The sequence below is a fragment of the Dyadobacter psychrophilus genome, from assembly GCF_900167945.1.
Taxonomy (GTDB): domain Bacteria; phylum Bacteroidota; class Bacteroidia; order Cytophagales; family Spirosomataceae; genus Dyadobacter; species Dyadobacter psychrophilus.
The window spans coordinates 57,672-115,342 of the sequence record NZ_FUZA01000004.1 but is presented as its reverse complement, the minus strand read 5'-3'; the positions used below and the strand labels follow the sequence as shown (position 1 = coordinate 115,342).

General features: G+C 45.0%; 46 protein-coding genes (2 of these 46 cut by a window edge). 16 read left to right on the top strand and 30 right to left on the bottom strand.

Translation table 11 applies throughout. The features are described from left to right. The 20 genes from B5X68_RS16455 to B5X68_RS16360 form a co-directional block, all read right to left on the bottom strand. On the bottom strand, window positions 1-790 hold the 5' portion of the coding sequence (locus B5X68_RS16455; RefSeq protein ID WP_082215857.1) for a sugar ABC transporter substrate-binding protein. The gene continues 146 nt to the left of window position 1, outside the view; 790 of the gene's 936 nt are visible here — the first part of the coding sequence; the start codon lies at window positions 788-790; its stop codon lies beyond the left edge, outside the window. A gap of 48 nt (window positions 791-838) precedes the next feature. Further along, window positions 839-1,783, bottom strand: coding sequence for an ABC transporter permease (locus B5X68_RS16450; protein WP_082215856.1), 945 nt, complete (start codon window positions 1,781-1,783; stop codon window positions 839-841). An 11-nt stretch (window positions 1,784-1,794) separates the two neighbouring features. Next, window positions 1,795-3,297, bottom strand: coding sequence for a sugar ABC transporter ATP-binding protein (locus tag B5X68_RS16445; RefSeq protein ID WP_082215855.1), 1,503 nt, complete (start codon window positions 3,295-3,297; stop codon window positions 1,795-1,797). Between the two features lie 190 nt (window positions 3,298-3,487). Next, the gene (locus B5X68_RS16440) at window positions 3,488-4,648 is read right to left on the bottom strand and encodes a Gfo/Idh/MocA family protein (protein ID WP_082215854.1); all 1,161 of its coding nucleotides are present in this window, start codon (window positions 4,646-4,648) and stop codon (window positions 3,488-3,490) included. Between the two features lie 20 nt (window positions 4,649-4,668). Continuing rightward, the gene (locus B5X68_RS16435; protein WP_082215853.1) at window positions 4,669-5,730 is read right to left on the bottom strand and encodes a sugar phosphate isomerase/epimerase family protein; all 1,062 of its coding nucleotides are present in this window, start codon (window positions 5,728-5,730) and stop codon (window positions 4,669-4,671) included. 18 nt (window positions 5,731-5,748) lie between these two features. Then, on the bottom strand, window positions 5,749-6,963 hold the full coding sequence (locus B5X68_RS16430; protein WP_082215852.1) for a class I mannose-6-phosphate isomerase: 1,215 nt from the start codon (window positions 6,961-6,963) through the stop codon (window positions 5,749-5,751). A gap of 144 nt (window positions 6,964-7,107) precedes the next feature. After that, window positions 7,108-8,190, bottom strand: coding sequence for an aldose 1-epimerase family protein (locus tag B5X68_RS16425; protein WP_082215851.1), 1,083 nt, complete (start codon window positions 8,188-8,190; stop codon window positions 7,108-7,110). Window positions 8,191-8,235: 45 nt separating this feature from the next. Further along, the gene (locus tag B5X68_RS16420) at window positions 8,236-9,042 is read right to left on the bottom strand and encodes an alpha/beta fold hydrolase (protein WP_082215850.1); all 807 of its coding nucleotides are present in this window, start codon (window positions 9,040-9,042) and stop codon (window positions 8,236-8,238) included. A 7-nt stretch (window positions 9,043-9,049) separates the two neighbouring features. Next, entirely contained in the window at window positions 9,050-9,877 is an 828-nt protein-coding gene (locus tag B5X68_RS16415) for a sugar phosphate isomerase/epimerase family protein (RefSeq protein WP_082215849.1), read from the bottom strand. A gap of 37 nt (window positions 9,878-9,914) precedes the next feature. Continuing rightward, window positions 9,915-10,982: a ThuA domain-containing protein gene (locus B5X68_RS16410; protein ID WP_082215848.1), complete on the bottom strand. Its 1,068-nt coding sequence runs from the start codon at window positions 10,980-10,982 to the stop codon at window positions 9,915-9,917. A 25-nt stretch (window positions 10,983-11,007) separates the two neighbouring features. Then, window positions 11,008-11,859, bottom strand: coding sequence for a sugar phosphate isomerase/epimerase family protein (locus B5X68_RS16405; protein WP_082215847.1), 852 nt, complete (start codon window positions 11,857-11,859; stop codon window positions 11,008-11,010). 36 nt (window positions 11,860-11,895) lie between these two features. Next, a complete protein-coding gene (locus tag B5X68_RS16400; RefSeq protein WP_082215846.1) occupies window positions 11,896-12,660 on the bottom strand; it encodes a 3-keto-disaccharide hydrolase in 765 nt (254 codons plus the stop codon). A gap of 234 nt (window positions 12,661-12,894) precedes the next feature. Beyond that, the gene (locus B5X68_RS16395) at window positions 12,895-13,449 is read right to left on the bottom strand and encodes a fasciclin domain-containing protein (RefSeq protein WP_212568012.1); all 555 of its coding nucleotides are present in this window, start codon (window positions 13,447-13,449) and stop codon (window positions 12,895-12,897) included. Window positions 13,450-13,577: 128 nt separating this feature from the next. Continuing rightward, window positions 13,578-14,723 (bottom strand): beta-1,2-mannosidase, encoded by a 1,146-nt coding sequence (locus tag B5X68_RS16390; RefSeq protein WP_082215845.1) that lies wholly within the window; start codon window positions 14,721-14,723, stop codon window positions 13,578-13,580. A 79-nt stretch (window positions 14,724-14,802) separates the two neighbouring features. Continuing rightward, a complete protein-coding gene (locus B5X68_RS16385) occupies window positions 14,803-15,411 on the bottom strand; it encodes a YceI family protein (RefSeq protein WP_229208452.1) in 609 nt (202 codons plus the stop codon). Between the two features lie 59 nt (window positions 15,412-15,470). After that, a complete protein-coding gene (locus tag B5X68_RS16380) occupies window positions 15,471-16,016 on the bottom strand; it encodes an RBBP9/YdeN family alpha/beta hydrolase (protein ID WP_082215844.1) in 546 nt (181 codons plus the stop codon). A gap of 30 nt (window positions 16,017-16,046) precedes the next feature. Further along, complete coding sequence (locus tag B5X68_RS16375) at window positions 16,047-17,132, bottom strand: formylglycine-generating enzyme family protein (RefSeq protein ID WP_141110320.1); 1,086 nt, start codon at window positions 17,130-17,132, stop codon at window positions 16,047-16,049. A gap of 7 nt (window positions 17,133-17,139) precedes the next feature. After that, window positions 17,140-18,594: a phytoene desaturase family protein gene (locus B5X68_RS16370; RefSeq protein ID WP_082215843.1), complete on the bottom strand. Its 1,455-nt coding sequence runs from the start codon at window positions 18,592-18,594 to the stop codon at window positions 17,140-17,142. Between the two features lie 10 nt (window positions 18,595-18,604). Continuing rightward, window positions 18,605-20,164 (bottom strand): sulfatase family protein, encoded by a 1,560-nt coding sequence (locus tag B5X68_RS16365; protein WP_082215842.1) that lies wholly within the window; start codon window positions 20,162-20,164, stop codon window positions 18,605-18,607. A 209-nt stretch (window positions 20,165-20,373) separates the two neighbouring features. After that, complete coding sequence (locus B5X68_RS16360) at window positions 20,374-20,937, bottom strand: DUF4142 domain-containing protein (protein ID WP_082216142.1); 564 nt, start codon at window positions 20,935-20,937, stop codon at window positions 20,374-20,376. A 185-nt stretch (window positions 20,938-21,122) separates the two neighbouring features. Between B5X68_RS16360 and B5X68_RS16355 the strand changes: the two genes are divergently transcribed. The 6 genes from B5X68_RS16355 (at window position 21,123) to B5X68_RS16330 (ending at window position 27,326) form a co-directional block, all read left to right on the top strand. Next, window positions 21,123-21,566, top strand: a complete 444-nt coding sequence (locus B5X68_RS16355) for a response regulator (protein ID WP_082215841.1) — start codon at window positions 21,123-21,125, stop codon at window positions 21,564-21,566. Window positions 21,567-21,592: 26 nt separating this feature from the next. Further along, window positions 21,593-22,210 (top strand): biliverdin-producing heme oxygenase, encoded by a 618-nt coding sequence (locus B5X68_RS16350; protein ID WP_082215840.1) that lies wholly within the window; start codon window positions 21,593-21,595, stop codon window positions 22,208-22,210. A gap of 2 nt (window positions 22,211-22,212) precedes the next feature. Beyond that, a complete protein-coding gene (locus B5X68_RS16345; protein WP_082215839.1) occupies window positions 22,213-24,501 on the top strand; it encodes an ATP-binding protein in 2,289 nt (762 codons plus the stop codon). Between the two features lie 120 nt (window positions 24,502-24,621). Next, window positions 24,622-25,722 (top strand): DNA topoisomerase IB, encoded by a 1,101-nt coding sequence (locus B5X68_RS16340; RefSeq protein WP_082215838.1) that lies wholly within the window; start codon window positions 24,622-24,624, stop codon window positions 25,720-25,722. 26 nt (window positions 25,723-25,748) lie between these two features. Continuing rightward, window positions 25,749-26,717 (top strand): lipid A deacylase LpxR family protein, encoded by a 969-nt coding sequence (locus B5X68_RS16335; protein WP_082215837.1) that lies wholly within the window; start codon window positions 25,749-25,751, stop codon window positions 26,715-26,717. A gap of 141 nt (window positions 26,718-26,858) precedes the next feature. After that, entirely contained in the window at window positions 26,859-27,326 is a 468-nt protein-coding gene (locus B5X68_RS16330) for a ferritin-like domain-containing protein (protein WP_082215836.1), read from the top strand. 82 nt (window positions 27,327-27,408) lie between these two features. On the opposite strand, the gene lolA1 is transcribed toward B5X68_RS16330, so the two are convergent. The 5 genes from lolA1 to B5X68_RS16305 all read right to left on the bottom strand — a co-directional run bounded on the left by lolA1 (window position 27,409) and on the right by B5X68_RS16305 (window position 32,502). Then, window positions 27,409-28,059 (bottom strand): outer membrane lipoprotein periplasmic chaperone LolA1, encoded by a 651-nt coding sequence (lolA1, locus tag B5X68_RS16325; protein ID WP_170916665.1) that lies wholly within the window; start codon window positions 28,057-28,059, stop codon window positions 27,409-27,411. A 93-nt stretch (window positions 28,060-28,152) separates the two neighbouring features. Then, window positions 28,153-30,684: an FtsK/SpoIIIE family DNA translocase gene (locus B5X68_RS16320; protein WP_082215835.1), complete on the bottom strand. Its 2,532-nt coding sequence runs from the start codon at window positions 30,682-30,684 to the stop codon at window positions 28,153-28,155. A 39-nt stretch (window positions 30,685-30,723) separates the two neighbouring features. Further along, window positions 30,724-31,755, bottom strand: coding sequence for a quinone-dependent dihydroorotate dehydrogenase (locus B5X68_RS16315; protein ID WP_082215834.1), 1,032 nt, complete (start codon window positions 31,753-31,755; stop codon window positions 30,724-30,726). Between the two features lie 64 nt (window positions 31,756-31,819). Further along, on the bottom strand, window positions 31,820-32,308 hold the full coding sequence (locus tag B5X68_RS16310) for a DUF6036 family nucleotidyltransferase (RefSeq protein ID WP_082215833.1): 489 nt from the start codon (window positions 32,306-32,308) through the stop codon (window positions 31,820-31,822). After that, window positions 32,299-32,502 (bottom strand): hypothetical protein, encoded by a 204-nt coding sequence (locus B5X68_RS16305; RefSeq protein ID WP_082215832.1) that lies wholly within the window; start codon window positions 32,500-32,502, stop codon window positions 32,299-32,301. Before B5X68_RS16305 ends, B5X68_RS16310 begins: the two co-directional genes overlap by 10 nt. 296 nt (window positions 32,503-32,798) lie before the next feature. On the opposite strand from B5X68_RS16305, the gene B5X68_RS16300 reads away from it, so the two are divergent. The 4 genes from B5X68_RS16300 (at window position 32,799) to tamL (ending at window position 43,667) form a co-directional block, all read left to right on the top strand. After that, a complete protein-coding gene (locus B5X68_RS16300; RefSeq protein WP_229208451.1) occupies window positions 32,799-35,228 on the top strand; it encodes a TonB-dependent receptor in 2,430 nt (809 codons plus the stop codon). A gap of 283 nt (window positions 35,229-35,511) precedes the next feature. Then, window positions 35,512-36,225: a hypothetical protein gene (locus tag B5X68_RS16295; protein WP_082215831.1), complete on the top strand. Its 714-nt coding sequence runs from the start codon at window positions 35,512-35,514 to the stop codon at window positions 36,223-36,225. Window positions 36,226-36,307: 82 nt separating this feature from the next. After that, window positions 36,308-41,236 carry a translocation/assembly module TamB domain-containing protein gene (locus tag B5X68_RS16290; protein WP_082215830.1) on the top strand — a complete coding sequence of 1,643 codons (4,929 nt, stop codon included), beginning with the start codon at window positions 36,308-36,310 and terminating at the stop codon, window positions 41,234-41,236. Next, window positions 41,226-43,667, top strand: coding sequence for a translocation and assembly module lipoprotein TamL (tamL, locus tag B5X68_RS16285; protein WP_082216139.1), 2,442 nt, complete (start codon window positions 41,226-41,228; stop codon window positions 43,665-43,667). Before B5X68_RS16290 ends, tamL begins: the two co-directional genes overlap by 11 nt. Before the next feature lie 9 nt (window positions 43,668-43,676). Here the strand turns inward: tamL and mce are convergent, their stop codons facing one another. After that, window positions 43,677-44,081 (bottom strand): methylmalonyl-CoA epimerase, encoded by a 405-nt coding sequence (gene mce / locus B5X68_RS16280; protein ID WP_082215829.1) that lies wholly within the window; start codon window positions 44,079-44,081, stop codon window positions 43,677-43,679. A 6-nt stretch (window positions 44,082-44,087) separates the two neighbouring features. Beyond that, entirely contained in the window at window positions 44,088-45,023 is a 936-nt protein-coding gene (gene rsgA, locus B5X68_RS16275) for a ribosome small subunit-dependent GTPase A (RefSeq protein WP_082216138.1), read from the bottom strand. Between the two features lie 248 nt (window positions 45,024-45,271). Between rsgA and B5X68_RS16270 the strand changes: the two genes are divergently transcribed. Beyond that, on the top strand, window positions 45,272-46,495 hold the full coding sequence (locus B5X68_RS16270; RefSeq protein ID WP_082215828.1) for an ROK family transcriptional regulator: 1,224 nt from the start codon (window positions 45,272-45,274) through the stop codon (window positions 46,493-46,495). A 45-nt stretch (window positions 46,496-46,540) separates the two neighbouring features. On the opposite strand, the gene B5X68_RS16265 is transcribed toward B5X68_RS16270, so the two are convergent. Continuing rightward, a complete protein-coding gene (locus tag B5X68_RS16265; protein ID WP_082215827.1) occupies window positions 46,541-47,797 on the bottom strand; it encodes a 3-deoxy-D-manno-octulosonic acid transferase in 1,257 nt (418 codons plus the stop codon). Window positions 47,798-48,018: 221 nt separating this feature from the next. Between B5X68_RS16265 and B5X68_RS16260 the strand changes: the two genes are divergently transcribed. The 4 genes from B5X68_RS16260 (at window position 48,019) to B5X68_RS16245 (ending at window position 52,516) form a co-directional block, all read left to right on the top strand. Continuing rightward, window positions 48,019-48,789 carry a hypothetical protein gene (locus tag B5X68_RS16260; RefSeq protein ID WP_082215826.1) on the top strand — a complete coding sequence of 257 codons (771 nt, stop codon included), beginning with the start codon at window positions 48,019-48,021 and terminating at the stop codon, window positions 48,787-48,789. Between the two features lie 61 nt (window positions 48,790-48,850). Then, the gene (lipA, locus tag B5X68_RS16255) at window positions 48,851-49,729 is read left to right on the top strand and encodes a lipoyl synthase (RefSeq protein WP_082215825.1); all 879 of its coding nucleotides are present in this window, start codon (window positions 48,851-48,853) and stop codon (window positions 49,727-49,729) included. 205 nt (window positions 49,730-49,934) lie between these two features. Beyond that, on the top strand, window positions 49,935-51,215 hold the full coding sequence (gene metK / locus B5X68_RS16250; protein WP_082215824.1) for a methionine adenosyltransferase: 1,281 nt from the start codon (window positions 49,935-49,937) through the stop codon (window positions 51,213-51,215). A gap of 218 nt (window positions 51,216-51,433) precedes the next feature. Next, complete coding sequence (locus B5X68_RS16245) at window positions 51,434-52,516, top strand: fatty acid desaturase family protein (protein WP_082215823.1); 1,083 nt, start codon at window positions 51,434-51,436, stop codon at window positions 52,514-52,516. 1 nt (window position 52,517) lies between these two features. Here the strand turns inward: B5X68_RS16245 and B5X68_RS16240 are convergent, their stop codons facing one another. Then, window positions 52,518-55,625: an efflux RND transporter permease subunit gene (locus B5X68_RS16240; protein ID WP_082215822.1), complete on the bottom strand. Its 3,108-nt coding sequence runs from the start codon at window positions 55,623-55,625 to the stop codon at window positions 52,518-52,520. Window positions 55,626-55,679: 54 nt separating this feature from the next. After that, the gene (locus B5X68_RS16235) at window positions 55,680-56,747 is read right to left on the bottom strand and encodes an efflux RND transporter periplasmic adaptor subunit (RefSeq protein WP_082215821.1); all 1,068 of its coding nucleotides are present in this window, start codon (window positions 56,745-56,747) and stop codon (window positions 55,680-55,682) included. 271 nt (window positions 56,748-57,018) lie between these two features. On the opposite strand from B5X68_RS16235, the gene B5X68_RS16230 reads away from it, so the two are divergent. After that, window positions 57,019-57,671, top strand: the beginning of a protein-coding gene (locus tag B5X68_RS16230; RefSeq protein WP_082216137.1) for an alpha-2-macroglobulin family protein. The gene runs 5,446 nt beyond the window's last position; 653 of the gene's 6,099 nt are visible here — the first part of the coding sequence; its start codon is at window positions 57,019-57,021; the stop codon falls past the right edge of the window.

Genomic DNA, 57,671 nt, shown 5'->3' with positions numbered 1-57,671 from the left:
CGTTTAGGGCGCCTTTTTTAACAGATTGCAATGCGTCCGGAATTGCGTCGACACTTACTACGATCACTTTGTCTTTCAAACCTGCGGCTTCGAGTGCCTTAACGGCCCCCATGCCCATTTCGTCATTATGTGCAAAAACAGCATTGATTTTTGAACCGTAGGATTGGATCCAGTTTTCCATTAATGACATGGCTTTTGCGCGATCCCATTCACCGGTTTGCTCGGCGAGGAGCTTCATTCCCGGATTCGCTTTAAGGATTTCCTTTGCACCATTATCCCTTTTAATCTGCGCAGCCTGACCCATGAATCCGTGCATAATGAGCACATTTCCTTTGCCGTTGAGCTTTTCGGCAAGATATTTCATAGCAATGCGGGCAGATTCTGTGTCATCGGAACCGACGAATGCTGTTGGCTTGGCAGAGGTTTCTGAATTGACATTAATGATTGGGATGTTGGCATCCATCGCAAGTTTCACAGCTGGTGAACTAGCTTCTACTTCGCAAGGGTTCATAATGATCGCGTCCACGCCCTGTGCGATAAAGCTTTCAACCTGTTCCACTTGCTTCAAAGCCGAGCGTTCCGCATCAACCGTTATCAATTCCACTCCCAGCTCTTTGGCTTTGGCTTCCATTTCGTCGCTGACGTTAACGATGAACTCGTTTTGCATGCTCAGCATTGTCGCGCCTACAACCAGTTTTTTACCAGAACCATTTTCGCCGCCTTCACTTTTTTGGGACTGATTGCAACTCGCGATTGCGATAGATAATGCTGCTATTAGGATGTATTTCATTGAATTTTTAGTCATATTTTAAACTAAATGCTAAGCCGACAATTTTAGCTAGCGATCTTTTTTACCCATACTATCCAACACCACTGCGCCGATAATTATGATTCCCATTACAACTTGCTGATAGTATGAAGTTACATTCAATAAATCCAGACTATTGCTGATCACACCAATCAGCAAAGCACCGATCAGCGTTCCGGTCATAGTGCCTGTCCCCCCGGACGTGCTCGTTCCTCCAATGATAGCGGCCGCAATAGCGTCCAGCTCGAAGCCTGCGCCTGCGTTAGGTTGGCCGGTTGTAATTCTGGATGTTAGTAAAATCCCTCCCACAGCAGAAAGCAGTCCGCAAAGCGTATATACCCACATTTTCACATTGGTTACATTGATTCCGGATGCTCGCGCGGCTGGCTCGTTTCCGCCTACCGCATACATATAGCGGCCGAGGACGGTTTTGTTTAAAATGACTGAGCAAACCATGAATGCAATGATGAGGATAATAATAGGGAAAGGAATGCCGAAGACATTTCCGCCTCCTATGAAATTAAATGAGTCTGATAGATTGGAAATAGGCCTGCCCTTGCTGAGAATTAATGCAAGCCCCCGGCCAATAGTCATGGTGCCAAGGGTTACGATAAATGGCGGCACTTTACTTTTTGTAATAACAAAACCATTGAATGCGCCGAAAAATACACCCGCTGCCAACCCAGCGAACAGCGGCACTAGCAAAGGATAGGTGTCCGGATGGGCGAACATGGCTGCGGTAACCCCGGCTACGGCGACCATTGATCCCAGCGAAAGATCAATCCCGCCGGTAATGATGACAAAGGTGACACCAAATGCGAGTAATGCATTGATGGAAACCTGCGTGCCGATGATCATTAAATTGGGAATGGTAAAAAACCGGGGTGTGCTCAATGCTAATGCAATGCATATCAATGCAAAAGCGAGGAAAATGCCATATTGGGTAAAACGCTGTAAGCGGAAAGATTTATCCATAATTCTATTGATCACGCCACCGCGTATTTCATTATTAATTCCTGCGTCGCTTCTTCGCTCGTGAGGATCGCCGTTTGTTTTCCCTTTGATAAAACCAAAATCCTGTCGCTCATACCCAGAATTTCAGGAAGTTCTGAGGAAATCATAATGATGGCAATGCCTTTGTCCGCGAGGCTTCTGATAAGTTTATATATTTCAAATTTGGCCCCGACATCCACGCCGCGCGTCGGTTCATCCAATATAATGATCTCGGGAGAAGCTAGTAAAACCTTTCCTATAACCACTTTTTGCTGATTTCCGCCGCTCAGATAAGTCACTTTTTGATCCATACCGGCAGTTTTAATGCGCAGATCAGCAATCATTTTCGTAGTGGATGCTTCTTCACCCGATTTATTAATAAAAATCCCTTTCCGATGATGGCTCATGCTGGCTAATGTGGTGTTGTCTTTCACCGACATGCCGGGAATGAAACCCAAGCCCTTTCGATCTTCACTGACATAACCAATGCCGTTTTCAATGGCCTGACGTGGGGTTTTGTTAATGACCGATTTATTTTTAATCCTGATTTCGCCGCTATCCTGCTTGTCAAGACCGAAAATCACCCGTGCAATTTCGGTTCTTCCAGCACCCATAAGGCCAGCAAAACCAAGAATTTCACCGGCATGCACTTCGAAATTGATATCTGAGAATTGTCCTTTTTTACTCAAAGCTCTCACTGAAAGCGCTAACTCTCCTTTCTCACTATTTGACTCGGGAAACATATGGTCAATTTCACGTCCAACCATCATGGATATCAATGACTGCTTGTCTAATTCGGAGGCGCTTTGGGTGGCAATGTATTTGCCGTCGCGCAGGACGGTTATGGTGTCCGAAATCTCGAAAATTTCGTCCATTTTGTGGGAGATGTAAATTACGCTTACTCCCTTCGTTTTTAAGTCTTTGATGATTTTGAAAAGTGTCTCAACCTCCTTATCGGAAATGGCCGAAGTGGGTTCGTCCATAATGATCACTTTTGCCTCATTTGAAATCGCTTTTGCAATCTCTACCATTTGCATTTGAGCAACACTCAAATACTTCATTTTGGCCTTGGGATCAATGTTGACGCCCATTTCTTGCAGCAGGTTCGCCGCCTTTTTATCACTGGAAATGTCATTCAGCCAGCCGGAAGCCCAGCGTTTTCTTCCCGAAATTTCCTTTTCTCTTCCTAAAAAAATATTTTGCGCAACAGTCAACTCCGGAATGATCAGAATTTCCTGATGGATCATTGAAATTCCCCTCCTTAATGTGTCGCCGACGTTGCTGTTTCTTAACTCTTGGCCTTCAAATATAATCTCTCCCGAATCCGGCGCGAGCAGGCCGATCAGAATCTTCATAAATGTCGATTTCCCAGCCCCGTTTTCGCCCATTAAAGCATGCACTTCTCCCCTTTTCAGCTCAAAATGAATATTATCCAATGCTTTCACACCGGAGAAAGATTTTGAGAGATTTGAGACTTTGAGGATTGTTCCCATCATTCTTTTTTAATCCCCCGGTTGAAACCGGGGGCAATTTTTTTGTTTTGGATTGTCTGTAGATAATATAGATGTCAAGAACACATACTGGATGCAGGACCCTCAAAAACAAAACATTGCCCGGGGTTTCAACCCCGGGCTTTATGATAATGGAAAATAAACTGGAATAGGACAGAATAAAATTTGATTTAAATTAGCCTTCCCAGACAACATTAGTGTCCTTCCAGCTCTTCGAGGCTGCCGAATCCAGCACTGCTTCGCAAACTTTCTGAGTTTCGTAGGCATCTTTGAATGTTGGACGGCATGGTTCGTCGGTTTGCAGACTTTCAAAAAAGTCGGCGGCCTGGTGGATGAATGAATGTTCGTATCCAATGCTTGTGCCGGGAATCCACCAGCGCTTCATGTAAGGCTGGTCGCTATCTGTCACCAAAATGGATCTCCAACCGCGGACAATGGATTCGTCACTGTGATCAAAGAATTCGAGGCGGTTCAGATCGTGCAGGTCCCAACGAATGGATGCATGCTCACCATTGATTTCAAATGTATAAAGTGCTTTGTGGCCACGTGCGTAACGCGTTGATTCAAAAAGACCTAATGAACCATTATCAAAATGGCAGTGGAAAATACAGGCGTCATCTATGCCTACTTTTTTCACTTCGCCGCTGGCCGAATGCACGCGTTCTTTGATAAATGTCTCAGTAACAGCCGAAACGTCTTTAATGCCACCATTGATCCACATCGCTGTGTCGATGCAATGTGCCAGCAGGTCGCCGGTTACGCCGGAGCCGGCTGCATCCACATCCAGGCGCCAGGTTGCAGCGCCGCCTTGGGGAACGTCGGGATTGATGGTCCAGTCTTGCAGGAAATTGGCACGATAATGGAAAATGCGACCCAATTTGCCTGAATCGACGATTTGCTTGGCTAATGTTACCGCAGGAACCCGGCGGTAATTATACCAAACCGTGTTTTTTACACCCGCCTTTTCAATGGCATCCACCATGGTTTTGGCTTCTTCCAATGTTCTTGCCAATGGTTTTTCGCAAAGGATCATTTTGCCCGCCGCAGCAGCCGCAATCGCGATTTCGGCATGCGTGTCATTGGGTGTGCAAATGTCGATTGCATCAATGTCATCGCGCTCGATGATTTTTCTCCAATCTGTTTCGATAGATTCGTAACCCCACTGTTCTGCAAATGCACGCACTTTTTCTTCATTACGCGAGCAAACTGCCTTCAAAACAGGGCGATATTCCAGCTCCGGGAAGAAGTCGCCGATTCTTTTATAGCCGTTGGAATGCGTGCGGCCCATTAATCCGGTTCCGATCAACGCGATCCTGATTTCTTTTTTATTTGACATATTCCTGAATTCAAATCGGGTTAAACGATGGGAGAAACAACTTTATCTTCCTGATACCAGCCATGCGCCTGACGCACTTTCACGAGCGCAGCAAGAATGTCATTCCAGGTTTGCTGGTTGGTCATCACCTCGTTCGGGAACATGCAGCCATCCCAGCAAATGTGACGGAATGCCTTGGTAATGTTGCCATTTTCATCGCGAAGCCAATAACCAGCGTCTTTCGTAATGTCCAGTTTTCCGTTTGGATCCGTTGCCAGACAGTGACGGCCCGTTTTATCGTGCGAACCTGTTCCGTGAACCGTTCCGTCGTTTTGTGCAACGTGGAAATCGAATGTATAAGGACGCAATTCAGCAGTCATTTTTTTCAAACCTTCTTCCAAAGCAAAGCGGTCGCCCCACTGGAAATCCACGGGCAAAATGCGGTGTTCAGGTGCATTATAACCCAACAAATAAAGGAATGTATGGGACATATCAGCCTGGAAACCCATATTAGGACGATCCACAGCATGCAATGTGTCAAGCATGGCACGCCAGCTGTGCATCCCACCCCAGCAGATTTCACCTTCGGCAGCAATCTTTTCACCAAAGTCAGCAGCAACATCACAAGCACGACGGAATGTTTCAGCGATTTGCTTTGTGTTCGCAGCAGGATCAACCGCCCAAACTTCCGGCGAAGCGGCCGAGTCGACGCGGATTACACCGCCTTCACGAAGGCCAAGATCACGTAGTTTTTTACCAAAAATACAAGCCTGGCGCACCTGCTCCACGAATGTGTCTTTCGCCTCCTTAGTCCCCATCGCAGAACCAGCCCAGACATTCGCGACAAGACTTCCTACTTCGAGGTTAAGGCCGCTCAGCTTTTCAGCCAGACGTTCCGCGCCGCCGTCCTGGTTCATATAAATACCAACATGCGGGTCGAAAAGACCCAGATCAACGCCGTCAAAACGAACGCCATCCACTTCCGCGGAGGCCGTTTTTTCAAGCATTGTATCAAAAGAAATAATCGGCTCTTCATCAGAACCTTTACCCACAATCCCAGGCCATGTGGCATTGTGAAGCTTAGGATAATTATTTTCTGGCATGGTTTAAGAATTTATTGGTTAAAGAACTAAGTCAGGATTTCCCGGACCGAAGTGTTTCAGAATTACAATTGGATCTGTTTTGGAAGGATTGCTGATCACAACGCCTTCTGTTGCAGCCTTTTCAGTTACAAAAAACTCATCATTTGTCAATTGCCCGTAGCGGATCAATGCGGGTGTTTCAATGTCCCATTCACCAAACTTACCGTGGCCCTGCATCACGATCATCCCGTATGCGCCACCGTCTTTAATTGTTACGGTTTGCCCCGGGAAAACGGTCAATTCTTTGGCACTGTAAGCTTCGTTCTTGTAGCAAATCCAGTTTTCGCTATATCCTTCCGCTTCCATTTCGGCAACATCTTTTACCGGTTTCGGACGCATGAAATGTTTCTCCATCAAATTAGGATTCACATTCAAATCCCAGTCGATTACTTCCATCAACAAGTCGTAATCGCCAATTCTGTCTTGCGGGGTGCCTTTCCAAAGCAATTCCTCCGGGATAACGGCCTCGTTCACAAGCGATTGATACATTGCGAAAATATCCGATGCTTTCTGTGGCTCATATGTGCATAAGCTGCCCGGCGCGTGCAACATGCCAGGAGGCACATCCCAGCCCGTACCCGGTTCCAGACGAAATGCCTGAGAGTAGTTCGTGATTTTATTGTCACCCTTGGTGAAGTTCATCAGACACTCTTTGATCTGCTCTTTGGAAGTTCCGGGAGCAATACCAATGAATGTATAAGGAAAATCGCCCCCGTGGTTGTTGAGTTGCGGCGGGAAATAGTAGGCTTCCGGCTTTCCATTCTGGCCCACCATTGCGGCGTGCTCGTCTCTGTGGTGGATATGGTGCGGAAGCGGCCCCATATTGTCAAAAAACTTGGAATACATCGGCCAGCTTTTGTATTGATCCCAAAGTCTGTCACCAATAATTTCACCTTTCAGCTCTTCCACCGCATCCCGCAAGGTGACTTTTTGAACGCCTGACTCATCTTCCAAAACAATTTGGCTCAAACCTTCATTTTCGCCTGTAAGCGGACCGTTCTCCGCGGGAGTAGTAGAAGATAACCAGCGCTCATCGATACCGCCACGCTCTCCACCCAGTACATAATAATCGTCCGGATGTAATTTGATCCTGCGGCCGGGAACGCAAAATGAACGCGGCACCCAGGTCGGCGCCAAACGCAAAATCCCTTTTCCCTGCTCTAATGCCTTCTCAGCTATACTCGAAAGTCCCATTGTGGTTAATAAATTGGTTTAGTAATTAATAATAATATCAATCGTTGTCAGCCCGTGACTCGCCTCTGTCAGCCTGAGCGGAGTCGAAGGCGCGCTACTCCTTGGTGACGTGCCTTCGACTCCGCTCAGGCTGACAGAGCCTCGCTAGGCAACATTCACATTTAAGACAAACTCATCAATTGCCTCTTTGTCTGTCACCACATTCAATTCCAGATCATAAACCTTCGTCTCCTCCGGCTGTATGAAAATCAGCGTTTTATCCTCTCTCGCCTTCGCCTGACCTGACAATGGATGCGTGCTCGGTTCCAGCCCGGTTACGTATTCGCCTTTGCCCCAATGTTGCCAGTTGGCCATCCACGGCAATTGTTCCTTTTTGAATTTCAATCCAACAGCCAGACCGATCTTCTCATTATAAAGTCCGCAAACGCTGTCGCCGAAAATATCTGCTTCAATGTCAACCAAAGCCACTTCTTCGCCGCTTCCGAGGTGATCGTCGAGGGGTGCGGGGCACTTTTTGAAATCTTTTCCTTCTTTAAAAATTCTGGCATTTTCTTCGCCATGCCTTGGATGCCATTTGCCTCTCCAAAGAATATCAGTTCCTTCATCGGCCAGCGGCCAGCCGAAATTGAAATGATACAAAAGCATGTGTGGCGACGGCGTGTTGCCTTTATTAATAACCTCATCGTGAATGCGGATTCCGGGTTGGCCTAATGTTGCTGATATGGTTCTTCTCAGTTCCAGACTTGGCCCAAATGGTTTTGTTTCCCTGATAATGCCGGTAATGCTCATTTCCAGCTTTCCCGCTCTCACATCCGGCTGAATGATGGAAACAATTTCTGCCGGCGTATTACTGATCAAACCGTGCAAGCCTCTGTCTCCAAAACTATCGGATTCAGGCCCGCCAACGTGTGTAAGGCCGCAAGTTGTAAGCAAACCGCCTCCAAATGTTCTCAACCAATCAATTCCTTTATCAGCAAATGGCTGCGGATAAGTGATGCCGCCGTGGCTCAGCCAAGCCAGACTGTGCTGATTGTAAAATGCATCTGCAATATCCATCGCCCTGTCAATCAACACTTTGAAACGTAATCCGGCTCCTGTGTTAATCCATGCGATCCGCGTGCCTCTTCCAGCCCCATTATCTAGCACAGATGTTTCTATCCCGCCTATCTGCGCGTGATTGGATACTTTGTCCTTCCAATCTTGATTTATATGCTCGGCACTTTCCATTTATAATGTCAATTCAGAAATAAAAAAGGCTTTAAAGACCTTGTTTTAATGTGTTTTTGAAAGAAAATCCCTCACTCTCAGGTTAAAATCGTCCGTATTTTCAAAATGAAATGCGTGTCCGAGCTTCTCATATAAAAATAGTTCTGCGTCCGGAATTCCATTTGCAACTTCTTCTGCCATCCAAACCGGTGTGAAAATGTCTTCCTTTCCTCCGATCACCAATGTTGGCTTTTCTATTCTGCCCAAGTCAGCAAGCGCATTGTGATTGATACAAGCTGCTGCCTGGCCTTCAAGTCCGTGCAATGGCTGCGGAAAAGGATTTACAGCATCCTGTTTTCTGCCCAATTCAAGCTCTTCATGTTTTTTGGGATCATCCCAGGATGCTTTTGAAAAGATCAATAACTGCATGTATAAGCTGAATTCCTCCGGCCTGAACCTGGCCTTGCTGTTCATGATATGCCGGAACAATCCTTTCGCATAAGCATCGCAGCGCGCCCAGGGACACATTAGCACCAAAGACTTTACTTTTTTTGGATGCCTGATTGCGAGTTGCTGCGCAATCGTGCTCCCCATCGAACAGCCTACAACATGCACATTTTCCAATTCCAGCGAGTCCAGCAACCCGGCATAATCGTCGGCCATCTGCTCACTTGTATATGCACCTGTGGGTTTATCCGTTTGTCCAACACCTCTGTTATCACCTATAATGCAACGAAAATGATGTTTCCAATCGGCCACATGTACATTCCAGACTGCCCCAGGCGCGGTAATGCCCATGATCAGCAGAAGCGGCTCTCCCGAGCCTCTTTCTTCATAATACATGTTTATTCCGTTGGTTTTTATCGTTGGCATGGCTGGATTATTTTAATGCTGGGATCAAATCATTCTGGATCCAGTTACCATCGTGCGTCGTGACAAAATCCGGATCTTCCAGTGCTTCTTTTCCTTCATCTTCACAAATAATCCAACCGCTGTAATTAATATCTTTTAGCCATTGCGTTACACCCAGAAGGTCCACTTTGCCTTTACCCATTAATGTGAATTCAGGATTTCCGTCCCAATCTTTAAAATGAACGTGGTTAATGAGCGATTGATATTCTTTCATTTTGGCCAACGGATCCATATCACCATTGATAATGTGGCCTACATCCGGCGTCCAGCCAGTTACCGAGGAATCGAGTGATTCCAGCACGATCTTATAGTCTTCGGCGGTGCGGATAATGGATGTGTGTGGTGAATTTGGGTGATAACTGCAAGGAACGCCTTTTTCAGCGGCACGTCTCGAAACCGTGTTCACAATGTTGACAAGGCGTTTTTGGCGTTCAGCTAAATCGTGACGACCTGTTGGAATCTGGACTGTGTTCAGCACGGCTCCTGGAAACCGTTGCAAGACTCTAATAGCATGATCCGCCACTTCGCGCTCACGTTCGGTCTCTTCTGCCTCATTCCAATCCAATGCTAATGCCAATGCAGCGAGCTCAATGCCTTGTTCGTCCAACTTGGCTTCCAGCTTATCCGGATCAATTAAATCACCCATCCAGGTAAAAATGGGCTGAATCCCGGTGAATCCGGCCTTTGCAATGACTTCAATCATGTGGCCCAACCGACCTTGATGTGTTTGTCCGCTGTTGCTCATAAACCAGGTGTAAACCTCTGATCCGAAGCGAACTGGAAGTGTCTGAGACATTTAAATGCTTTTTATTGATACTATAGTTTTACCAAAACTATTTCTGCTTCTTTTTGACGATCTCTCCCGGCATAATGAACGAGTCCCAACCGGCCAGATCAGAAGGCTTTACATTCGCTTTGTATCCGCTGAAATTGAATGTTGTAGGTTTATATGGACCGACAAATGCAATGTCATTATCAGCCTTAATATCCTTTTCCATGCCCAAAGCCCAGAAAGTTGCATTCAACACCATTCTCCGGAAGCCGTCATTTAACAGATCTTCGGAAGCGCCGTGCGTGGTTGCAAAAGCTCTGCCTTTCTTGCCCGAGTCAATTTGATAATCCCGTATCCAGGCAACCGGAAGCAGTTCTTTGGTTTTATCCGGCTCGGAAGTGGCGGTCATGCCGTTAAGCACCTGGCCCCTTGCGAGCACCGTTCCTTTTGGCTCGGCCGTGTATCCGCCTGACTGCACCCACATATCTTTCACGCCTCGCATGATCGGGTGCGATTCCTGTGATTTTTCAATAATGATTTTGGAGGATTGCTTGTGGTTGGTCCCGTAATGTGACACCCAGGTTTCGCCCAGCACATATTCTCCGAAACCATCTTTCCAGTTTGTCTTTTCCCCTTTATAATCCCAGCCGTAATGCGCCCATTTGGGATTATTTTTAATTTCAAAAGCGTGGGTGGATGTGCGGAACCCTACTACCGGACCACCGCGTCTGATGTAATTATCGATATGCTGCATTTCCGCGTCCGGAAAGTTGGCGAAGCGCATGAACATCACGAGCAGATCAGCTTTGTCCAGGACATCGAGGCCTTTAATGTTGGAGCCACCCGGGAAAATGTTGCCGGCTGAGTCCAGTGCATACACGACGGTGCAATTGAAACCGTAACGTTTGGCCAGGATTCTCGCCAGTGCAGGCAGTGATTCTTCGCCTCTGTATTCGTGGTCAGTGGCGATGAAAACGATGTTTTTGCCAACGCCCGGCCCTTTATCGCCTTTGTAAACAACACGGTATTTGCTGGCGTCATCGCCCTGCGCATAACCAGTTACCGATTTAAAAATGAATATTAATGTAACAATGCCGATCAACAGCAATGGTTTCAAGGTTTTTTGCATGGTTCGGGAATAATGTTGGGAGTGATCAAAGGCCGTGTTTGAGGCTCATTTCTCGGATAAACTTGTAGCCGTTTTCAGCAATGTCCCACGGATCTGAAAACTCCCGCCAAACCCCGATTGCATTGGCGAAATCCGGGTCGTTCCTTGAAAACGCTTCTATGGTAAGCCAACCCTGATATTTGATCGCAGCCAAAGATGAAAAAGCATCGTCCCAAAGCACTTGTCCGTCGCCGGGTGTCCCGCGGTCGTTTTCGCTGATATGCACGTGGGCGAGCACAGGAGCAATGGTTTGAAGCGCAGTTGCGTACTTTTTCTCTTCGATATTGGAATGATGCGTGTCAAACATGGCGCGCACATTGGGATGATCTGCCGCTTTCACGAGTTTGAGCAATTGCTCCATGGTGTTGCACAAATAACATTCAAAACGGTTCAGGGCTTCCAATGCAAATGTTATGTTGGCTTGCGCTGCATATTCAGCAGCGGCATTCAAAACCTCACCGGCCAATGCATATTCCTGATCCAGCGCGGGGCGATTTACAAATACCGTATGTGCGGAGTGAAATGGCCCGCAGATCACTTTGGCATTCAGATCGTGCGCCCTGTCCACAGCCCATTTTATTTTATCCAAAGCCCTTTGCCTGATTTCCACCGACTCACTTACAGGGTTTTCATCCGCGCCGAGCGTCATTACAGCTGTCGTTTCCAGCCCGATATCTTTGGTGTAATTGCCTACACGCTGATACGCAGCTGATTCCTGAGGGCCCAGGTAAAACTCCGCCCCGTCATAACCGATCCTTTTTAACCGGTCCAGAATGGGAAAAAGATCATCAGAAACCGCCGCCGTCCAGGCAAGCACATTGAATCCTATTTTATTCATTTTACTATAATTCGTGCCAAATTATTGGCATTCATGCTATTGTTTGATTCTCAAATTTTTATACTCAACCTTCATCGGAGGCCCAACGTGAACCTGCACGCCAAGTAACCCGCTTTTTTTGCCATTGACCGTATCATTATCCGTCACGTCGCTCATCAAAACACCATTTATGTAATGTTGCAGACGGTTTCCTTTGGCGATAATGTGAAATTCGTTCCAGTCTTCGCTTTTGATCAGCGTTTTCAGTGAATCTGAGCTTCCCAGTGAACCAGTCACTTCCAAACCTGTCCACGCATTACCTTTAACTCCTGAACGAACAGCTTCCGGTGTATTTTCTCCTGTGTAAGGCTTAATTGTTGTTTTCTGGCCACGATATGCGAGGGTTGTTCTTTTGCGCTCCTCGTAATTCTGACCAGTATAATTGTTTTTTCCATCAATATCGGCCTGGTAACCTTTCAATGCAAAAGGAACGTCCGTTAATTGCTCGCTTCTGTAATTAATTCCTGAATTCCCGGCTGTTGCAATTTTTACCGAACCTTTCAATTCAAAATCTGCTGGCTCGCCGCCTTTCCATATGATGAAAGAATTTGTTTTTAAAAGGGTTTCAGGTGTGATTTCTCCTACCAGGTTCCCATTCTCCACTCTCCAGTATTTAGGATCACCGTCCCATCCTTTTAATGATTTGCCATCAAAAATGGATACGTAGCCTTTCTCTTTCTTCTGGGCCACGCATGAAATCTGGCTTCCGATGGTCAATAAAACAGCCAGCATAAGTCCGGCGCTGATAAATCTGGAATTCATTTGGAATGTATTTATAGGTTTAGTGACTTCTGAAACAATTGCTTCCCTTACAACAACGGCAATTTTTAGATAACTACTCTTAAAAAAGCAGAAAATAATATCCAAAAATTCCTAAAATTATCCGTGGGACTATCCTGTACTAACCTGCATTGCACACAAAAAAGGCGGGAAAGCCTAAGCTCTCCCGCCACATCACAACCACTCTACACAACCAAACTCACAAAACTCAATTCATTAAGGCATTAAAACTTTGTCAACTACATGAATTACACCATTGGATTGATAAACATCCGCAATGGTTACTTTTCCTTTGTTGCCTTTTGCGTCCGTAACGATCAGGTCCTTTCCGTCCATGGAGAAAGTCAGCTCAGCTCCCTGCGCTGTTTTTGCCATTGCTTTTCCGTTGCCGTCCTTAATCATTTTTGCAACTGATTTAGAATCAACTTTTCCAGGGATAACATGGTAAGTCAAAACCGAAGTCAATGTTGCCTTGTTTTCCGGTTTCAATAAATTGTCCACTGTTCCTGCTGGCAATGCATCAAACGCTGCATTAACAGGTGCAAAAACCGTGAAAGGACCTGTTCCTGACAATGTTTCTACCAAACCGGCCGCTTTTACTGCTGCAACCAGCGTTGTATGATCTTTGGAATTGACTGCGTTTTCAATGATGTTTTTGTTTGGATACATTTCTGCTCCACCCACCATTTTAGTTTTTTCCTGCGCAAATGCACTAAAAGCAGTCATTAAAGCCACTGCAAAAAAGCTTGTAAATTTCATCGACGTTTTCATAGGTAATAAGTTTGTTTATTTATTACTCATATACGCCCTTGAAATTCCAATCGATCGAACAGCAAAAATTAAACATTACAAAGGCTGTTCTTTTGCTACCAAGATTACGTCGCGCTGCGACTTGTCGTTTATGGCAATGGATCGCCGGGAGTTTTTGTTTTGGGATCGTAAACTGCTACACCTACTCGGGAATCGGCGCAGCCGTAATATAGGAGCCATTTATTTTTGAAATACACCATTCCTTCAATAAAGACCGTCCCGGCAACATACTGACCGCTTTTTTCAAACGATTCCATAGGCCGGAAGAATGGCACATCCAGCCTGGCCAGCACTTTGGAGGGGTCATTTTTATCGAACAAAACCTGACCGGCGCAGTAACTGTTGGGTGTGAAACGCTTGTCGCCATCCTCGCCCTTGTCGTTTTTACCATTATACAAAAGCACAATTCCCTTTTCGGTAACAATGGCCGGCGGGCCGCATTCGGTTAAGTTACTATCAAAAAAGCCCTTTCTGGGAGAAATCAGGTTAACGAGATTTTCGTTTTTATCTACAAGCGGCGTCCAGTTAATAAGATCCGTTGAGGAGGCCAGATTGACATTTGCCTCGCCAAAATAAAGCCAGTATTTGCCATTTATTTTGGCGATCACCTGCTTATCGCCTACCAGCTTGGTTACAATGGAACCGGATTTTGACCATATTTCATTGAATTTGCCGTTAAACGCTTTTGTAAATGCCGGGCCGTGTTTTTCCCATTTTAGTAAATCCCGTGAAGTAGCAATGCCCAACCGTGCTTTGTCCTGGTTCCATTGCGTGTAAATGATGACATATAACCCCTCCTCAGTGACTGCAACGCGCGGATCTTCGCAGCCACCCGGCCATTCGTTCTTTTTCTGATTGTCTTCTGCGGGATATAAAACGGGCTCTTTGCGTCTTTTGAATGTAATTCCGTCTTCGCTTTCAGCATAACCCAGGCGGGAAGTGCGTTTTCCGATTGCGCGACCTGCCTTGTCTTCTGCGCGATATAACACCACGATTTTTCCATCCTTCATCGTTGCAGCAGGGTTGAATGTGTCGTTGGATTCCCAATCGACTTGCCTTTTATTCATCGGGCAAAAGAATGTGGACGTCGAATCCGGGGAGATGACAGGGTTAACGTTAGCTGGACGTTGGAACCCGCCAAATGTCCAGTCGGGAAGCTTGTTCTCTTTTTGTGCAAAAACACTTCCTGTAAATAATATCAGGCTCAGGGTCAAGCCGGTAAATATTTTTTTCATGGATAAAAATGGGTTAAAAAAAATCCGACTCGATCGAATCGAGCCGGATTATACAAACTTTTCTTAAAATTACCTTATCTTATTTGTTAGCAACCAGATTCACATCCAAAGTGAAATCGTTATCTATCGCCTTGTCTCCCAGGTTTTCGAAGAAATTCGCCGAACGGAATTTAATGTCATACTTGGTGCGGTCCACAGTCACCTTTGCAACAGCTGTTACTTTTTTAGCATCAGACTTCACAGTTGCAGGAAATTTAACTTCCTGAGTGATTCCTTTAATGGTCAGCTTGCCAACAACATCATAAGCATCGCCTCCTTTTGGTGTTACAGACGAGATAACCAGCTTAGCCTGCGGATGTTTTTCAACAGAGAAGAAATCATCGCTTTTCAAATGGCCGGTCAGTTTTCCATTCATTTCCTTGTCGGTAACATCCGTAACAACCAATGATTTCACGTCTGCTACAAACGTTCCGCCTTTCAGCTTATCGCCGTCGACGATCAGCGATCCGCTTTCAACAGGCACTGAGCCTGCGTGCGTTCCCGTCACTTTTTTAGCTCCCCAGGTTATTGTGCTGCTTTTTGTGTCAACTGCAAGTGTTTTGTCTGCAGCTTTTTTATCAGGACCGTTAGCGATTGCAGCGGCATTGAACAGCAAACCCGCAAAAACGAAAACAAACATTTTTTTCATAGTCATTCGATTGTTAAGTGTTAAAATTATTTTTGTAAGATAAGAAGATATAGTAAAATTTATTCAGCAAGTTTTACTCCGCTCAGGCTTTCCAGAATCTCCTTACCCTCTTCCCAATCTTCCAGACCTGATACTGCATTGATATGTCCCTTCCGGCCCACATTAATAAAATCACTGCCCCAGTTCGCCGCAAATCCCTTTGATCTGCCTATGGTTGCATACATGTCGTTAGTGCTCGCAACTACGACCGATTTAAAGTCAAAAGGTTTAATGGGGATCGGTGTGAAACCTACAACAAAGTTTAACCGCTTGGACATTTCCGCATCTGCCGGGGCGACCAATAATGCTCCCTTAATGTACTCAGAAGCAAATTGATGCGCCCAATGTGCGATCGTAATGCACCCCAGGCTATGCCCAATTAAAACGGTCGGACCGGTTAAATTATTTATCTGGGTTTGAAGTTGGTTCACCCAATCCTCTTTGATCGGCCAGTCCCAGTTTTGCTGCTGTACTCTGCTAAAACGGTCCGGATATTGCTTTTCCCAAATGGTCTGCCAATGTTGCGGCCCCGAGCTCGCCAGTCCTGGAACGGTAAGAAAATGCATATCTTATTCAGAAAAATCTTTTATCCAATATTAAATCTTATCCTTGACACAGCGAAATCCAAGATTATTGCTGCCGCTCGTCACCTCTCCTTTTCCCCGGCTTCCGGCTTTGTAACGAATACAATAGTCGTCGCTGCAAAGGAATGACCCGCCACGCTGAACGCGCTTCACTGCACCCGGCTCGTCGGGATCATAACTATCCGACGGGCCTTTGGGGTTTTCTTTCGGGCTTTTTTGATAATAATCCGGGCGGTACAAGTCTTCGCACCATTCCCAAACATTGCCGTCCATATCAAACAAACCATATGCATTCGCTGGAAATGTTTCCACCGGCGCTGCGGTCAGGAAACCATCTTCTTTGGTATTTTTGTCAGGAAAACTTCCCTGATAAATGTTAGCCACCCATTTGTTTCCGGGTTTCAATTCGTCACCCCAGTAATAAGTGTGGTTGCCTTTGCCACCTTGCGCGGCAAACTCCCACTCCGCTTCGGTAGGAAGTCGTTTGCCGGCCCATTTGGCATAAGCCGCCGCATCTTCATAAGAAACGTGGGTTACCGGATAATTTTCGCGGCCTTTGATCGAGGACGACGGCCCTTCGGGATGCGCCCAGCTTGCGCCTGCGACATAATTCCACCATTGTAAGGGGTTATCCAAAGAAACCCGCGTGGGTGTAGGTGTAAAAACCGCCGATCCGGGAACCAGCTTATCCGCCGGAACACCCGGGTAATCAGCCGGGTTTAAGGGCCGTTCCGCAACAGTCTTATAATTAGTAGCTTTCACAAACGCTGCATATTCAGCATTGGTCACTTCGTGCTTATCCATATAAAAGCCATTGACAGTCACTTCATGCATCGGTCGGGAATCCGGAAACTCGTCGGCTCCCATTAGAAATTTACCTCCGCCAATCCACGCCATACCGGTTGTGTCGCCCTTTCCTTCGGTAATGTAACTAGCGTTTTTTATCGCCGAAGCCCTTGACGGGATGCCATCGGCAATGCAATGTGCCAGACTATCGGCTTTCCTTTCTTCCGCAGTTTGCTTTTTATCGCAGCTGGTTGCGGCAAGGGCTGTTATTCCAATGAAAAAACTAATCTTAATGATCCGCAAAAAATTCATATCTGACTTATTTAACCCGCTCTGCTGTAATGTTATTCATTTTAAAAACATCCTTCAATGCCTGCCTGGCCGCATGATGACCGCACATTCCGTGCACGCCGCCTCCGGGCGGAGTCGAGGACGAACAAAGATAAATACCCTCGGCAGATGTCCGGTATGGAGAGATCTGTAATGTTGGCCTGGAATATAATTGGAGAATATCCTGGATGCCGCCATTAATATCCCCGCCAATGTAATTAGGGTTATATGCTTCCATTTGGACGGTGTTCATGGTATGTTTATCAAGGATAATGTCCCGAAAACCCGGAGCAAAACGTTCCACCTGGTTTTCGATAATGGTAGTCATATCCTTATCCGAACCGTTGGGCACATGGCAATAAGCCCATGCTGACTGTTTTCCCGCGGGCGCCCGCCCAGTATCGAAAAGGCTTTGCTGTGCCAGCAACACGAACGGTTTTTCTACATGCTTTCCGTTATGAAGGCTTTTTTCACCGTGTGCTATTTCTTCAAATGTGTTCCCCAGATGCACAGTCCCGGCTTTTCTGCAAGCTTCTGCCACAAATGGAATCGGCTCTTCCAGTGCCCAGTCTATTTTGAAAACACCCATTCCCTGCCGGTATTTCTCCAAACGTTTGCGGTAAGAAGCACTCAGCTTATTCCCGGCAATGCTTAAAAGTTGCTTAGGTGTCACATCCAGCAAAACAGCTTTTGACTTCGGTAGCTCGTCCAGCGATTTCACCTCGAAATCGGTTTGTATTTCACCGCCAATGGATAAAAAGTAATTGGCTAATGCGTCCGCTATCGACTGGCTTCCGCCTTTCGGGATCGGCCATCCTGCCAGGTGCGCGCCTGCCATCAACATGATTCCGAATGCGGAAGTCGCAATGTTCTGCAATGGCTGGATCGCGTGCGCCGCCATGCCTGCCCAAAGTCCTCTTGCCTCTCTTGTTTTAAAAAACTTACGCGTCCAGGTCGCGGGCGGAAGTGCCTTTATTCCAAATTCCGCCAGATCGACCGGATGCTTCGGCCATTTAAGCGGACCCAGCAGATCTGGAAGTAAGCCCGGCAAATTTGTTAATAGCGGCTGCATAAAGTCGAGATAGGCTTTTTTATCTATGCCCAGACCTTCCGCCGTTTCACTAACTGACTGCTGCAAAACAGCCGCTTTGCCGTCATCGAATGGATGCGCTGCTGCATATTCGGGCTGGATCATTTCCAGCCCGAATTTTTTCAATGGCAATGTTTTGAAAAAAGGGGACAGTACCGCCATCGGATGCACTGCCGAACATACATCATGCACAAAACCGGGAAGCGTCAGTTCCGCAGACCGCATACCGCCGCCAATAGTTGACTTGGCTTCGACGATCAAGACAGAAAGTCCTGCTTCGCGCAATGTGATAGCCGCCGATAATCCATTCGGACCGGCCCCTACCACAATCGCATCGTAAGCTGTTTTGTACACAATCCTTTAATTAAATGCTTTTGGCTCCGGCTAATATTTTTAGCGCTTCATCATCTTTATATTCCTTCATGAGCGCTTTCAGCTTTTCCTTAAGGTCGGCTGTGATTTTTTCTGTGCCTGGCGTCCCGTAAATGTTGGAACCTTCCTTAGGGTCTTTTTCCAGGTCAAACAATTCCCAGGAATCTGCGCCTCCGTAGAAATAAGCCAGCTTGTATCTGCTCGTACGCAAGCCGAAATGCGGGTAAACGTGGTGTGGTTCGGGGAACTCGTAATAATGATAATATGCTTCCTTACGCCAGGGCGCTTTCGCTGTTGCATCATCTTTCAGAAGTGGTAAAAATGATTTCCCCTGAATATCGGCAGGGATTTTAGCGCCGGCAATGTTCAACACGGTCGGAGCCCAGTCCACATTCACGATCAGGTCCTCCACTTTTTTACCAGGCTTAATAACGCCCGGATAGCGGATCACAAATGGTGTTTTTAACGATTCTTCGTAAATAAAACGCTTGTCAAACCAGCCATGTTCGCCCAGATAAAATCCCTGATCCGAGGCATAAATGACAACTGTATTTTTAGATAAGCCCGATTTATCCAGATAATCCAGCAGCTTTCCTATGTTCCTGTCCAGGGAATTGGCAACTGAAAAATAATCCCTGAGATAACGCTGATATTTCCACTCGGTTAATGCCTTTCCCGTCAATTTCTTATCCGTTACTTCTCTTCCGACCTTATCATAATATGCCTTGAAAACCTTTTTCTGTTCGGGCGTGAAACGCTTGTATGCATAGTCTTTCTCGTAATCAACATCCACTTTCAGATCCTGTCTCAGCCGCATGGTTTTTTCAATGCTCATATCCTGCTGCATCGCCGCAGTCCTGCCCTTGTAATCATCATAGAAATTTGCCGGCAGCGGGAATGTTACGTTATCATAGGCGCCGAGATCCTGCAAGTCGGGAAGCCACTCGCGGTGTGTAGCTTTATGCCCAACAATCAGGAAGAATGGCTTGGAGTTTTCCCGTTTTTCTAGCCAGTCAACCGAGAATTTGGTGATCAGATCCGATACATAGCCTGTATAATGCGTTGTGTCGTTGGGCTGGCCGATGAAGTCCGGATTGTAATAATTACCCTGATCGGGCAGTACATTCCAGTAGTCAAATCCGGCAGGCAAGCTGTTTAAGTGCATCTTTCCGATCCAGGCCGTTTGGTAACCGCTTTGCTGCAAAGTTTTGGATAGCAAAGTCTGGTTTGTGTCGAACCTCGTCCTGTCGTTTCTTTTATAACCATTGGTATGGCTGTATTTCCCGGTAAGCAATGTTGCACGGCTCGGCCCGCAGATGGAATTCGTTACAATATTGTTGGTTAGCAATGCTCCTTCGCGTGCAATGCGGTCAATATTTGGTGTTTTGACCAGCTTATTCCCATAAGCCCCTATGCCTTGATACGCATGGTCGTCAGAAAAAATGAAGATAATGTTAGGACGTGTTGCCGTTTGAGCAACCGAAATGCCGGATACGCCAGTGATGACGAACAGGCTTAAAAGGGAACGGAATAGTGAAAAATTCTTACGCATATGCAATACTCTATATAATTGGTAGACAAAATAAGCTTATCCGGGAGGATTTAACAAACGTTTCTTTTTATTACTTATAAAAATTGCCGTCAAAGCGCCTTCCTGCGTTACAAATTCAGGATTTCTTTTGACTATGCAATGGTTTGAACACAAAAAAGCCGGAAACCCAATGCAGGTTCCCGGCTCCTCAAACTATACTCAAACGGATATTATTTCATCTTATCTTTAATGCCCTGCGCCATTTCCAAATGGTGTTTCAGCGTTGGCACTTTTCCGGCTGCCCATGCTTTTACTTCTGCATCTTTGGCATCACTAGCGGCTTCTTCAAACTCGCTAATGTCTTCTTTATGGTCATCTACCATGAAAGAAATATAATCTTTATCGAACTCAGCGCCTTTTTTCTTGGACAGTTCATCAATCTTTTTCTGCTTATCATCACTTACGGACATCGGCAAAGTAATATTTTTTTGCTGCGCAAGTGCTTTTAGTTCTTCGTTGGCTTTACCGTGCTCGGTGGCCATATCTTTACCAAATTTCTTCACGTCGGCACTTGCTGCATTGGTTTGCGCCAGTTCGCCCAGCTGTACTTCCAGCATGCCACCGTCTGCGGCTGCAACGGCAAATTCTGAATCATCTTCCAGTTTGGTATCGTCCAGTTTCGCGTCATTTTGCTCTTCAGCGACCTCTTTGCTATCTTCTGCCTTATTATTGTTGCATGCAGAGAATGTCAACATCGCTGCAAACAGCATTCCGGTTAATGTTATCTTTTTCATAATCAATTTCATTTTTTTGTGATAATACTCAGATACGTTAAAATACTGTGCCAAACGAATCGCAGGAACAGAATATATTCATTTGCCAAAGTTTCTAGTATTTTTGTCTTTGGAGACCGTAATGGCTTTCTTCTTTAAGTACTATTATAATTTAAAAACGCAGACAGCCCTCACATTAAACATTGATGAGCTCTAATAAAACGCTCCAGATCTTATTGGCGGATGACGATGATGACGACGCTTTTCTGTTTCATGAGGCACTTGATCAGGTTTCGGTAAAGACAGACCTCGTCGTTGCTGAAAATGGGATGCGGCTGATGCAAATCCTGAACAAAGGAGACTACAAGCCCGACCTCATATTCCTGGATATGAACATGCCTGTAAAGAATGGGTTGGAATGCCTGGAAGAGATCAAGCGGCTTGACGGGTTTGATGACGTCCGGGTGATCATTTTGTCAACTTCGGTTGCGAAGTATATGCTCGACTCGGCGTATGAGAACGGGGCAAACCTGTATATCCAGAAACCGACAAGCTTTTCAGGCCTGGTAGATATTTTAAAGAAGTGTCTTTATTCCAAATTCCGGCAAGATCCTCTGCTGGGGATGGAACAATTTTTGATCACTGATTAGTTTTTCGAAAAATTTATGTTGCATCTATGAGTGAAGTGCGTAGTTTTCATTCCGGTCAGGAGTTATTTATTCAAAATTTAAGGCAACAAACAGCAGTCAGCCACAAGAAACTGGAAGAGAATTATTTGTCCAAAATGATTCTTGACGAACGGGTTACCCTGATTGATTATCAAAACTACCTGTCCGCATTATTCGGCGTCACATTAGGATGCGAAAATTTTGTATTTCCTCATATTCAAGATATTATAACAGACTTAAACCAGCGTTATCGCTCACAGCTTATCGCCGGGGATCTTTTGGCTACCGGTTTTACCCAACATCAGATAGATGCATTACCCGTTTATAGATTCGCGTTTCCCTCAGTTGCGGGGCACCTGGGAGCGATGTATGTGCTGGAAGGTTCAACTTTGGGAGGCAGGATTTTATATAAACACATTAACAAAACGCTTGGGCTCACACCGGAAAACGGATGCGCTTATTTTTGGGGTTATGGTGAGCAAACCGGCATTATGTGGAAATCTTTCATCTCATCACTTACACAATTCGCGATTGATGCAGGGCAAAGCGCGGAAATAACAGAAGGTGCCGTTAACACATTTACGATCATAGACAATTGGCTTGACGAAGCAGTAATTGAAAAGTAAGAATGAACATTAAAAACATAGTGAACCGCGATCTTGTCAATTTGACAAATTGCGAAAGTGAACCCATCCATATACCAGGAAGCATACAACCGCACGGCTTTATGCTGGGCGTAAACAGCCAAAATTATCTGATCGATTTTTGCAGTGAGAACTGCGCGGAATACATTGGTATTCCTCCGCAAATGATCCTTGGGAAGACATTAACCGATATTTTTCCTGCACAGGAATCAGACGGTTTCAAGGAATATGCCGCAGCAGAACGCATTGATTCTGCCAAGCCGTTTGTTTTCTCAAAAGATGATATTTCCTACAATACTACTGTACACAAGAGCAACGAAACGCTTATCCTGGAATTAGAGCCATTTCCGGACGGCACCGTTAATCTGCCTAACCTCTACAATCAGACGCGGACATTTGTGTCTATTATGGAGAAAACGAGCTATTTGCCAGAGCTCTGCCAGGAAATAGCCAATGAAACGCGTGCGATCACCGGCTACGACCGCGTTATGATTTATAAGTTTGATCCTGGTTACAATGGTGAAGTAATCGCAGAGAGCAAGCGGCAGGACCTAAATTCTTTTGCCGGACAAAAATACCCGCATACAGACATTCCCGTTCAAGCCAGAGAACTATACATCCGTAACCCGTTGCGGATGATCGCGGACATCAACTACACGCCCGTCCCCATCCTGACCCTGGACGACGCGAGCGGGAAAACAAATAAATCACTGGATCTCAGCCTTTCCATACTGCGGAGCGTTTCGCCGATCCACATTGAGTATCTAAAAAACATGGGCGTCGGGGCAACACTCACCATTTCCTTATTGCAAAATCAGAAATTGTGGGGTTTGATCGCCTGTCACCATTATTCTCCAAAAATATTGCCGCATTATACCAGGCTCTCTGCATTGCTTCACGGACATTTTCTTACATCCCAAATTGCTGTGAGAGAAGTAGCGGAGGAATTTGAAGTGAGCCAGAAAGTGGATAAGTCTTTGGCAGACCTGCTCTCTAAGCTTCATGAAAACGAAAATTTTGTTGAAGAATATTATCGTGATGAATCGCTGCTGAAACTGGCCAATGCAACCGGAGCAGCCATTTTTCTAAATAATAAACTGTATAAAAACGGCATCACACCAGCGGATGGACCATTGATTTCCCTCTTCCATTTCCTGGCCGACAATTTTAAAACGCAAGGCCTGGTGACGCATGCCCTGAGCCATCACTATCCCGAAGGTCGTACCATTTCCCAGCAAGCTGCCGGCATTGTATATCATGCATTGTCAGGAAATTCGGACGGGATCATCTGGATGCGGCAGGAGAAAGTTGAGACCATAAACTGGGCCGGAAATCCCGACAAAGCAGTGTTGCCTAACGAAGAGGGATTACGCCTTTCTCCCAGAAAATCTTTTGAGCTATGGATGCAGGTGGTGAAGGATGAAGGTGCCCCATGGCGGAAATCCGAGATCAATGCTGCCTCCGGGTTTTCATACGCATTGCAGAAACACATTAATTACCGGGTGATCCAAACCCAGGAAGATGCAAACCGCGCCCTGAATGAAGAATTGAAAACCGCCAACCAGGAACTGGCCAATCTCAATTGGATCAGCACACACGATTTGAAGGAACCATTGCGAAAGATCCAGATTTTCGCGTCCAAAGTGCTCGACCGGGAAGATCCGGACTTGTCGGCGCAGGTGAAGGATTCCGTGGGACGCATGCGTTTGGCGGCGGAAAAAATGCAGAACCTCATCGAAGATATTCTTGCTTACTCCAAAGCGGGAAACATGGAAAAGGTCTTTGAAGAAATAGACCTGAACATTATTTTGAAGAATGTGCTTCGTGAATTGCAGGACAATATTGAAGAAAGACATGTGACGATCCATGCGCAGGAACTACCCACATTAAGGGTTATCCCTTTTCAGATTCACCAATTATTCCTGAACCTGATCAGCAATGCTATTAAGTTCACCGATCCCGACACAGCGCCGGACATTGATATAAAAGTGAATATTGTTGACGGCAGTGCGATCAATGAAATTATTTCTCCGCTTCAAAAATTTTATGGTATTTCTTTCAAAGACAACGGAATAGGATTCGACGCCGAATATGAAACCAGGATCTTTGACGTTTTTCAGCGACTTCATCCGGCTCACAAATATCCGGGAACCGGCATAGGCCTGGCAATTTGTAAGAAAATCGCCGAAAATCATAAGGGACTTATTACAGCGCGTTCCGAGTCCGGAAATGGCTCGACCTTCACATTGTTCCTTCCGGTGAGCCTTTCATAAGCTCACGGAAGGGATTTCAAATTGAGTAGAATGTTCCTCATCGCCGGATGAATGAGCATCCTGTTAAGGCTGGTATCACTTTAATAGTGAGTGAAGATATAGCCTAACAGTACAAAATCTATGTCGGTAGCCGTAGCAGTTGGAACGTTGACAGAAGCGCCCGTCATCACTGCAAAACAGATTAAAAAATTACGAAAAGATCCTGCACTCACAGCCGCTGCGGCAGGTCTTCATTATATTCAATCCGGTAATGCCCCCGGCTTTCTCAGAAAAGGCAAATCGCCGAGATTTTATTATCTTGATAAACTGGGGAACAGGGTTAAAGACAAAACCCAGATCAACAGGATCAAAGGGCTTGTACTGCCTCCGGCCTGGCGTGAAGTGTGGATCAGCGAGGATCCCGACACGCATCTTCAGGCAACAGGAATTGACGAAGCAGGCAGAAAGCAGTATCGCTATCACCCCCATTGGAACCTGATCCGCAACCAGACAAAATATTATCGCCTCCTGACATTCTCGGATGCCCTTCCACAGCTTCGGGAACAGGTGGAGCATGATTTGCGGAAGCACAGTTTTGATCTGGACAAATCCATTGCATTGGTGATCAAGATTATGGATAAAACCTGTATGCGGGTGGGAAATCAGCGATATAAATTAAAGCATGGCTCCTCGGGAATCACCACGCTGGATGCTCGCTGCGCCACTGTGAAAGGAAGCACGGTCCGGTTTATGTTTACAGGAAAAAAAGGCATCAAACAGGACATTACTTTGCGGGACACACAGTTGGCCAGGTTAGTAAAGCAATACAAGGAAATGCCGGGGAAGCGGCTCTTCCAATACACCCAGGAGAACGGCACCCGGTGTTCGCTGAATGCTGGCCAGGTGAATGATTATATCCGGAAATACACGGGTTCAAACTTCTCTGCAAAGGATTTCAGGACCTGGATGGGGACCGTAACCGCTTTCGAATATCTGAGCCATCAGGAAAAATATGAAACGCAGCGGCAGCTGACCAGAACATTAAACACGTGTCTGGACGTTGTGGCGGCGCATCTGGGAAACACCAGAACGGTGTGCAAAAAATACTATGTTCACCCCGCAGTTTTCAGGGCATATGAAAACGGCAGAATCCAGCGGTTCCTGAACAAGCAGGTGGAGGAAATAAAGCTTTTTACGGAAAGCGAACAACATGTGAAGTCTTTGCTGGCAAATCAGGTCTAGAGAAGGCTGGATAGCGTATATCATGTATGACACGTTATCTCAAAATCCTTTTTCTAGCCCTTTTAGTAATTCCAAAAACCAGCATTGCGCAGCGAATTGACCAAACCGCGTCGTTTCGGAATGCCATTGGAGACAAATATATAAGGATTCATTACGACAATGATTTCTTTGCTAAAAGTGACTATTACTACACGCAAGGTTACAGTTTTGAAGTTATTACACCGGGATTAGGAAAGAATCCACTCAACAAACTTTTGCTGAATAAAGGCCAGTCCACACATTATGGGCTGGCTTTTGAGCATTATGGCTTCACGCCGACGAGCATTTCGAGCGAGGCTATCCTATATAATGATCGTCCTTTCGCCGGATGCATTATGCTCAAATCCTTTCGTATTTCAACTGACTCACTCAAAAAAACGCGATTGGTTGCTATCCTGAGCACGGGCATGATCGGACCGGCTGCTTTTGCCGGCAAGATGCAAACGAAAATTCACGAATGGACGGGCGACCGCGACCCGAAGGGCTGGCAAAATCAGATTAAGAACGATGTGGTCATCAACTATGAAGTCCAGTTTCAGAAACAGGTTTTTAATTTCAAAAATATTGTCGCGCTTAACACCGAAACCCAAATTCAGATTGGCACATTAACCAATAAGGCGCAAGCAGGACTTACGGTTCGCGTTGGGAAATTCAATGCACCATTTGAAAACAGGCCGTTAAAATCCAGGAAGAACATTCAATGCTATATTTACAGTCAGCCACTCATTGGTTTCAATGCATACGACGCCACATTGCAAGGCGGCTTATTTGCGCGGAATAGTCCTTACACATTAAGATCATCTCAAATCAACAGAGTAACATTTCAGGACAATTTCGGTGTGGTCGTTCAATGCTGGCGTATTTATCTGGAATATTATCAGTCTTTTCTTACCAAAGAATTCCGCACCGGAATGGACCACCGCTGGGGAGGGGTTAAAATTGGTTTTGCTCTGTAATCCGTGCAAAAAGAACTACATATACGTCTAACTCAAAATCGCTAAAATGTCTATTTAACCCAAATTAGGCGATGGCACAGCATTTTTAGGATGGTCTTCAATAACGGATAAACTTATCACAAACTCAAAATAAGCATAGTTATGGAAACCAATGAAAATCTTGTTGAAGTTTTAAATGACTTGATAAAAATCAATAACGACCGTATCGACGGTTATGAGAAAGCGGTTGAGGAAGTAGAGGACATTGACCTTGATTTGAGAGGGATATTTCAAAAGATGGCCAACGAAAGCCGTCAGAATATAGATGAGCTGAGTGCTGAGGTGAGAAATTTGGGCGGAGAGATTGCAACGGGCACTACAAATTCAGGAAAGATTTACAGAGTTTGGATGGATATTAAAGCCACATTCACAGGCCACGATAGAACTTCGGTCCTTGAAAGCTGTGAATATGGTGAAGATGCAGCCCAGGAAGCATATGATGATGCCCTGGCAACAGATACGGATCTGCCGGTAAATATCAGACAGGTCATTGCCAATCAAAAAGCAGAATTGCTTGAGTCGCACAACCTGATCAAGAAATATCGGGATTTGCACCAGGCTGTGAATTAATTATCAGTGCACAATTTGCTTAAATAAAAAAGGCGGCGGAATCAAAAGATTCCGCCGCCTTACTTTTGTATAACTGAATAAATTATCTGAGGTCTACAACTTCAACGCCCGGATATTGTTTGGCATTGAATGCAAAATAAGTGTCTGCAACAGCAACGTCCGGCTGGAAATCATTCACTTTATAAGTTACTTCCTGCCCGTTTTTCTGGAATATCGTCCAGCTGTTAATGGACTTATCGGCCTTATTAACTGCAATCTGCACTTTATTCACCTGGCTATCCTTCTTAGTGGGCGTCAACTCAACCACTTCCAGCGATTTCGCGCCTTCTTTCGCTTCTTTCAGGAAGGCGTATTTGAAGCCTTTCTTGTATGCTGTGTAAATTTTTGTTGGATCCAAATCGCCTGTTGCTGTCGGATCAAAGTCTTGAAGATTCACCTCATTGGTTTCCTTAATGTAGGTCGCCATCAGCTTTCCATCATTAAAAATCTCCTGACCAGCCATTTTAAGCCTGAACTTAGTTCCTTTCACCGTTGCTTCTCCTTTAAGCGGCTTCCCTCCTTCCGGTGTGTAGGTAAATACAGCCTTAAAGGATTTAATTTTCTGGTATTTGTTGCTCATTGCCTCCAAAATGGCTGACGATTTCTTGTCTCCCTGGGCGCTGGCCGGTGTGGCCGACAAAGCTAAGGTCACCATTGCTGCGAAGAAATAGGCACTGATTCTGAAACTTTTCATATAAAACGTTTTGGTTCTTAGTAAGTTAAATAAGGGGTGTGAAACAGTTTGTTACAAATTTTAGACCAATTGCAACCGGGATGGTTTAATGGGCTAGATCAAGCCCCTCATGCGAAGGTGTTCTTCCAGACCGCTCAGATCGTGGAACATTACATCACGCGCCTTGCTTCCTGTGAACGGACCGACTACTCCCAGCAATTCGAGCTGATCCATGATCCGGCCTGCGCGGTTATAACCCAGCTTCATTTTGCGCTGTATCAGTGATGTGCTTCCCTGCTGATGCGTTACAATAAGCCTGGCAGCATCCGGTAACAATCCGTCGAAATCGTCCGGATTGAGGTCTGCTTTGCCCTCTGATGCATCTTCACCTTCATATTCCGGCAATGCATAAGCCTCATCATACCCTCGTTGCGCGCCGATAAACTCACAGACATCTTCGATTTCGCGTGTGTCAATGAAAGGACATTGCAAACGGATCACTTCTGAATTAATCGCCAAAAGCATATCGCCCTGCCCCACCAACTGCTCAGCGCCACCCATATCCAAAATAGTCCGGGAGTCAATGCTTGATGTTACACGGAAAGATAAACGGGCAGGGAAATTGGCCTTAATAAGACCCGTAATAACCTTAACAGAAGGACGTTGCGTGGCCACAACCAGGTGAATACCAACCGCACGCGCCAGCTGGGCAAGTCGTGCAATGGGTGTTTCAACCTCTTTCCCGGCTGTCATCATTAAATCCGCAAGCTCATCGATGACGAGCACAATGTAAGGCAGGAACCGGTGCCCTTTTTCAGGGTTAAGGCGTCTTTGTGCAAACTTGGCATTGTATTCTTTCAGATTACGAACTGCTGCTTCTTTCAGCAGATCGTAGCGCGAATCCATTTCTATACACAATGAATTCAGTGTGAAAATAACTTTTTTGGTGTCGGTAATGATTGCCTCCTCGGCATTAGGGAGCTTCGCAAGGAAATGTCTTTCCAGTTTGTTGAACAATGTTAATTCAACCTTTTTAGGATCAACCAAAACGAATTTCAACTCAGCAGGGTGCTTTTTATAGATCAGCGAAGCCAGGATCACATTCAATCCAACAGACTTTCCTTGTCCCGTTGCCCCGGCCATTAACAAGTGGGGCATTTTCGCCAGATCGACGATATGGATATCGTTAGAAATGGTTTTCCCAAGCACGATCGGCAAATCGTAATTTGCCTTCATGAATTTTTCATTGGACAAAACAGAACGGATAAAAACGGTTTCCCGGTTCTTATTAGGAACCTCGATCCCAATTGTTCCCCTACCGGGCATAGGCGCGATGATCCGGATGCCGAGCGCAGCCAAACTCAATGCAATGTCTCCTTCGAGATTCTTGATTTTTGAGATCCTCACCCCTGCTTCCGGGATAATCTCGTATAATGTAACCGTCGGCCCGATGGTGGCTTTGATCTTCGAAATGTTGATCCCGTAACTTCCTAGCGTGTCGACGATCCTGGTTTTGTTGCTTTCAAGCTCTTCCTGACTTACTTTTTCGTGCTGGTTATCCACCGCATCGTTCAGCAGGCCAATGCTTGGAAACTGGTAAGTAGGCAGGTCAAGCATCGGGTCGTACTGACCAAACTCCCGCAAAACCGTTGCATTAATATCCTCATCTTCAAACTCTTCTTCTACCTGACCATTGGAATGACTGGTTGTATCCTCAACTTCAAGTTCCAGCTTGAGCGGCGTCGATGGGACGGGTGTAACAGGTGGTGGCGTTACCGGAATAAAAACCGGCGCAGCATTAGCAACGACTTCGGCCTTTGGCTCGGTTTCCAGCTCAACAACCGGTTTTACCGGCTGCGCCTTTTCCTCCACTACAAATTCCTCGTCGTCATATGTGTCATTAACCACCGAAGTGAAATTGCGTTCTTCTGCAACAACCTTTTCCTCAGCTCCGGGCACTACTTCCTCTTTCACATCGGAGCCAATATCCGGCCTCGCGTGTTTTTGCTGCCAGGCTTCATACGCTGACTTGGCATCGTAAAAGAAAACGGCGAATACAAATAATGCAAAAATGATAGGAATAACGCTTCCCCATTTCAGCCAGTCAAAAAGCGCAACGTTGACCATATAGCCAATCCCGCCCGAAACGAAGCTTAATGTATTTTCTTTATTGCTCATTAAAACCACGTAGCCCATCATGACGCTTAGCCACAATGTGAAGAAAATGACCTCTTTGGTCGTTTTGGTCAGAGATAACAGTTCCTTACCAAAAGCCATTTTCCAGCCTGCAATAAAAGGCACCAGCGGAAGCAGGAGCGCGCCCACACCAAACCAGCGATAAACGAAAAAGTGAGAAACGACCGCACCGAGCACGCCAAAGAAATTGCGCGTTTGTCGCCCTGCGTCACGAATAGATTCCTGGCCAATGCCGTCAATAACGCTCTGATCCGAAAGGCCGGTGATGATGTAGGAAAGGAAAGAAATTTCCATGATAAGGCCGAGCACAATGAAAAACGTGCCCCATGCCAGGATGTTCTTTGGATTGGAAAAAATGTGGTCCCAATCCAATGATATTCGAAAACCGGGACTGCTTGTTTCTTCTGTTTTCTGGCGCTGAGTATTTCCTCTAAGCTTATTTACTGACATTTAGCTTCAATTCTGGGATGCGTGAAGTGGTATTATCTCTTACTTTCTGACCAATGATTTGCAAATGTCTTTTACCAAACCTGGCCCTTCATATATAAATCCTGTGTATAGTTGCAGCAGGCTCGCTCCTGCATTTTTTTTGTCGACAGCTTCCTGTGCCGAACCAATTCCACCAACTCCTATCACCGGAAATGCATGATTGGACTTGTCACAAATGTAACGAATTACTTCCGTCGCGCGGTGTGCAAGCGGCGCGCCGCTCAGCCCGCCAGCTCCTGCCTTATCAATTTCAGCCTGGCTCGTCCGAAGGTCTGCGCGGCTGATAGTGGTGTTGGTAGCGATAACGCCCGCGATCCCGGTTTCTTTTACAATGTCAATAATATCGTCCAGCTGGCTTAACGTCAGGTCTGGTGCGATCTTTAAAAATATGGGTTTTGGATTAAATTTTTCCTTATTCTTTTTCTGAAGTTCGCGCAGCAGCGCAGTAAGCGGTCCCTTTTCCTGCAAATCGCGTAATCCGGGTGTATTAGGTGAGCTCACATTCACAACGAAATAGTCAACAACATCAAATAGCTGCCTGAAACAGATCAAATAATCGTCCAGCGCCTGGTCATTTGGTGTGTCCTTATTTTTTCCGATGTTCCCTCCTACCAGGATTTTCGATTTTCGGTTTGCAAGCTTGGCAGCAGCAACGGCTGCGCCTTTGTTATTAAAACCCATTCTGTTAATGAGCGCCTTATCTTTTTTCAGCCTGAATAACCTTGGCTTTTCATTGCCTGGCTGCGGCCTTGGCGTAACTGTCCCGATCTCGATAAAACCAAACCCTAACGCTTCCAGCTCGTCCACCATTTCCGCATTTTTGTCAAATCCGGCGGCTAGTCCGACGGGGTTGCGAAATTTCAATCCAGCCACCTCCTGAACCAGGTCCGGGTGATCATAAGTATAAACAGATCTTAATATTCGCGGAACAAAAGGGATTTTAAAAGCGAACTGAAGCAGTTCACAGACAAAATAATGGATGCGCTCAGCATCAAACAGGAAAAGTATAGGAGAAACGAGAATTTTATACATCCTGCAAAAATATGATCTTTCAGAAGAAGCGTCTGTCGGTTACAGGATTTTTATTTATTGACCCTTATTCATTCTTGCCGTCTGCATCATTCTGCAACTTTAAAAAATCATCAATCATGATAACGTCACGAATATCTTGCGGTCTTCGGGCTAAAAGCTTTACCTCCCTCAGATCATTCAAATGCAGAAAATGGATTATGGCCCCATGAGGACTTTCAAATTTCCTTGACCTTGCAAAAACATCTGAAAAGTCAAAAAGTCGGTGTATGCTGGTTAAGATGTCAATTTGGCCTTCAAAACCAAACACCTGAGGCTGCGTAAAATCTAATAATTCAAGTTTTGCCAACGCGCTTTCATCTAAATCCATACAGCGAAAAACAGAAACGAGCCGGGCACCGTTTTCCTGAGTTGGTTTAATCCAGATATCGACATCATTAGTAGCCCGATTTAAACCATTTAGAAAAAGGGCAAAGCCTCCAATGACCATATATTCTAGCTTCTGTTCATGAGCACATTTAGTGAACTGGACAAATTCATTGTTTTCTAAATCCATTCCGGTTTTTGAATTACAAGTGTGCGGCGAGATCCTTTAGGTTTGACCAGTCCGAGGAATTCGTCCATTTTAGCTTTGTTCTCGAAAAATTTAACGAAGCGTTCCGCCGGACTTTCTTTCATGCCGTCTAGCATTGCCTGAAAATAAGGATCGCTTTTGTCTTTATAGAAAGTGATTACTTTTTTGTTTTCCATGTGTACTATGCAGCAAGTAGACAAATATAATGAAAACCTTTCCGCTCTCTTGATAATTGGCATTTCAGCAAAAATGAAGAGACTTTAAATTATGTATTGGGCCAACCGCATTTTAAAATTCTTCAATTCTTAATTTTTTTATAATTTTATGTAATTAATCAGATATAGTGCGCGTTACAAATGTTCATGCCTTGATAGAACGGTTGGCTTTCTGCGAACCCGGTTTTATCCAAAACACACGCCCCATAAACGTATTAAATAACTTAACTCCTAATAAAAATCTAAAACCTATACCCGTGAAAAGAACTCCGTTTCTTAATTTCCTCGCTCTATTCCTGCTTAACATTCCCCTTTCTATCTCCTTCAACGCAAATGCCGCTCCTCCGATTGTTACAAAACACACAAAAGCCGATGGCGGTAAACTGGTCGGAAAAATTGTTGAATCTCCCGGCAATGTCGGCGTTAGTTTTGCTACGATCGCCCTGCTCGCATCCAAAGATTCATCACTGGCCAGCGGGAGTGTTGCCGATGAAAACGGCGCATTCAGCATTGCCAATGTGACACCGGGAAAATATGTTTTGCGGGTTACCAACATGGGTTACCAAACATTATTCGTCCCTAATATCAATGTTTCGGCGGAAGCCAACCTGCTTGACCTGGGCAACATCACAATTCTTCCAGAGGCGCAAAAACTGAACGAGGTTATCGTTAAGGGCGAGAAGAGCATGATCGTGGACGATATTGACAAGAAAATCGTCAACATTGGCAAGGATATGCTGGCCACCAGCAACAATGTAAGCGACCTTCTTGAAAAAGTCCCTGCGGTTTCGCTCGATGAAAACGGCAATCCGCAAGTTCGTGGCAAAGGCAATGTGGTGGTCCTGATCGATGGCAAGCCTTCGAATTTATACGGCAGCGACTTGCCCACAATTCTTCAATCTTTCCCTGCAAACCTGATCGAACGCATCGACGTAATGACAACGCCTTCTGCAAAATATGAAGGCGAAGGCGCTTCCGGGGTTATCGACATTATCACGAAAAAAACGAAAATACGCGGCACAAACGGCGGTTTGCGTGCGAGCCTTGGCAGTAAGAACAACCATAATGCATCGGGGAACATCAGCTATCGCCTGGGAAAAGTAGGCGTGAATGCTTCGCTAAGCGGACAAACCAGAAATATGACCTGGAAGAGAAACCTGAGCCGGGACAATTTTATCTCCGAGAACACGTCACACCTTGAACAAACCGGAACAGGTGGTAACAAAGGGAAAAATGCATTCGGACGCATTGGTGTCAATTACGATATCAATGATAAAAATTCGCTGGAAGTGGGCGTAAACTATTCGCGTGACCAGAGCCGTAATAATAGCAATCTCTTAAATGAAACCAGCTTCTCTTCCGGTAACGCAACCGAAAAGTTCAATCGTCTTAATAACAGCAAAGGGAATGGTGAAAACTTAAACTTCAACCTGGATTACCGGAAGAAGTTTGATGATAAAGACCATCAGCTCACCTTCACATCCAGTTACTCGTTGGGCGAATCGGACGGTGAATCTTACTATAATCAGGAAAGTGAAATTGACAGCCTGATGCGCAATCAGCAAAATTTACGCGATAACAAACGTCATTCCCTATTTCTTAACTCCGATTACACGTGGCCGATTACTAAAAAAGCAACATTGGAAGTGGGTTTGCGCTCGCGTATGAGTGCCAATGATAATACCAATTCCTTTTACAATATGTCCAAAGAAACGGGAAGCTACGTTTTCGATCCGAACATCAGCAATGTGTTTGGCTACAAAGACGCGACTTACACCGGTTTCATGACCTTTTCCCAAAAGACCGATCTCTGGGGCATGCGTGCGGGATTGCGGGTGACGGATTACAATCAGGATATAAATCAAATAAGCATTAACCGTGCATTCAATGTGCATTTCCTTACGCTGGTGCCAAGCCTTGCGCTGACCAGAAAGCTGGGTGAAACGGCGCAATTGAAGCTCAATTACAGCCGCCGCGTACAACGCCCGGAAGCGGATTGGCTTAACCCTTATACCGACGTTTCGGACCCAAGGAACATTCAATCCGGAAACCCATCACTGAAACCTGAATTTACACATAAGGCGGAAATGGGTTATTCCAATTACGAAGCATCCGGTGGATGGGGACCATCTTTGTTCATGGATTATTCCAACAATGCTATCACCCGTATCCGGACCATTGACGAAACTGGCATATCACTGACCCAATTTGCGAACGTGGGCCGCGAGCTTTCCTACGGACTGGAAACGGACTTTTCCCAAACCCTTTTCGAAGTGCTGAAAATCAATGGCAGTGGGAGGGTTTACAGAAGCGAAGTCGTATCCCAGGTTGCACAGATTGACAACAGAACTTGGAGTTACTCGGGAAATTTAAATGCATTCGTGACGCTCCCGGCTGACTTTAAAGCATCCGCTTACATCAATTATGAAGGGCCAAGAGCCATTGCGCAGGGAACGCGTGAAGGTGTGTTCGTAGCCAATATGGGTATTCGTAAGGAGCTTTTGGAAAAAAAGGCAACACTCTCGTTCAATGTTCAGGATATATTTTTGTCGAGGGCTTATAAAAGCCAGCTGAACACGGCAACATATTCCCAAAATTCACTCTGGCAGCAGACCAACCGGCTTGTTAATCTTACTTTCCAATATCGCTTTGGGAAAATAAGTGCCAGCGGAGGCGATGACGCCTGATCTGAAATAACAACTTGATAGCAAAGGGAAGGGTGATCACTCTTCCCTTTTTGCATTTTACGCATCACTTGATGTATAAAAACAGCTATTTCGCCAACAAACATCCTTAATAGTTCGTAAGTGTTACTGGTGGAATGGTTTTTGCAAAACAGGCAATGCAGTAGTGGAATTATTTGACTTAATTAAACCCCTAACGAAATACCTGATCTAACTCAGCGAAAGACAAATCGTTTTTTCCAAGTAAGACTTGTAATCCGTTATCCATACCAAAACAAACATTGACATGAAAAAATCACTGAACATTTTGACCGCACTGCTGCTCGTTTCCGTCCTTTCCTTTGGACAGCAAGTGCCTGCCGATTCTATTTTTTCCAATTTTTATAAAGCCACAGGCGGCAAAGCTTTGTGGGACGGTGTAAAAACAATCAATTTGAAAAGAAGTTACACCGCAGCTTCGGCTGCTCCATACGATGCAAACGTAACTGTTTCCATTCCTGATCAATCCATTTCGAAGTCCAAAACCATTATGAAACGCAGCTTTGTGTACACGGTGAAAGGCAACGAAGGATGGATCAAAGTGCCGATCGGGCAAAGAACGGATGTTAAAGACCTGAGCCAGGCCGAACAGCAAAATATGCGCTGGGAAATGTATGAGCTTCTGGCGCCTTTTATCGATTACAAAAACAGGGGCCTGATCGCGACCACCGTTGGCATCGAAACATTGAACAGCGTGCCGGTGACCCAGGTAGAATTGCAGGGCAAAGGTGTGAAATATAACCTCTATTTCGATTCCAAAACAGGCCTGTTGCAGAGAGTACGCAAGAATCTGGCGGGTGTAGAAACGACTACAGATATGTCCAATTACACAAAATCTGCTTACGGCATCTCATACCCCACCAAACTGGTCGAAATCAATAGTTTAGACAAAAAACCGGTTACCGTGGTATCAACGGCCACCATTAATAGCCAGGTTGCCCCTGAACTATTCAGAAGATAATCGCGGGTGCTGGCGTGAATTTTATAGCACGAGGAAACTTATCACTTGTGCCCTGAGTTAGGGCCGGGCATAATAAAAAAGGATGAAGAAAGCACTAAAAGTATTTGCAATTGTAATTCTGACGATATTGATCCTGGTTGGTGTTTTGATTTGGGGTATTCAAACACCTTTTGGACAAAACTTTCTGACAACACAGGCCAATTCATATCTGCGGAAAAAGCTTAAAACAAAAGTCAATATTGAAAAAGTGCGCTTCGACGTCCCGGACTGGATCCTGCTGGAAGGCGTTTATTTTGAAGATAAACAAGGCGACACGCTGGTTGCCGGCAAAAGACTTTATGTTGATCTCGACATGTACAGCCTCATCAAGGGCAATGTCGGGATCAATAAAGTAGAACTTGAAGGCATTAATGCCAACATTAACCGGGTTTTACCCGACACCGTTTTCAACTTTCAGTTTATCGTTGACGCTTTCGCCAGCGCAGATACGACCGCTACCGTTGATACAACTTCAAAGCCGCTGGAAATGCGGCTCGACCAGATTTCCCTTAAAAATGTTCGCTTATCGTATCGCGATGCCGTTACTGGCACGGATGCAATCGCCAACATTGATTCGGCTCATGTAAGTTTTGACAAATTCAACCCTACGCTTTCCCAATATCATCCGTCCAAGCTAGCTTTGCTGGGCAGCGAGGTTAAGCTTAGGATGTATCAGCCACTCAAGACGGAAACCACTCCGGAAAACGTTCCCGATCCTGCTGATTCACTGGACATTAAGGTGGGTGACATTGACATCAGGGAATTTAAATGGCTGTTTGAAGATGAAGTCGCTGGATTGAAAAACGGCGTTTCAGTTGGGAAACTGGAAGGACATGTGAACAACATTTATATGGGAAGCCAGTACGTGGATGTTCGCAATCTGAACCTTGAAAAAATGTCTCTTTATGCTGAGTTTGCAAAAAAAGCAAAAGCCGAGGCTAAAAAAGACACAACTTCGGAAGAAGCCGCAACGCCGGGCTGGAATGTGAAAGTAGGTGATATCAAGCTTGTTAACAACGACTTGCGTTACGACGATTTCAATACGCCGGCTCAACCCAAGGGGCTGGATTTTGCGCATTTGAATGTTAAGGATCTCAATATAGATCTGCAAAACTTCATTTTCTCTCCTGAAAACATTGCCGGCTCGCTTAAATCAGGCTCATTTCAGGAAAAGAGCGGGTTTAAATTGCAGGAGTTTCGCACCAACTTTAAATATGGCGCGCAAGAAACATATCTTAGGAACCTCTACGTAAAAACGCCTAACACGCTGCTCAGGGATGAATTGAGCCTTCGGTACAAAAACCTCGACGAGCTAGCCAAAGACATTGCAAACGTAAAGATCAAGCTTCGGCTCACCGACAGCCGAGTTGCGTTTGCGGACATTCTGCTCCTGGTTCCTGATCTTGCCAAAACCCCGCCATTTAACAAAGAACCTAACGGAATGCTGAAAGGCTCCGGACTTGTTACCGGCTCTGTGGACGATATGCTTATTTCAAAGGCGCGTTTCAGTATGTTGAACGGAACTGTTTTGGCACTTGACGGTCGCATTCAGGGGTTGCCGGACGCCAATAAGCTTGCCGTGGACATGACCATCAATGAGCTTTCTTCAACAAAAGCGGATCTGATGAAAATGCTGCCCGACAGCGCAGTGCCGGCTTCTATTGAACTTCCGGAAGACATAAAGATCACTGGAAAAGTGAAAGGATCGATGGAAAACATCACGATGACAACCACGATCAACACTTCTTTTGGCACGGGAACATTTTCTGGTAACCTGAAAAACATTACAGACAGCATTAGGGCACAGTACAACGGCACATTGGCTTTCACCGATTTTGATCTGGGCAGGATGATGAAGCAGCCGCCTGAACAAATGGGCAAGCTGACCCTCAGAACCGACCTCGAAGGCGTTGGTTATGCACCCAAAACGATGAAGGCAAGTCTGGACGGAACAGTAGCAAGTGCTGATATAAAGGGTTATGTGTACAACAATCTAACATTAAAGGGAGATGTCGACAATGGCTTTGCTAATGTTTCGGCAACAATGAATGATCAGAACATTGATGTAGACCTGACTGCCCAGGCAGACCTTTCCAAAGAATATCCTTCCGTAAAAGCTGATGTTTCCATTGAAAAGCTGGATTTGACAGCCCTGCACCTTTATGCAGATTCATTAGCAATTAAAGGAGACATTAAAGTAGATATGCCTTCCACAAATCCCGAAAACCCACTGGGAACTGTGGATATCAATAATTTCACATTTACACATCACCGCAGGCCAATAACAATTGATTCCGTGAATGTGCAGCTGACGGATTCCAGCGGACAACGTCAGGCAAATATCAAATCACCTTTTCTGAAAGCAGAAATGAAAGGTGATTTTGTATATACGGAAATTGCGGATGCACTGTTAACCGAAGTCGGCAAGCATTTTAAAGCGCCTAACCTTACTTATAATCCGGTCACGAAGCCCGTTAATTTCACACTCGACGCAACTGTAAGCAATCACCCGCTGATTACCACTTTCGTTCCTGCGCTGAAAGAAATGAATGATATCCGGTTTAAGGCAAAACTGGACAACCAGCAGGATTCCTCTATTGTAGCGCGCTTGACCATTCCGATGGTGAACTACGACAGCATTCAAACCGAGCGGGTTTCTGTTGATTTTAGTAATACAAATGAAAACGCCGCACTGAATGCCAATGTTGGTTTGGTTAACACAGGCAGTTTCAGGATTCAGAATGCATCATTGGAAAGCAAAATTGTGGATAATGATGTCAAATTCGATTTTATCGTAAGAGATTCCGTGAATACGGAGCGCCATGCAGTGCTGGGCGATCTTGCTATTGCGGATAACCGTTACCGGCTAAACTTGCGTGAAGGCTTGCTTTTGGATTATCTCAAATGGGAAACCGACACTTCCGGCTATATTTCCTATGCACCTGACAGTCTTTATATCAAAAATTTTGTAATCAAAAGTAAAGATCAGTCGATAACCATTAATTCTACCAGCGAAGCACCAAACAGTCCGCTGGATATTGCAATTGCCAATATTTCAATTGGCCCAATGATCGGGATTGCCACTCGCGATTCTACGCTGGCAACCGGGATTTTGAATGGGAAAATTCTATTGAGCGATTACATGAAAGCGCCGGTTTATACGGGTGAACTCACGATTGACAGCCTGGCTGTTACGAAAATCCCGGTGGGTAACCTCGCTTTAAAATCAACCAACGAAACTGAAAACCTGATCCGGGTGGATATGTCGCTTACCAATGGGGAGAATAATATGACCCTGGACGGAAGCTACAATCTCAAATCCGAAAGCCCGATGGATTTCAAGCTGGACCTGAAAAGGTTGAGCGCGCAGACGATTGAGGCATTTAGTTTTGGTGAATTGAAAAAGGCAACCGGAAACTTAACCGGCAATATCGCCATCACTGGCGCCACCGACAGTCCAAAACTGGACGGCGCAATTAATTTTAACGACGTTGCTTTTAATGCAACCCAGCTTGGCTCACGCTATTCGCTGGCTAATCAGAAAATCAATTTCAACGGCCAAAACATCAATTTTAATAACTTCATTATTGCCGATTCAACGAACCAGCAAATGAAGATCAACGGTAATGTGAGCATTGCAAACATTCCCGATGTTGGCTATAACCTAACCATTGATGCCAAGAATTTCAATGTGCTGAATTCAACACAAAAGCAAAACGAGCTGTTTTTTGGTAACGCCAACATTGATGCCGACCTCAGTGTAAAAGGGCAAGGCGCGAACTCGGTTATTGACGGCAGCATTAAAGTGGATCCGGGCAGCAATATCACATTTGTGCTTCCTAACGATGCTACGGAAGCCGGCGATGCTTCCAAAGGCATCATTGAGTTCGTGGATATGAGCGATTCAACACAGGTTGCCGTGGCGGATTCAGCTGCGGCTAAAATAACAACCGTTGATTTCGCATCACAAATATCCCTCGACATTGATGTCGATGACAAGTCGGAATTCAAAGTTGTAATTGACGAATTGAATGGTGACAATATCCGGCTTAAAGGAAATGCGCAATTAAACACCGGGATTGCTCCTAACGGCCAGCTTTTCATGCTCGGCTCCTACGACGTGACCGAAGGTTCTTATGACCTTACACTGCAAATCCTGAAAAGACAATTCCAGATCTTGAAAGGAAGTAACCTCCTCTGGACCGGTGATGTAATGAACGCCGAATTGAACATTACAGCTGGTTATACCGTGGAAGTTGATCCGGGATCAATCAGTTCCAAATTCCAGGGTGCCAGTAAAGTCCCTATTCAGGTGCAAGTGGTCATCACAGGAAACCTGACCGCGCCGAACATTACATTCAACATTGTGCCGGACGAGACCATTGACAAGCAAGTAACCAATGAGCTGACAAGTCAGCGGTTTTGGGAAGAGATGAAGAACAATCCGTCTGAGATGAACAAGCAGGCATTTGCGCTGTTGATTACAAATAAGTTTATCACAGACCAATCTTCGCCAGGTTTCAATCTCGGATCGAGTGCAGAAGCGGTTGCACGTCAAAGCGTAAGCCAGCTCTTGAGCGATCAGTTGAATAACCTGGCTTCCGATCTGGTGAAAGGCGTCGATCTGGATATTGGTGTTAACTCAACCGCCGATCAGACAACAGGCGCTCGGACAGATCTTAACCTGGGTTTGAGTAAAGCATTTTTGAATGATCGCCTCAAAATTTCAGTTGGAAAAAACTTTGAAATCGAAAGCCAGTCCAACTCAGCCAGTTCCAGCGAAGTTTTCGACAACATTGCATTGGACTACGCGATCACAAAAGATGGCCGGTATTTGTTCCGGGCCTTTCGTAAGAATCAATATCAGTCTATTCTGGAAGGTTTCATCATCGAAACCGGTGTAAGTTTTATTGTAACGGCAGACTACGACCTGCTGCGTGAATTTTTCCAAAGGCAAAAAAATGAGAAATAGTGTATTCGGCATATTGGTCTTTTTGGTAACGCTGAGCAGCTGTTCAGTGAATAAGTACATTCCGGAAGGTCAAAGTCTTTATGTGGGCAGCAAAGTAGATGTAACGGCGGACAGTATCACGAAGCCAAATGTATCCGGCCTCGCGTCTGAACTGGAAGCGATTGTGAAGCCGCCACCCAATAAAACACTTTTAGGTTTTCCCTGGAAAGTATGGTGGTGGTATTTTATTGGTGAGCCGAAAGACGAAGGCGGATTGCGCAGCTGGTTTCGCAATAAATTGGGAGAAGCTCCTAAGTTCGCAACACAGCGGGTGGCCGACATTAATGCTGCAAATATGGTTTCCTATCTGGATAATGAGGCCTATTATCGCTCGAAAGCGACTGGAAAGCTCGTTCCAAGTAAAAAAGAAAAACGCCGAACTGCCATTTATGAATTCGATGCTTATGTGATGCCGCGCTATGTAATGAACGAAATTAATTATGTGGTTAGGGACAGTTCTCTGTTTAACCGTGATCTTATTTTAGCCAAGCAAAAAACGCTGTTAAAAAAAGGAGAACCGCCGCGCCTGGATGTGATTTCTACCGAAAGAAACAGAATTGACCTCGAATTGAAAGGCAAGGGCTATTACTTTTTCAATCCCGATTATCTGATCATTAAAGTGGATTCTACTATCGGGAAAAGAGATTCCACACTTGCTCCTCAGCAGGTAAATATCTTTCTCGAAGTAAAGCCACAAACCGCCCAGACTTCGCTGAAACAGTACTTTATCAACAAAATCTACGTAAACACAGGAAGTCAGGAAAGTCTTTTGGCCGACTCGACAACTGGCCGCGAACCGCTCAGGAGAGGGCTTAACATCAAAGATCCGGGGAACCTATACAAAAGGAGGATTTTCTATGATGCGATTGGTTTCAGGAGGGGCAATATGTATACGAATACAATGCATAATGTATCCCTGCAACGATTGGTCAATCTTCAAAATTTCAAGTTTGTAAAAAACCAATTTGATCTTGTCCCGCGCTCCGACTCCGCCTTGTTGGATGTTCGTTACGATTTGGAACCGTTGAAAAAGAAAGCGCTTCAAACAACCCTGAGTGCCAGTACGAAATCAAATAACTTGGGCGGGTCTCAGCTGGATGTGGCCTGGCGGAATCGCAACACATTCAGAGGAGCGGAAATGCTTGCTATTAAAGCTTTTTTCGGATTTGACGTGCAGTTGGGTGGGAACAAGGAAGCAAATCCGAACAGAATTGGCAACGAATACATCCGCTACGGTATCGGCGCAGACTTATCCTTTCCTCGATTTATCATTCCATTTGTTCGCATACGCCCGGAAAAAAGCCAGGCATTGCCCAAAACCGTGCTTTCTGTAAATTATGAAAATCGGGTTCAACGCGGACTTTATACGACCACTTCCATCCGTGGTGACTGGTCTTACATTTGGAGCAAAAACTCGGAAGTTGTACACACATTGACCCCAATCTCGCTAAATTATATTCAACCCAGAAAGGTAGATATTGAAAAATTGGGCGCAATTGGGACAAATCCCAACACTAATCCTATTGACTTTGAAAGGTTGATGACGCTCGTTGAGCAAAAATATTTCATTGCAGGTTCCAATTATACCATATCTTACCGTCCCCAGCCAAAACCATTTGGAAAAAATCAGTTTGCATTATCCGGTGGGATTGATTATGGTGGTAACCTTTTAAGCCTCTTTGCGAAACACTCCAAGGATGACACCGCGAAAATTTACGCGAAAGAGTTTTTGAAGGTCCCCGTTTTCCAATATGTAAAGCTAGATGGCGATATTCGCTATTATCGCACAATTACCCCCGGTATAAAATGGGCCAACAGGCTTCTTTTAGGTGCTATTAAACCCTATGGAAATTCAAAAAATATGGCTACACCGCAATTTAAACAGTATTTTGGGGGTGGTAGCACTGGGATAAGGGCATTCCGTGCACGTGCGTTGGGACCAGGAGCTTATACACCTGATACGGCAACAATTGCATTAATTGGTTATCAGAATTTTGCTGATATAAGAATGGAGTTCAACTCAGAACTTCGGCTGAAATTTACCAATATCATTAATGGTGCCGTATTTATGGATGCCGGAAACATCTGGTCATTTGGTAGTCCAGAAAGAGCAAGATATGATTCAAGTGCACTTATAAGCGGTGACTTTTTGAAACAAATCGCAGTTGGTGGCGGCATTGGTTTACGACTTGATTTCTCTTATTTGATTTTCAGACTGGACATTGCAACGCCATTCCGCAAACCTTGGTACACAAAAGAAATCGCATCTCAGACACCAGAGGGCGAGGTTACTTACAAAAATCCCTGGGTTTTCAATGAAGTAAATTTCAGAAGCAAGGCATGGAGGCGGGAAAACCTGATCCTGAACATTGCGGTCGGGTTACCATTTTAACTTCAAAGCTCAGGATTTAATTTCCTGACAAAGCTCGATCAGCATTCCGTTGGTGGACTTTGGATGCAAAAAACACACGAGCTTATTATCCGCTCCGGGTTTGGGGGTTTCACTTAATAAGGTGAAACCCTCTTTTTTTAGTCGGGCCATTTCGCTCACAATGTTGTCAACCTCAAAAGCGACGTGGTGAAACCCCTCCCCTTTTTTATCAATGAACCTAGCAATCACGCCATCGGGATCTATGGATTGCAGTAACTCTATTTTGGTTTGGTTAACCTGAAAAAAAGACGTCAAAACACCCTCGGAAGTAACTGTTTCTCGTTTATAGGGATCAGTATCAAAAAGTTTTGAGAACAATTTTTCAGCTTTTTCCAACTCTTTAACCGCTATTCCAATGTGTTCAACATTCTTCATCCGGTTCTATTTTCGGTTATCCTGATCGCCAACCATACTTAAATAACTCTCATAACGGCTGATAGCGATTTCGCCATCCGAGACCGCATCTTTCACAGCGCACCCCGGCTCGTTGATATGCTGGCAATTGTTGAAGCGGCATTGATTTAACAATTGCCTCATTTCAGGAAAAGAATGAGCAATTTCCTCAGCTTTCATGTCGGAAAGGCCCAGTTCCTTGATTCCCGGCGAATCAATGATAAACGTCCCGGGTTCCAGCTCGAACATTTCGGCAAATGTTGTAGTATGCACACCTTTGTTCGCAAATGTGGAAACCTCCTGTGTTTTGATATCCAGATGGGGCGCAATGGCATTCACCAATGTAGACTTTCCAACCCCCGAATGACCGGAAAGTAAAGATACCTTTCCTTTGAGCAATGCTGCAAAGTCTTCAAGCCCTTCATCGCTCACGGCTGTTGTTGACATACATGTGTATCCAAGGCTATCGTATAGTTCCATTAGTTCAGCCTGGAATTCCTTCATATCGTCATTGAGCAGATCCTGTTTGTTAAAAATCAGCACGCCGGGGATCCTGAACGACTCGATAGCGACCAAAAACCGGTCAATAAAACCCAGTGAAGTCCTTGGGAAAACCAAGGTTGCGATTAAAATGGCCTGGTCAACATTGGCTGCGATCAAATGCGCATGCGCCGTTTTGTGCACCGACCGTCGTACAACGTAGTTTTCCCGGGGCATTATTTCATGTATTATTCCAAAATTCTGCGTTTCGTCCTCCGCTTCAAACCGCACGTAATCGCCAACGGCGATCGGGTTGGTAACCTTTAATCCCAGAGCTTTGAACTTACCCTTCAACCTGCATTGCCAGATATGTCCATCTCGGCTGTCCCGAATGTCATACCATGAACCAGTTGACCGCAAAACCAATCCTTTAACTAAATCCATTCCGTGTTTTTTTGCGAATAGCGAATTTAACCGGAGTTTCACATAAAACTGCCGTATATGCCAAAATCAGCCAAATAAAATTAAGTAGTTTTTCAATAAGCTCTGTTTTTTATTTGCTGGGTGCGCACTTCGATAATAATATTTTTTAATATTTAATCGAGTTTAATTGTTTTTGCATACATTAGTATCGGTCAATCGTAAGAATTTTAAATAAGATTTTTAGATAAAATATATTTACACTCCGCATAATGGACTTAGTTGTAGAAGAACCGAATTCGGTCATTGATATTCGTAAAAACCGTATCAGAAGTAACTTATTGCTTCATTTATATCAATCCGGCGATACTTCGATCAACAAAATGGCGCGACTGTTCCATGCCAGCATTCCCTCGGCTACGGGCATTGTGAATGAGCTTATCCGTGAAGGATGGATCATTGAAACCGGAACTGGTCCCGCCCGCGCAGGCAGGCCGCCGGTGTTATACGGACTGAATTCAAAAAAATACCTGACGCTGATCATGGACATTAATCGTCATGACACGCAGCTCGTTATTTTTGATTTGCATAACCAATTGATTTTAAAGCGAAAAGTGGATATCCGTCTCGACGATTCCTCCACATTTCTCGAACAACTTTTCGAAGCAAGCGACGATTTTCTTAAATCCAACAATATTAACGTCAGCAAGTTATGGGGCATAGGCGTATCAATGCCGGGCCTTATCAATTCCTCACAGGGAATTAACCTGACTTACCTGAATCTTACCCCTCCAGGCGTTCCTCTGGTTTCGCATTTAAAGAAACATTTCAAACTGCCGGTCTGCCTTTTTAATGATACAAAAGCGACCACGATCGGTGAGCACAGATTTGGGTTTGCCCGTGAAAAATCGCAAGTCCTGACCATTAACATTGATTGGGGTGTAGGATTAGGGATCATTATCAACGGCGAAGTTTTCAATGGTGCATCCGGTTTCGCTGGCGAGCTTGGCCACATTCAGGTTAAGCCAGACGGACTTTTATGCCACTGCGGGAAAATCGGCTGCCTGGATACGATAACTTCTGCGATCGCATTGATCAGACGTGCGAAAGAGGGCATTAATAGCGGAAAAGCAACAATCTTGTCTCAGATCGTCAATAACAATCTGGATCTGCTGGACACATCGCATATCATTGAAGCAGTGCATGCGGGTGACGAATTTTCTATTGATTTGCTGAGCACCGTGGGAACTGAATTGGGCAAAGGACTGGCCACAGCTGTCCATCTATTTAATCCCGAGGTCATTATTGTAGGTGGGTTATTGGCAGAAGCCGGACCATTCATTTCCAATCCGATCGAACAGGCGATCAATAAATATTGCCTTTCGGATTTTAAAAACTCACTCTCCATCCACATTTCCAAACTGGGCGCAAAAGCCAGGTTACTGGGCACGCAGGCGCATTTGTTTGAGCATTTGATCGCAAAAGAATTTTCCTGAGAAATAATATTAGGGGCTGACTTAGTACTTTTAGAAAGTAATAAATCAGCCCTGTATTTTTGCGACTTCGCTGAGGATCAATTCTGTTGAACCAACTCCTTCCGCAATATAATTTTTGTTAACATTTCCCGCTTCATTCCGCAATTCGGATGATTTAATCCATTGGTCCACAACAGCAATTAGCTCTGCTTTGTCCATCACAGCAACAGCGCCTTTTCTTTCGATCAGATCAACTGCTTCCTGAAATTTGTGATAACGCTTATTTCCAAAAGTGATGGGAATGCCAAAGGTGGCGGCTTCAAGAATGTTATGCAGCCCCGAACCAAATGATCCGCCGATATAAGCCATATCGCCGTATTGGTATAAAGACGACAACATCCCAATGTTATCAATCACGAGATAATCACATTCCCTACTATTGACATTGTCGGAAATTTCCGAGTATAAAAGCGTTTTCCCATCTAAACCTTGCCGCCATTTCGCTATCTCCTCTTTGTGGATTTCGTGCGGGGCGACGATTGCTTTCAGTGAGCCTCTAAAATGATTTAAAACAGGGATAAGCACCTGCATATCAGCTTCCCAAGCCGATCCTACGACTAAGCAAAGCTTGTTATCCCGAAAATTTACCACCTCAGGCAGATCTTTCACATGAAGTGCAATAGCAGAAACGCGGTCAAATCTGGTGTCGCCGGCCAGGATGCAATGTTGTACGCCTATACCATGAAGCAATGTGAGCGATTGTTGGTTTTGTACAAAAATATGATCGAACAAACTGAGCATCTTCCTGAAAAATCCACCTCTTTTTTTAAAAAAAATCTGATCGGGCCGGAAGATTGTGGAGAAGGAAACAATGTGTGATCCGTTCTTTTTCAGCTCAACGAGATAATTGTACCAAAACTCATATTTGATAAAAAAAGCAATTTTCGGCTGAACGATTTTGACAAAACGCCTCGCGTTGGACGCGGTATCCCAGGGAAGGTAACATATGTAATCCGCACCAGTATAATTTTTTCTGACCTCGTAACCGGACGGAGAGAAAAATGTCAACAGAATAAAGTGATCCGGAAACTGTGTTTTGTATGCCTCAATAACCGGTCGGCCCTGCTCAAATTCCCCTAATGAAGCCGCATGGAACCAAGCCACGGAACGCCCGTTTGCCAACTTTTGAAAACCACTTTCCATCTCGTCCAATAACCCATCGCGACCTGCAACTCCAAGCTTGACCTTGTGATTAAATAAAGCCGCAATGCGCATCAACGAGGCGACGGTGCTGATTGCGCTTTGATAGATAACTTCGGACAAAAGACTCTGATTAAAAGAAGATTAGCGAAAAATTTATTTCAGAAAATCCCGGAAGCGCGGGATGACTGGCAGGCTTTTTTATTTCTTTTTTCGTTTAAAGAACATAAATGTACAAAAAACCGTTAAAGTGGTGGCGATATTCAGCGGCTTTACACTATAATTTTGTACTTTCACTGTTCATACTACACTTCCAATTGTAACAGAGAACTAGATCTAAATATATGATGCGTGTAAAATTTTTACTATCAGTATCTATTCTGTTTGCACTATCAACAGATATATATGCGCAACGTCGGGCGAAGGCTGAGGACAATGAAGAGAGCTATAAATCTTTTACTTCCTTTGGGGTAACAACAAATACCAATTCGGGAATATTGGGTGGTGCGGTTTTCAGGCAGTCTTCGGCGCTGGGTTCAAAGTTGTTTGGCAAAAACCAATACAGATATCTGGCACTTGAACTAGTGAATGTAAAGCACCCTAAAGAGCTTTCCCAGCAGGATTTTGTTACAGGAGCAAGACTTGTATATGGAAAACAGAATTATCTTTTTGTTTTGAGACCGGAATACGGACGCGAGCTTACATTGTTCAGCAGACAGGATGACGAAGGCATTTCTATCAGCGGGATATTGGCTGCGGGACCTTCATTAGGTCTTGAAAAACCATATATGGTGCAGTTTCAAAGTTCCGACGGTCGTGTTGTTACTGAACCGTTTGACCCTGTAAAACATGCCGGAAGCACGCAGACGACGGGCATTGTTGGAGCGGGAAGCTTTTTTCAGGGCTTCGGACAAACGAAGATCGTTCCTGGCTTACATGTAAAAACAGCAATGAGCTTCGAATTAAGCGCTTTCCGTGAGAATGTAACGGGTGTGGAAATTGGTTTTATAGCAGAAGCATTTACAAGAAAAGTGCAGATTATGGCGTTCGCCGAAAACAGAAGCTTCTTTACTTCGGGTTACTTAACTCTTTATTTTGGAAGCAAAAAGCGATAAATAAATTAGCAATTGACAGCTTGACTTGCAAAAACCGGGCTGTCAGAGATTACGAATAAATATGATTGAATTACCTGTTATTCCCTCAGAGCGCAAGAAAAGACCAGATTGGTTGAGGGTTAAGCTGCCAGCCGGTCCGGAGTTTAGGAAAGTAAGGCAACTGGTTGATAATTATAAATTGCATACGATCTGCGAAAGCGGAAGCTGCCCTAATATGGGCGAATGCTGGGGCGCGGGAACGGCCACGTTTATGATCCTGGGCAATGTTTGTACGAGAAGCTGCAGTTTTTGTGCAGTGGCTACGGGCCGGCCGAATGAATATGATACCGACGAGCCGAGACGTGTTGCCGAAGCGATCAAACTTATGCAGGTAAAGCATGCGGTTATTACATCCGTGAACCGGGATGAGTTGAAAGACAGAGGCGCCGAGATCTGGTATCAAACAGTAAGACAGGTCAAAGAAAATACACCTGAAACCACCATTGAAACGTTGATTCCGGATGTTAAAAATAACTGGGATGCGTTGATCCACATGATTGAAGCGGGCCAGGAAGTTGTTTCGCACAATATGGAAACAGTAGAACGTTTATACCGTGCGGTACGCCCTCAGGCTAAGTACGAAAGAAGCCTGGAACAGATCAGAAGAACGAAAGATTTTGGTCAGCGCACCAAATCCGGCATTATGCTCGGCCTTGGTGAAACGCAAGATGAGGTTCACAAAGCCATGGATGATCTTGCGGCCAATGGCCTCGACATCCTTACTTTGGGACAATATCTGCAACCCACCAAAATGCACCACGAAGTGATCGAATGGATCACACCTGAAATGTTCGACAATTACAGGGAAGAAGGTCTGAAACGCGGACTTAAATACGTAGAATCGGGGCCACTGGTAAGATCCAGCTATCACGCTGAAAGGCACGTGAATGTTCCGATTTGAGTTATAATCAAAATTTGAAAAGCCTGCTTTCTGTTGAAAGTAGGCTTTTCAGTTTATAAATGCCTGCTGCACTATGCAAATCAGTGCATTCCGAATGGCTTTTTTAAGTCTCTTTTATTTGGTTAATATCCCAAAAAAATTCAATTTTGTTTTCTAATCCATACACTAACTTCACATTTTTTTGCTGAATTAACATTTTCAATTTATGCCATACTTATTCACCTCGGAGTCCGTATCTGAAGGACATCCTGACAAGGTCGCCGATCAAATATCAGATGCTTTAATTGATAACTTCTTAGCTTGGGACACTAACAGTAAGGTAGCCTGCGAAACTTTGGTAACAACCGGCCAGGTTGTATTAGCAGGTGAAGTTAAGACAAACACTTATCTGGATGTTCAGAAAATAACACGCGATGTTATTAGAAGAATCGGATATACGAAGAGTGAATACATGTTTGAAGCGAACTCCTGCGGTATTTTATCTGCGATTCACGATCAGAGTGAGGACATTAACCAGGGCGTTGACCGTGCAGTTGCTTCCGAAAGCTTTGAAGAAAAAGCAAATGCGCAGGGTGCAGGTGACCAGGGAATGATGTTTGGTTATGCAACGCGTGAAACTGAAAACTACATGCCTTTGGCATTGGACCTTGCACACAAGATCCTTCAGGAGATGTCTGCGATCAGAAACAATGAGTCAAGCCTGATCCCATATCTTCGCCCGGATGCAAAATCCCAGGTAACGATCGAGTACAGCGATGAAAATGTTCCTTTGCGTATAGACACGATTGTTGTTTCTACACAACACGACGATTTTGATTCCGAGGCCGACATGCTTGCGAAGATTAAAGCGGATGTGATCAACATTGTAATTCCACGTGTGAAAGCTAAGCTTACTCCTGAACTTCAAAAATTGTTCACGGGAGATATCACGTTTCACATTAACCCGACGGGCAAGTTCGTAATTGGCGGCCCGCACGGCGACACGGGACTTACAGGACGTAAAATTATCGTTGATACTTACGGTGGAAAAGGAGCCCACGGTGGCGGTGCTTTTTCAGGAAAAGATCCTTCCAAAGTTGACCGTTCTGCTGCCTATGCAACGCGCCATATTGCCAAAAATATGGTTGCATCAGGACTTTGTGACGAAGTGCTTGTACAGGTTTCCTACGCAATCGGTGTCGCTGAGCCTTGCGGTTTATATGTGAACACTTACGGAACAGCCAAAGTATCCGGCAATGACGGCGAGATCGCAACGAAAATCGGAGAGATCTTTGATCTTCGCCCGTACGCAATCGAGCAACGCCTGAAATTACGTAATCCAATCTACTCTGAAACAGCTGCTTATGGTCATATGGGCCGTAAAAACGAAGTCGTTAAAAAGTCTTTCAAAGGCGCTAATGGCGAAGAGAAAGAGGTTGAGGTTGAATTGTTTACGTGGGAAAAACTTGATTTTGTGGATGCAATCAAAGAGAAGTTTGCATTGTAATTGCATATAAGTTCTTAATGCTCAGGCCGGCTAATCACCGGCCTTATTTTTTGTCTATCCAAAAAACATATATAATATTTTGATAATCTCCTATTTTCAAAATATTGATCTGATTCTTCAATTAATCCCTACCTTTAACTAATATTTTCACGATAACTGCGTTCCTAAGGGGCTGTTTATTTATTTCAATTAAGATACTTTTTGTTACCGCCTCTAATATGCAATATCAAAAAATCAAGTTTACGAATGCGGGTAAGAGCACATTCTTTCCTACACTTCGACAACGGGTAGATCAGTATTTCTCTTCCAATAACATTTGCAAGTCGGGCGGCAAAAAGATCATTTACAAGGCATTCTTCATGCTAAGCCTGTATTTGATTCCTTACATTCTTATTCTCTCAGGCAGTTTCTCAAACTTATCCATGTTCATCATGACCATTGTGATGGGATTTGGCGTGGCCGGGGTTGGAATGTCTGTCATGCATGATGCCATTCACGGATCGTTGGCCACTTCCAATGTGCTGAACAAATTTTTTGGTGCGTCAATTTATCTTTTGGGAGGCAATGCTTATAACTGGGAAGTGCAGCACAACAGGCTTCATCACACATACACCAACATTCATGAAGTAGACGAAGACATTACCGGCAAGTTTCTGCTCCGCTTATCGTTTCAGGAAAAACAAAAGCAAATTCACCGTTTCCAGCACATTTACGCATTCTTTTTATATAGTCTGATGACCTTGTCGTTCCTGTGGAAAGACTTCAAGGAAATTTCTCTTTTTAACAAAATGTCCGAATCTGGCATGACCAAGCCTTTTCCCCGGAAAGAGCTTATCAGGCTTGTGGTTACCAAAGTTGCCTACATCCTGTTCATTTGCGTGATTCCGCTTTATTTCACATCCTTAACATTCGGACAGTGGTTTATCGGATTTATGGCCATGCATTGTACTGCGGGAATGATCCTGAGCACTGTTTTCCAGATGGCGCACGTTGTTGAAGGTGTTGATCAGCCGGAGCCTAACAACCTGGGTTGTGTTGAAAATGCATGGGCAGTGCATCAGCTGCAAACCACTTCCAATTTTGCGGGAAGAAACCGCTTTTTGTCGTGGTATATCGGCGGCCTGGATTACCAGATCGAACATCATTTGTTCCCATCCATTTCCCACATTCACTATCACGCACTATCGCCTATTGTACAAGCCACTGCGCAGGAATTCGGGTTGGATTACAATGCTAAGGCAAACTTCGCCAATGCGCTGGGATCACACATCAGGATGCTCAAAAGCATGGGCAGAGCCTGATTCAGACCGGGTCAACTATTTCACTTTCGCGGGCAACTTGTTCAATCATTTTCATTTTCTCGAAATTCTTTGGTCTTGAGAAGAATGTATAAATGGCGGGGATTACATACAATGTGAGGACCAGCGAGAAGAGTAGTCCGCCCATAATCACAATTCCCATCGACATCCGGCTCTTGCCGGCAGAACCCAACGCCATAGCAATCGGTAATGCACCCAGAATTGTTGCAAGACTTGTCATCAGGATTGGCCTGAAACGCAATGTTGCTGCTTCAAGAACAGCTTCCTGAATGCCTAAGCCCTTCTCTCGTAATTGGTTGGCAAATTCAACAATCAGGATACCATTTTTGGTTACCAAACCGATCAGCATAATCATCCCGATCTGACTGAAAATATTCAGTGTCTGATCAAAATACCAGAGTGAGAAAACCGCCCCACCAATAGCCAACGGCACGGTAAACATAATAATGAACGGATCGACAAAGCTTTCAAACTGTGCTGCGAGGATGAAGTAGATCAATACCAACGCCAGGAAAAAGGAGAACATCGTGTTCGAAGAGCTTTCTGCATAATCCCGGGAAGACCCGCTTAATGATGTCTGAATGGATTCATCTTTCAACTTATCCCGGATCCTGTCCATAGCAGCGATGCCGTCGCCGATTGTTTTGCCAGGTGCTAACGCTGCCTGCACCGTCGCACTCATGTATCGGTTATAATGGAAAAGTTGTGGGGGACTGCTTTCCTCCTCAGCTTTGACAATGTTATCCAGCTGGACCAAACTCCCGTTACCGGTTTTCACAAACATACTTTTCAAATCCAGAGGCTCATCACGGTTCGCGCGATCATATTGCCCGATCACCTGATATTGGCGGCCATTCATGGTAAAATAGCCAAAACGCTGACCCGCGAATGCAAGCTGCATAGTTTGGGCAACATCCTGAACTGTCACACCCAGCGACTTGGCTTTTTCACGTTCGATCGCAATCTGGATTTCGGGCTTGCTGAATTTCAGATTGACATCCGTAATGGCGAATGTCGGGTCATTGGAAGCTTCCTCCATGAATTTGGGAACATAATCACGAAGTTTCTCGAAATCCGGCGCCTGGATCACATACTGGATTGGCAGCCCGCCGCGGGAATCCACGGAAATAGTCTGCTGCTGCACGACGAATGACTTCGCATCCGGCATTAATTTCAATTTTTGGTTGATATAATCTGCAATTTCCTGCTGCGATTCCTTACGATCTTTTTTATCCACTAATGCAATCCTGCCACTTCCCGTGTTTGCCGCGCCGAGGCCGGAATTTCCGGGAGATGTAATGAGCATTAGTCCTTTTTTGCCCGGCATGGAATCCATTAGCATTTGCCCTACTTCCTGCACATAACGATCTGTAAATTCAAATGACGAACCTTCCGGCGCTGTCATATTGATCCTGAACCAGTTGCGGTCATCCAGCGGCGCGAGTTCGGATTGCAGGCCTTTCCCAAAAAACCAGATCATTGCCACTGTCACGGCTACAATTGGAACTGCAACCCAGCGCATTTTAAGGAATTTGGCCAGAGCGTTGCCGTAATTATTTGTGATACTTTCAAAAAACGGCTCTGTCTTTTCGTAAAACCAGCTTTTTTTGTGCGTTTTACGAACCAGGTAAGCATTCAGCATCGGTGTGAGCGTCAACGATACAAAAGCAGAGATCAAGACGGCTGCGGAGATCACAATCCCAAATTCCCGGAAGAGCTTTCCGACAAAGCCTTCCATAAAAATAACAGGAAGGAAAACCGAAGCCAATGTGATCGATGTAGACAAAACAGCGAAAATGATCTCGTTAGCTCCTTTGATAGCAGCCTCAATAGGCCCCATCCCCTGCTCTATTTTCTTAAAAATGTTCTCCGTGACGACAATCCCGTCATCCACTACAAGTCCGGTTGCCAGAACAATGGCCAGCAGCGTGAGCACATTAATCGAAAAACCCATAATGTACATCACAAAAAACGTCCCGATCAGGGACACCGGAATGTCAATGAGCGGCCGGAAAGCAATGAGCCAGTCGCGGAAAAACAAATAAATAATGATCACAACCAGCACGATGGCGATAAGCAGCGTTTCACCCACTTCCTCAATGGAGCGCTCCACAAATATGGTGTTATCAATCAGTGTATCAAGCTGATAATCTTTTGGAAGCTCTCTTTTAATGTCCGCCATGCGCTTATTGACCTCCTCTGCAATGTTGAGATAATTAGCTCCCGGCATCGGCGAAATCGCCAAACCAATCATCGGAACATTATCCAGCCTAAGCACCGTTTCTTCATTTTCCGGCCCCAAAGCAGCGTAGCCAATGTCTTTCAAATGAACGGTTTGTGTCGGTGAATTTTTAATAATCAACTCATTAAAATCCTCTTCCGTCCTGAATCTTCCAATCGTTTTTACTGTAAGCTCGGTATTGTCCCCCGCAAGTTTTCCGCTTGGCAATTCAACATTCTCCTTATCCAGGGCGATTTTCACATCTTGCGTAGTAATGCCAAGAGACGCCATTTTGATGGGGTCCATCCAGATACGCATTGCATATTTTTTTTGCCCAAAAATCCGTATCTCACTCACGCCTTCGATGGTCTGCAACCGTTGGGCGATCACATTCTCCGCATAATCACTCACTTCCAAATGCGATCTTGTATCGCTCTTGAACGTAAGCACAATGATCGGTTCCGAGTTGGCATCCGCCTTCGCAACAACGGGTGGCCCATCAATATCCAATGGCAATGTCCGTGACGCCGAGCCAACCTTATCCCGCACGTCGTTAGCGGCGCGCTCCATATCCACACCAATGTCAAATTCAACCGTTATCTGGCTCGTTCCCTGGCTGCTCGTAGAGTTGATCGATTTGATCCCTTCAATACTATTAAGCTGTTTTTCAAGCGGTTCTGTGATCTGTGATTCAATAATGTCCGCATTGGCCCCGGTATAGCTCGTCCGAATTGAAACCACCGGCGGGTCAATGGACGGGAATTCTCTCATTCCCAGAAACTTGTAACCCAGAAATCCGAACAATATGATCAGCAGGTTCATGACGATCGCCAGAACCGGCCGCTTGATAGAGAGTGTTGATATACTCATAATTGGAGATTAATGTCGGCAGACATTCTTTTTGACATGTTCACGATTCCTTCCTCAATTCACACGTACAGGCGTATTAGGCTTAATAGCAATGATTCCAGATGTAATAAGCGAATCGCCCGGCTGCAAACCTTCAATTACCTGAATTTTCTTATCTGTCCGCAATCCCGTCACGACCATTGCTTCCTGTGCTTTGCCGTTTTTTACCACGAACACTTTTTTCCCTTTCAAAACAGGGACTATCGCCTCAGTTGGAATCATCATAGCCGATTTATTGGCATCCAGATCCGCAAGGATCTTAACAAACATGCCCGGTACAAATCGCCCGGATGGATTGGGCGCTATGGCCCGCACTTTCAGCGTCCGCAGACTTTCCTCCACTTTCGGATCTATCGCAAGAATTTTAGCATTGTAAGTCGATGGATCACCGTCAAGATTGAATTTCACAACATTGCCCACCCTGATATTAGGCGCGTATTTTTCCGGAACAGTGAAATCAACCTTCACCGGATTGCTTTGCACGATCGTTACGATGGGCGTACCCGGCGCCAGATATGCACCTTCGCTTATGTATTTCAATCCTATCCGCCCGCTGAATGGTGCCCGGATCTCCGTTTTTTCCAGCTGTGCTTGCAGAACCTCTTTCTCAGCCTCCAAAATCCTGATATTGTTCGAAGTCACATCATATTCCTCAAGGTTGATCGCTTCCACATTCAAAAGCTTTTTTTGACGTGCCTCAATTTTTTTATTAAGCTCCTGATTATAAGTTACTTTTTGCAACTGTGCTTGCAGCTCGCGATCATTGATTTTCCCGATAAGCTGGCCTTTTTCAATGGATGCACCTTCCTTAATGTTTAATTTGATCAACCTACCCGATGCCTCAGCCATGACATTCACTTCCTCATTGGGAATGACCGTACCGGAAGCAAATATCTGGTTTTCAATGGACTCTCTTTTTACGATGTATACATTTACAGGCACTGCCGCGCTGCCTGCGGAACCTCCTTTACTTCCACTGCCTTTCACTTCCGAGGGCTTATCTTTTCCCGGCTTGGAGAAAACGAACAGCTTCCCCAGCACAAGCACAATGATTATCCCTCCAACCAGCATTATTGTACGCATAGATCAATTAAAATAAATTTCGTTCAATTCGAATATTAATAAATTATATTCCTTCAAAAGCGTTATTAAAGATACTTCATATTGTACAAAGCGGCAATCGGTTCGCTTTTTACTTCTGTTGAATATTAAATTCCAATGAAGTTCGGTGCATTAAACCGCCGCCGGGTAAATGGTTTCAAAAACATTTTGGCTTTCCATTATATTTAGCAAAAGTATTATAGCAGCCCAAAATGCTGATTTTCACGAAATTTCAATTCGTCCGACAAACAATATGACGACAACCCGCCATTGCCTCCACTATATCATCACGCTGTTACTATTTTATCTCCCTATGTACACGCACGGACAAAACAAGATCAAAAATTACGAGGCACAATGGAAAATTGTCGAAGGGCATCAGCAGAAAAAACTGCCTAAATCCGCACTGGAAGAGGTCAGGAAAATTTATGATTTAGCCAAAAAAGAAAATCAGGAAGCACAGGTCATCAAAGCTGCGGTTTACATGGTCAACTTGCAGGCGGAGACAAGGGAAGACCAGCAGGTGGCGGCTATTAAAGAACTGGAAAAAGAGGTTTCGGAGAGCAATGGCGCACCAAAATCCATTCTTACAAATTTGCTGGCATCCGCTTATTACAGCTATTTTCAGGAAATCCGCTGGCAGGCCTATCAACGAACAGCAACAATAAATTTCAAAAAAGACGACGTGAGCACCTGGTCAACGGAAGATTTTCATCATAAAATCTCCTCGCTTTACCTTTCGTCCATTGCCGATGAAGCACTTCTCAAACAAACAAAACTAGACGCATTTGACGCGATTATAAGCAAAGGGAACACAAGAAAGTTGCGACCGACATTGTATGACCTGCTTACGCAAAAGGCTTTGCAGTATTTTGCTTCGGACGAGCGCGACATAAAAAAGCCTTC

Bases quoted from the DNA above. Each gene is read 5' to 3' on its own strand.
- B5X68_RS16450 (WP_082215856.1), bottom strand. From the start codon at position 1,783: ATGGATAAATCTTTCCGCTTACAGCGTTTTACCCAATATGGCATTTTC.
- B5X68_RS16445 (WP_082215855.1), bottom strand. From the start codon at position 3,297: ATGATGGGAACAATCCTCAAAGTCTCAAATCTCTCAAAATCTTTCTCC.
- B5X68_RS16440 (WP_082215854.1), bottom strand. From the start codon at position 4,648: ATGTCAAATAAAAAAGAAATCAGGATCGCGTTGATCGGAACCGGATTA.
- B5X68_RS16435 (WP_082215853.1), bottom strand. From the start codon at position 5,730: ATGCCAGAAAATAATTATCCTAAGCTTCACAATGCCACATGGCCTGGG.
- B5X68_RS16430 (WP_082215852.1), bottom strand. From the start codon at position 6,963: ATGGGACTTTCGAGTATAGCTGAGAAGGCATTAGAGCAGGGAAAAGGG.
- B5X68_RS16425 (WP_082215851.1), bottom strand. From the start codon at position 8,190: ATGGAAAGTGCCGAGCATATAAATCAAGATTGGAAGGACAAAGTATCC.
- B5X68_RS16420 (WP_082215850.1), bottom strand. From the start codon at position 9,042: ATGCCAACGATAAAAACCAACGGAATAAACATGTATTATGAAGAAAGA.
- B5X68_RS16415 (WP_082215849.1), bottom strand. From the start codon at position 9,877: ATGTCTCAGACACTTCCAGTTCGCTTCGGATCAGAGGTTTACACCTGG.
- B5X68_RS16410 (WP_082215848.1), bottom strand. From the start codon at position 10,982: ATGCAAAAAACCTTGAAACCATTGCTGTTGATCGGCATTGTTACATTA.
- B5X68_RS16405 (WP_082215847.1), bottom strand. From the start codon at position 11,859: ATGAATAAAATAGGATTCAATGTGCTTGCCTGGACGGCGGCGGTTTCT.
- B5X68_RS16400 (WP_082215846.1), bottom strand. From the start codon at position 12,660: ATGAATTCCAGATTTATCAGCGCCGGACTTATGCTGGCTGTTTTATTG.
- B5X68_RS16395 (WP_212568012.1), bottom strand. From the start codon at position 13,449: ATGAAAACGTCGATGAAATTTACAAGCTTTTTTGCAGTGGCTTTAATG.
- B5X68_RS16390 (WP_082215845.1), bottom strand. From the start codon at position 14,723: ATGAAAAAAATATTTACCGGCTTGACCCTGAGCCTGATATTATTTACA.
- B5X68_RS16385 (WP_229208452.1), bottom strand. From the start codon at position 15,411: ATGAAAAAAATGTTTGTTTTCGTTTTTGCGGGTTTGCTGTTCAATGCC.
- B5X68_RS16380 (WP_082215844.1), bottom strand. From the start codon at position 16,016: ATGCATTTTCTTACCGTTCCAGGACTGGCGAGCTCGGGGCCGCAACAT.
- B5X68_RS16375 (WP_141110320.1), bottom strand. From the start codon at position 17,132: ATGAATTTTTTGCGGATCATTAAGATTAGTTTTTTCATTGGAATAACA.
- B5X68_RS16365 (WP_082215842.1), bottom strand. From the start codon at position 20,164: ATGCGTAAGAATTTTTCACTATTCCGTTCCCTTTTAAGCCTGTTCGTC.
- B5X68_RS16360 (WP_082216142.1), bottom strand. From the start codon at position 20,937: ATGAAAAAGATAACATTAACCGGAATGCTGTTTGCAGCGATGTTGACA.
- B5X68_RS16355 (WP_082215841.1), top strand. From the start codon at position 21,123: ATGAGCTCTAATAAAACGCTCCAGATCTTATTGGCGGATGACGATGAT.
- B5X68_RS16350 (WP_082215840.1), top strand. From the start codon at position 21,593: ATGAGTGAAGTGCGTAGTTTTCATTCCGGTCAGGAGTTATTTATTCAA.
- B5X68_RS16345 (WP_082215839.1), top strand. From the start codon at position 22,213: ATGAACATTAAAAACATAGTGAACCGCGATCTTGTCAATTTGACAAAT.
- B5X68_RS16340 (WP_082215838.1), top strand. From the start codon at position 24,622: ATGTCGGTAGCCGTAGCAGTTGGAACGTTGACAGAAGCGCCCGTCATC.
- B5X68_RS16335 (WP_082215837.1), top strand. From the start codon at position 25,749: ATGACACGTTATCTCAAAATCCTTTTTCTAGCCCTTTTAGTAATTCCA.
- B5X68_RS16330 (WP_082215836.1), top strand. From the start codon at position 26,859: ATGGAAACCAATGAAAATCTTGTTGAAGTTTTAAATGACTTGATAAAA.
- lolA1 (WP_170916665.1), bottom strand. From the start codon at position 28,059: ATGAAAAGTTTCAGAATCAGTGCCTATTTCTTCGCAGCAATGGTGACC.
- B5X68_RS16320 (WP_082215835.1), bottom strand. From the start codon at position 30,684: ATGTCAGTAAATAAGCTTAGAGGAAATACTCAGCGCCAGAAAACAGAA.
- B5X68_RS16315 (WP_082215834.1), bottom strand. From the start codon at position 31,755: ATGTATAAAATTCTCGTTTCTCCTATACTTTTCCTGTTTGATGCTGAG.
- B5X68_RS16310 (WP_082215833.1), bottom strand. From the start codon at position 32,308: ATGGATTTAGAAAACAATGAATTTGTCCAGTTCACTAAATGTGCTCAT.
- B5X68_RS16305 (WP_082215832.1), bottom strand. From the start codon at position 32,502: ATGGAAAACAAAAAAGTAATCACTTTCTATAAAGACAAAAGCGATCCT.
- B5X68_RS16295 (WP_082215831.1), top strand. From the start codon at position 35,512: ATGAAAAAATCACTGAACATTTTGACCGCACTGCTGCTCGTTTCCGTC.
- B5X68_RS16290 (WP_082215830.1), top strand. From the start codon at position 36,308: ATGAAGAAAGCACTAAAAGTATTTGCAATTGTAATTCTGACGATATTG.
- tamL (WP_082216139.1), top strand. From the start codon at position 41,226: ATGAGAAATAGTGTATTCGGCATATTGGTCTTTTTGGTAACGCTGAGC.
- mce (WP_082215829.1), bottom strand. From the start codon at position 44,081: ATGAAGAATGTTGAACACATTGGAATAGCGGTTAAAGAGTTGGAAAAA.
- rsgA (WP_082216138.1), bottom strand. From the start codon at position 45,023: ATGGATTTAGTTAAAGGATTGGTTTTGCGGTCAACTGGTTCATGGTAT.
- B5X68_RS16270 (WP_082215828.1), top strand. From the start codon at position 45,272: ATGGACTTAGTTGTAGAAGAACCGAATTCGGTCATTGATATTCGTAAA.
- B5X68_RS16260 (WP_082215826.1), top strand. From the start codon at position 48,019: ATGATGCGTGTAAAATTTTTACTATCAGTATCTATTCTGTTTGCACTA.
- lipA (WP_082215825.1), top strand. From the start codon at position 48,851: ATGATTGAATTACCTGTTATTCCCTCAGAGCGCAAGAAAAGACCAGAT.
- metK (WP_082215824.1), top strand. From the start codon at position 49,935: ATGCCATACTTATTCACCTCGGAGTCCGTATCTGAAGGACATCCTGAC.
- B5X68_RS16245 (WP_082215823.1), top strand. From the start codon at position 51,434: ATGCAATATCAAAAAATCAAGTTTACGAATGCGGGTAAGAGCACATTC.
- B5X68_RS16240 (WP_082215822.1), bottom strand. From the start codon at position 55,625: ATGAGTATATCAACACTCTCTATCAAGCGGCCGGTTCTGGCGATCGTC.
- B5X68_RS16235 (WP_082215821.1), bottom strand. From the start codon at position 56,747: ATGCGTACAATAATGCTGGTTGGAGGGATAATCATTGTGCTTGTGCTG.